Here is a 56,972-nt window from a genome sequence, read left to right on the forward strand (position 1 = left end):
CGGCGCCTGGAAGTTCCGCGCGGTCGGCCAGGGCTACGCGTCCGGGCTGATCGGACTGGCCACCGATTTCGGCATCACCGTCGAGGACGAGGGCAGCACCCAGGCCGGGACCGCCGCCGGCCCGCCCGCGGGCGACCCCCGGGCCGCCCTGCCCGACCCCCGGCCGGCCGGACGCCCCGAGCCGGGCACCTTCACCCTGGCCCCGGCCGTCCCGCAGGCCTCCGTGCCACCGGCCTCCGCTCCGCAGGCGCCGACCGGCGTCCCGGCCACCGTGCCCCCGCCGCCGCCCAAGCCGCCGACGGTGCCGCCGAACCTCCCGCCCGCCCCGACCGCGCCGCCGGCCGGACGCCCCGGCTACGGCTACCCGCCGCCCGCCCCGCGGCCGGGGTACGGCTACCCCCCGCAGCAGCCCCCGGCGCCCGCGCCCGGCTACGGCTACCCTCCCCAGCAGCCGCCCCAGCAGCACCAGCCCCAACACCAGCCCCAGCAGCAGCCGGGCTACGGCTACCCTCCGCCGAACACCGCGCCGCAGGCCCAGCCGCCCGTCCCGCAGCAGCCGGCCCCGCCCGCCGAGGAGTTCGCACTGCCCCCGCAGGGCCCGCAGTTCCAGCCGCGCTGAGCCCGTACTCCGCCGAGCCCCTACTCCGCCGAGCCCGCACACCGCCGAGCCCGCCCCGGGGGCCGGACCCCCGGCCTCACTCCGTCTTGTACCCGCGCTGCCACTGCATCCCGAAGCCGTACAGCCGGTCGATGTCCGCCTGGAACCCGTTCACGTACCGCACCTCGCGCCGCACCGTGAGCGTGTTGTCACCGGTGTTCTCGATCAGCACCACCGCACAGGACCGGGCCGCCGACGCCCGCTCCTCCAGATGGACCTCGATCCGCGGCCCGGACTGCGGCACGATCGTCACCACCGCGTTGGTCTGCTCGAAGGCCGGCGTGCCGTCGTAGATGTACACGAAGATCAGCAGCCGCTTGAACTGGTCCTTCTTCTCCAGGTTGACGTACATCGTCTCGCCGGACGGCGCCCCGTACTGGTCGTCGCCGCTGAGCTTGATGTACGGCGGGTTCCGGAGGTCGCCGAAGAAGCCGCCCAGCGGCTGCACCACGCCCCGCTTGCCGTCGGTCAGCTCGTACATGCAGGCCAGGTCGAGGTCCACGTTGACCTGGGCGTTCTGACTGGAGTCCGGCTCCATCGGGCTGAGGATGCGCGGGCTGAACACCCGCCGCAGGGAGTCCCTGGCGCTCGCCCTCGGGGCTCCTATCCGGGTGGTCCAGTGCAGATTGACGTAGAGGTAGCCGGTGGTCGCCGCCGCACCGGTGATCGCGTGGTGCGGCGAGGACTTGGTCAGGGTGACCTTGAACTGGCCACCCGTGTCGAGGGCGTTCCGCTCTCCGCGCAGGTACTCCCAAATCGAGGCCATGCCGTCCTCCCCCAGCCGCGCCAGCCGTTCTGACGGTCCGCCGCTCCATGATCGGGCATCAACCCGCCTGCGGGTACCCGAACTCCCCTACCCGCCACCGCCCGCGGGTACCCGGGGCCCACTTCCCGCCACCGCCCGCGGGTACCCGAAGTCCCCCGCCCGCCACCGCCCGCGGGTACCCGAAGTCCCCCACCCGGCGCCGCCCGCCGGACACCGGCCGGACACCGGCGGGTCGATTGGCGGGGGGAAGCTCACCTCCCGTACCATGCGGCCACTTCGGACGCGATATCGTCTAGCCGCACAGGTGTCCCGCCCGCCCGCCCGGGCGCGTCGGCTCACCCGTCCGACGACGACGCTTCGTCAGGCCCGGTCCCGGGGACGGATCCTGATCATCGTGTCGCACTTGAGACCTTTGTCCCCTGCGGAAACCCGAGGCCCGACCCGCAATGAACCTGACCTCCATACAGCTGGTCTGGACCGTCATCGGCGGTGTAGCCCTGCTGTTCACCGCCATCCTGGTGGCGACGCTGCGCTTCAAGAACAACAACCGGAAGGACGAATCCAGCGACTCCTGGGAGCGCAGCGAGGAGCGCCGCCGACGCAAGGAGATGGTCTACGGGATCTCCTCCTACGTCCTGCTGTTCTGCTGCGCCGGCGTCGCGGCCGCGCTCTCGTTCCACGGCCTGGTCGGCTTCGGCAAGGAGAACCTGGGCCTGTCGAACGGCTGGGAGTACCTGGTCCCGTTCGGCCTGGACGGCGCCGCGATGTTCTGCTCGGTGCTCGCCGTCCGCGAGGCCAGCCACGGTGACGCGGCGCTCGGCTCCCGCCTGCTGGTCTGGGTGTTCGCGGTCGCCTCGGCCTGGTTCAACTGGGTGCACGCCCCGCGCGGCATGTCCCACGACGGCGCCCCCGAGTTCTTCTCCGGCATGTCGATCTCGGCCGCGATCCTGTTCGACCGCGCGCTGAAGCAGACCCGCAAGGCCGCGCTGCGCGAGCAGGGCCTCGTCCCGCGCCCGCTGCCGCAGATCCGCATCGTCCGCTGGCTGCGCGCGCCCCGCGAGACCTACGCCGCCTGGTCGCTGATGCTGCTGGAGAACGTCCGCAGCCTGGACGAGGCCGTCGACGAGGTGCGCGAGGAGCGTCAGGCGAAGCTGGACGCCAAGGTGCGTGCCCGCAGCGCCGACCGCCGCGAGCGCGCCGAGCTGAAGGCGATCTCCCGCCAGTCGGGCGGCGTGCTGTCCCGCAACCGCGCCGGCCGCCAGGTGCCCGCCCTCGCCGCTGCCGGAGACGGCCCGAGCGCTTCGGAGCCTGCCCTAGCCGTTGAGGTGGACGCCTTCTCCTCCCGCACCTCCGGCTCGCTGCTGGACTCCGCCCCGCTGGGCACCCTGGAGACCCGCCGTTCGCGCGGCTCCGAGTCCTCCTCCTCGTTCTCCTCGTCCTCCTCCTCGACCTCGGCGTCGACCTCGGCCTCTTCCTCGGCCTCGTCGTCCGCCTACCGCTCGACGGTCGACCTGACGCCGGACGACGACACCCTGTCGATGCCCAAGCTCGACTCCCTGGAGCGCAAGCTGCGCGCCATCGAGCAGCAGCTCGGCTGAGCAGCGGCCACCGCACGCAGAACGCCGAACGGCCGTTCCCCACTCGGGAGGAACGGCCGTTCGGCGTTTCACCGGAAGCCCGGCCGGACGTTCACCGGGCACCGGGAGACCCGCAGGACTCCGGGCGGGATCCCGGCAAGGATCCGCGAGGCGGGCGCTAGCTGTCGCTGCCCACCAGTTCCCGGTCCCCGTCGCCCCCGCCGTCGGCGCCCTCCCGGCGGTTGCGCAGGACCGACGAGCCGAGCGCGAGGCCGATGAAGGCGACGCCGATCAGGCCGGTGACGATCTCCGGGATGTGGTACTCGATGCCGACCAGCAGGATCACCGCGAGCGCGCCGATCGCGTAGTGCGCGCCGTGCTCCAGGTAGACGTAGTCGTCCAGGGTGCCCTTGCGGACCAGGAAGACGGTCAGCGAGCGGATGTACATCGCGCCGATGCCGAGGCCCAGGGTGATCTGGAAGATGTCACTGGAGATCGCGAACGCGCCGACGACACCGTCGAAGGAGAACGAGGCGTCCAGCACCTCCAGGTACATGAAGAGGAAGAACGCGGCCTTGCCGCCCACCTGCACGATGGACTTGCCGGACTTCTCCTGCGCCTCCTCCTTCTCGGCCTCCTCCTCCAGGCCCGCCTCGAAGACCGAGGAGAGGCCGTTCACCGAGAGGTAGGTGACGAGGCCGAGCACACCGGCGAGCAGGACCGTCTCGGCGTGGTCGGCGGCGAAGAAGTTGGCCGCCAGCAGCAGGGTGACCAGGGCGACGACGGTGGAGAAGGCCTCCAGCTTGCCGACCTTCTCCAGCGGGCGCTCGATCCAGGCCAGCCAGTTGTAGTCCTTCTCCTCGAAGATGAAGTCGAGGAAGATCATCAACAGGAAGACGCCGCCGAAGGCCGCGATGGCCGGGTTGGCCGCTTCCAGGTACTGGCCGTAGGTGAGGCCCTCGTAGGTCTTGTCGCTGTGCAGCGCGAGGTCGACGACCGTGGCCGGGTTGAGGTGCGCGGTGAGGCCGACGACCAGCAGCGGGAAGATCAGCCGCATACCGAACACGGCGATCAGCACGCCGACGGTGAGGAAGATCTTCTGCCAGTACGGGTTCATCCGCTTCAACACCGTGGCGTTGACCACCGCGTTGTCGAACGAGAGGGAGATCTCCAGGATGGAGAGGATCAGCACGATGCCGAATCCCTCGGCTCCCCAGAGCAGGCCGGCGGCGATCAGCCCGAGAATGGTGATCGCGAATGACCAGCCGAATGTGCGGAGGAACACGGGACTTGGTTACCTTTCGGGTTCATGGCGTCGACGAGGGTCGACGTTCGCCGGGATCGCGTCCGGACGCGCGTGAGCGCCGAACGGAACGATCACAGCGATGAGGGCCTTTACTGTACGTTTACGCCGAAATCGAGGGCAATGCCCCGCAGGCCCGAGGCATAACCCTGGCCCACCGCGCGGAACTTCCACTCACCGGCGTACCGGTACAGCTCGCCGAAGATCATCGCGGTCTCGCTGGACGCGTCCTCGGTGAGGTCGTAGCGGGCGATCTCCTGACCGTCCACCGAGTTGACCACCCGGATGTAGGCGTTGCGGACCTGGCCGAAGTTCTGCCCCCGGTTCTCGGCGTCGTAGATCGACACCGGGAAGACCACCTTGTCGACCTGCGGCGGCACCAGGTCGAGGTTGACCAGGACGACCTCGTCGTCCCCGTCGCCGTCACCGGTGAGGTTGTCGCCGGTGTGCTCGACCGAGCCCTCGGGGCTCTTGAGGTTGTTGTAGAAGACGAAGTACTCGTCACCCAGAACCCGGCCGCTGGAGCACAGCAGCGCGCTCGCGTCCAGGTCGAAGGGCGCGCCGGTCGTCGACCGGGCGTCCCAGCCGAGACCGATCTGCACCTGCGTCAGATTCGGCGCGGCCTTGGTGAGCGAGACATTGCCACCCTTGGCGAGCGTGACACTCATTGGCGGTCCTTCCTCCCTTGCCTCCCGGGGCGCATTCCAGGTCTATTCCCCCGCGACCCCGGCCGGCCCCTCCGGGCCGGCTGAACTTTCCTGAACTCCCATCCTTCCAGTGCGGCCGAGCAGGTCGTAGCCCGGGCACGGCAAACCACGCGCCGACACAAGACGAACGGCCGGGGCGGCCGCCGACGCTCTCGCGTCCGCGGCCGCCCCGGCCGTGCTTCACCACCGGGCCGTCACCGGCCCTGCCCCGACTCAGACGTTGACGCCGAAGTCCTGGGCGATGCCGCGCAGGCCGGAGGCGTAGCCCTGGCCGATCGCGCGGAACTTCCACTCGGCGCCGTTGCGGTACAGCTCGCCGAAGACCATGGCGGTCTCGGTGGAGGCGTCCTCGGTGAGGTCGTACCGGGCCAGCTCCTTGTTGTCCGCCTGGTTCACCACGCGGATGAACGCGTTGCGGACCTGGCCGAAGTTCTGCGAGCGGTTCTCGGCGTCGTAGATCGACACCGGGAAGACGATCTTCTGCACGTCGGCCGGCACGGTCGCCAGGTTGACCTTGATCGCCTCGTCGTCGCCCTCGCCCTCACCGGTGAGGTTGTCACCGGTGTGCTCGACCGAGCCGTCGGGGCTCTTCAGGTTGTTGAAGAAGACGAAGTTGCCGTCCGCGCCGACCTTGCCCTGGTCGTTGCAGAGCAGAGCGCTGGCGTCCAGGTCGAAGTCCGTGCCCGTGGTGGTACGGACGTCCCAGCCGAGGCCGACCAGTACGGCGGTCAGGCCCGGGGCCTCCTTGGTGAGCGAGACATTGCCGCCCTTGCTCAGGCTGACACCCACTTGTCCTCCAAGATTCGGGAGGCACTCCTCGGTGCCCCCGTGGTGCGGTCCGAAGCTCCGGCGGCGAACCGCCCCGAGCCTCTGACCAGCCAACGGACCGATCGTAGTGCGGGGTTCCCGTCCGCGCCGGGGAACCACCCGGACCCGCTGCCCGGGACGCCCCCGAGCAGGCCGGGAACCGTGCGTCCCGGGTGCCCCGGACGGCTCAGAGCGCGCCGAGGGCGGTCAGGTACTCCTGCTCGTCACGGGCGTCCGACAGGCCGTTCACGACGCTCCAGCGGACCACGCCGGCCTTGTCGATCACGAAGGTGCCGCGGACCGAGCAGCCCTTCGTCTCGTCGAAGACACCGTAGGCGCGGGAGACCTCGCCGTGCGGCCAGAAGTCGGAGAGCAGCGGGAAGTCCAGGCCCTCCTGCTCGGCGAAGATCCGCTGGCTGAACGGCGAGTCGTTGGAGACACCCAGCACCTGGACCTCGTCGTTCTGCAGGCGCGGCAGCTCCTTCTGGATCGCGCAGACCTCGCCGGTGCAGACACCGGTGAACGCGAACGGGTAGAAGACCACGACGACGTTCTTGTCACCCCGGAAGTCGGAGAGCCTGACCAGCTCGCCGTGCTGGTTCTTGAGCTCGAAGTCCGGAGCCTCGGTGCCGATCTCGATGGCCATGCGGTGACCTTTCCCACTCGACGCGACTGGGCCGCGCGGGTGACGCGGCGAGCGCCATCCTCGCATTCGCCGGGACCGGTTGAGCCGGACGGGTGAGGGCTGCGCCGTCCGGGGCCACCGCTTTCGCCCTGGGCGAACGGTTCGGCCGTCCGGGTCGCGGCACCCGTCGGACCGCCGACCGGGGTCGTGACACCCTCCGGACCGCCGTCCGGAAAACCGACCGGGCCCCGCCGGAGGGAGACTCCGACGGGGCCCGGTGGGGCTTGCTGGCAGGACTCAGCGCTTGGCCGGCTTGGCCGTCGACTTGGTCGCCAGGCGGGTCGCGGCCCAGTCCTTGGCGATCGCGATCGAGCTGGTCTGGGAGAGGCCCGCGGTCTTCGCGGCATCGGCGATGTCCGAGGCCTCGATGTGGCCGTCACGGCCGGTCTTGGGCGTCAGCAGCCAGATCAGGCCGCCCTCCGCCAGGTATTCCAGGGCGTCGACGAGGGAGTCGGTGAGGTCTCCGTCGTCGTCGCGGTGCCACAGCAGGACGGCGTCTGCGACGTCGTCGTAGTCCTCGTCGACAAGATCGGTCCCGGTGATCTCCTCGATGCCCTCGCGGAGGTCCTGGTCACTGTCTTCGTCGTACCCCAGCTCCTGGATGATCTGGCCCTCGTCGAAGCCGAGACGGGCTGCCGGGTTGGACTTGTCCGCGGGGTCCGCGGTCGCGCTCACGGGAATAACCTCCAGTATTCGGCCCGGCGTCCATGCCGAGGCTGTGGCCGTAGTCCACACGGGCGCGGCGGTTCGCGCAAGTACCCGACCCCCGATCCCCTCCAAAGGTTGACGTGTCGCACGGGAACACGCCGGGCGACGTGTCGGGAATCACACCGATTTGCCCTTCTCTGCACAAGACAAGGATGCTTCGGGAGGTCCCGGTCCACAGGCCGTACGCACGCCCGAGATGCGAACAGCATTCGGGTCCGCGCGTGCGCGGGCGTAGAGTCTCCTGTTGGCCCTCACCCCGGCCGTCCGCCATCGGACGGGCGGGAAACCAGGTCGGACCACCTCTGTTCGTAACACCCGGAGGTGTGCGGCACGGACGACGCTGTCCGAACCGCACATCGCCAGACCGTTCCTTCTGTTGGGCGGAACGGTTACCGATCGGTAGAGATGACGGATCTCCGAGCGCGGTAGCACGATGGAGGCGGCGCGACACACCTCAGTTTCGACCGACAGTGAAGGAACAGCGTGGCTTCCGGATCCGATCGCAACCCGATCATCATTGGCGGCCTTCCGAGTCAGGTCCCGGACTTCGATCCCGAGGAGACCGCGGAATGGCTGGAGTCGCTCGATGCGGCCATCGACGAGCGGGGGCGCGAGCGTGCCCGTTACCTGATGCTGCGGCTGATCGAGCGCGCCCGCGAGAAGCGTGTCGCCGTGCCCGAGATGCGCAGCACGGACTACGTCAACACCATCGCCACCAAGGACGAGCCGTTCTTCCCCGGTAACGAGGAGATCGAGCGCAAGATCCTGAACGCGACCCGCTGGAACGCCGCGGTGATGGTCTCCCGGGCGCAGCGTCCCGGCATCGGCGTGGGTGGGCACATCGCCACCTTCGCCTCCTCCGCGTCGCTCTACGACGTCGGCTTCAACTACTTCTTCCGGGGCAAGGACGCCGAGGGCGAGTCCGGCGACCAGATCTTCTTCCAGGGTCACGCCTCCCCCGGCATCTACGCCCGCGCGTTCCTGCTGGACCGGCTCACCGAGCAGCAGCTCGACGCCTTCCGCCAGGAGAAGTCGAAGGCCCCCTACGGCCTCTCCAGCTACCCGCACCCGCGGCTGATGCCGGACTTCTGGGAGTTCCCGACCGTCTCGATGGGCCTCGGCCCGCTCGGCGCGATCTACCAGGCCCGGATGAACCGCTACCTGGAGCACCGCGGCATCAAGGACACCTCCGACTCGCAGGTCTACGCCTTCCTCGGCGACGGCGAGATGGACGAGCCCGAGTCGCTCGGCCAGCTGTCCCTGGCCGCCCGCGAGGGCCTGGACAACCTCACCTTCGTGGTCAACTGCAACCTGCAGCGCCTCGACGGCCCGGTCCGCGGCAACGGCAAGATCATCCAGGAGCTGGAGTCGCAGTTCCGCGGCGCCGGCTGGAACGTCATCAAGCTGGTCTGGGACCGCAGCTGGGACCCGCTGCTGGCCCAGGACCGCGACGGCGTCCTGGTGAACAAGCTGAACACCACGGTGGACGGCCAGTTCCAGACCTACGCCACCGAGTCCGGCGCGTACATCCGGGACAACTTCTTCGGCGGCGACCTGCGGCTGCGCAAGATGGTCGAGAACATGACCGACCAGCAGATCCAGCACCTGGGTCGCGGCGGCCACGACCACGCCAAGGTCTACGCGGCGTACAAGGCGGCCCGCGAGCACAAGGGCCAGCCGACGGTCATCCTCGCCCAGACCGTCAAGGGCTGGACCCTCGGCCCCAACTTCGAGGGCCGCAACGCGACCCACCAGATGAAGAAGCTGACGGTCGAGGACCTCAAGCGCTTCCGCGACCGGCTGCACCTGCCGATCACGGACAAGCAGCTGGACGAGGGCTACCCGCCCTACTACCACCCGGGCAAGGACTCGGAAGAGATCCAGTACATGCACGACCGCCGCAAGGAGCTGGGCGGCTACGTGCCGACCCGCAAGGTGCGGCCGAGGCAGCTGGAGCTCCCGGGCGACGACGCGTACAAGGCGGTCAAGAAGGGCTCCGGCAACCAGACCATCGCCACCACCATGGCGTTCGTCCGGGTGCTCAAGGACCTCATGCGGGACAAGGGCATCGGCAACCGCTTCGTGCCGATCGCGCCCGACGAGTACCGCACCTTCGGCATGGACTCGCTGTTCCCCTCGGCGAAGATCTACAACCCGCTGGGCCAGACCTACGAGTCGGTCGACCGCGACCTGCTGCTGGCCTACAAGGAGTCGCCGACCGGCCAGATGCTGCACGACGGCATCTCCGAGGCGGGTTGTACCGCCTCGCTGATCGCCGCCGGCTCGTCCTACGCCACCCACGGCGAGCCGCTGATCCCGGTCTACGTCTTCTACTCGATGTTCGGGTTCCAGCGCACCGGTGACCAGTTCTGGCAGATGGCCGACCAGCTGGCCCGCGGCTTCGTGATCGGCGCCACCGCCGGCCGCACCACGCTGACCGGCGAGGGCCTGCAGCACGCCGACGGCCACTCGCACCTGCTGGCCTCGACCAACCCCGGCGTCGTCGCGTACGACCCGGCCTACGGCTTCGAGATCGCGCACATCGTGCAGGACGGCCTGCGCCGGATGTACGGCTCCAGCGCCGAGCACCCGCACGGCGAGGACGTGTTCTACTACATGACCGTCTACAACGAGCCGATCAAGATGCCGGCCGAGCCGGAGAACGTGGACGTCGAGGGCATCCTCAAGGGTCTGCACCGGTACGCCCCCGGCACCGCCGGCCAGATCCCGGCCCAGATCCTCGCCTCCGGCGTGGCCGTGCCGTGGGCCCTGGAGGCCCAGCGGATCCTGGCCGAGGAGTGGAACGTCAAGGCCGACGTCTGGTCCGCGACCTCCTGGAACGAGCTGCGCCGCGACGCGGTGGAGGCCGAGGAGTTCAACCTGCTGCACCCCGAGGAGCAGCAGCGCGTCCCGTACGTGACCAGCAAGCTCCAGGGCGCCGAGGGCCCGTTCGTCGCCGTGTCCGACTGGATGCGCGCGGTGCCGGACCAGATCTCCCGCTGGGTGCCGGGCCAGTACCAGTCGCTGGGTGCCGACGGCTTCGGCTTCGCCGACACCCGCGGTGCGGCCCGTCGCTTCTTCCACATCGACGCGCAGTCGGTCGTGCTGAGCGTGCTCACCGAGCTCGCCAAGCAGGGCAAGATCGACCGCAGCGCGCTGAAGGACGCGATCGACCGCTACCAGCTGCTCGACGTGGCGGCGGCCGACCCGGGCGCCGCGGGCGGCGAGGCCTGAGCGCAGCGCTGATCCCCTGAGGGGCCGGTCCCCCCGCCGTGTGCGGGAGGACCGGCCCCTCGCCGTTTCCCCCCGGGGCTGCGCTCCGGACCGGTTCCGGCCGCCTCTTAACCTTCCCGAGAGTCACCCTTAAGGTGTCCCGAGGGGGCGAGGGGGAGGGGGCCGGGTACGGTGCGCACACCTAGGTCGGGGGCCTTTCCCCTGGCGGTGCTGGTCGGGGTGACGACCGGCGCCCTGCTGTCCCAGTTGCTGCCCGCTCCGGAGGAGATCGGCGGGCCCTCGGTGGCGCTGCCGGCCGCCTCGGACCGGGCCGTGGTCGAACTGGTCCCGGTTCCGGTGCCCTCGGCGCCGGGTAGCGGGCCCGGACCGGCCGAGTCCGCCGGGCCCGGAGGACCGGCGGCTGCCGAGGGGCCCGCGCCCGGGTCGTCCGCGCCGCCGACCGCCCCGGACGGGCCGGCCGGACCCGGCGCCTCCTCCCCCACCGCTCCCGCCGCCCCCGTCGCTCCCGGCACCCCGGGCGGACCGGCCCTCGGGCTGGTCGCCGCCGAGGTCCCGGCGGGCCGGCCCGGCCCGGCCGCGTCGGCCCCGGCGTCGGCCCCCGCCCCGGACCGGTCCGGGGCGACACCTCCGCCCACCGCGCCCTCCGCGCCGCCCACCGGGCCGACCGCACCGGCCGTCCCGCCCCCGGCGGGGCCGGTGGGACCAGCGGGACCGCCGGAGCCGGTGGGACCAGCGCGACCGGTGGGACCGGCGAGACCGGGGCCGCCACCGCGGCCCCCGCCCCGACCCGGACCCCGACCGCCCCGCCCGCCGGTGGCACCGGCAGCGGCGGCCACTTCGGCCCCAGCCAGGTGCTGCCCGCGCCGAGCCCGTCCGCCGCGCTCTCCGAGGAGGAGTACTGGCGGCGGGCCGAGGCGTGCTGGGCCGACGCCGAGACCGACCCGTCGCTGGACTGCCCGACCTCCTGACGCCGCGCCTCCCGAGGCCTCGGGGCCCCGGAACGCCACCGGCCCCGGAACGTGGGAACGGTCCGGGGCCGGTGCCCGGCGGGGGCACGGGGCGGGGCGGGGCTGGTCAGATGTGGACGGCGGGCCCGGCCTCGGTGGTGCCCCGCCGGGTCAGCAGTCCGAGCACGGCGGCCGCGAAGGCGACCACCGAGGCGACCGCGAAGGCCAGCGACATGCCGCTGACGAAGGAGTCGTGGACGGCGCCGGCCATCGCGTCGACCACCTGCTGCGGGGTGCCGGCCGGGGCGGGCGGGGCGATGCCCAGCTGGGCGGCCTGGCTGAGGCCCTCGGCCTGGGCCGGCTCGACCGGGGGCAGCCCGGCCTTCGCCCAGTTGCCGGGCAGCACGTCGGTGACCCTGGCGGCCATCAGCGCGCCCAGCACGGCGGTGCCGAGGCTGCCGCCGACCTGCATCGCGGACTGCTGGAGGCCGCCGGCGACACCGGACAGCTCCATCGGCGCGTTGCCGACGATGACCTCGGTGGCGCCGACCATGACCGGGCTGATGCCCAGGCCCATGAGCACGAACCAGAGCGCCATCACGCCGTTGCCCGAGCCGGCGTCCAGGGTGGACATGCCGAACATCGCGACGGTGGTGATCAGCATGCCGGCCACGATCGGGATCCGCGGGCCCAGCTTGCCGATCGCAATGCCCGCCACCGGCGAGCCGACGATCATCATGCCGGTCATCGGCAGCAGGTGGACGCCCGCCTGGACCGGCGTCATGGCGTGCACGTTCTGCAAATAGAAAGTCACGAAGAAGATCGCGCCGAAGAAGGCGAAGGCCATCAGGGCCATCAGCAGGACGCCCGCCGACAGCGGCACCGAGCGGAACAGCGCGAGCGGGACCAGCGGCTCGCGGGCCTTGCCCTGCCAGAGCGCGAAGAGCACCATCAGCACCACCGCGCCGCCCAGCAGGAGCAGGGTGGAGGCGTCGCCCCAGCCCCACTCGGGGGCCTTGATGATGCCGAAGACCAGCGCGAACATCGCCACCGAGAGCAGCACGATGCCCGGGACGTCGAAGGACCTGGCGGCGTTCTCGGCCCGCACGTCCTTGAGGATCCACAGGCCGAGGCCCAGGGCCAGCAGGCCGACCGGGATGTTGATGAAGAACACCGACTCCCAGCTGACGTGCTCGACCAGCAGGCCGCCGACGATCGGGCCGGCCGCGGTGGAGGCGCCGATCACGCCGCCCCAGATGCCGATCGCCATGTTGAGCTTCTCGGCCGGGAAGGCCCCGCGCAGCAGGCCGAGCGCGGCCGGCTGGAGCAGCGCGCCGAACAGGCCCTGGAGCACGCGGCAGGCGATCACGGTCTGGATGTTGCCGGCGAAGCCGATCGCGGCCGAGGTGGCGGCGAAGCCGACCGCGCCGACCAGGAAGGTGCTCTTGTGGCCGAACCGGTCGCCGATCTTGCCGGCCGTGATCAGGAAGACCGCGAGGGCCAGCAGGTAGCCGCTGGTCACCCACTGGATCTCGGAGGGCGCGGCGTTGAGGTCGGCCTGGATCACCGGGTTGGCGATCGCGACGATCGTGCCGTCCAGGGCGACCATCATCACGCCGACGGCGACGGTGAGCAGGGTCAGCCAGGGGTGTCCCTGGAGGCTCCTCCCACCCGGCGACGTGCCGGACGGCGGTGTGTCCGCCTCGGCGCTCTTGGTGAGGGACTGACTCATCTGGGCCCTCCGGGGCTGACTGCGGACGGACATGGTCGTGGCGCCCCGGCCCACCCGTCCCCACGAGTGCCCGGCCCGAGGGGCGCCACTCCGGCAGATTATGTCAGCAGCTGACATTCGGCAAACACTGTCTTCTGTCGCCGCCTGCCATTTGTCAGAGGGCTACAGTAGCCTCCGGAACACCAGCCCGATCACCCTCCGGAAGGCGCCCGCCATGGCCGCTCAGTCCGCTCCTCCCGCCGCCGCCCCGGAGCCCGGGCTGCGCGCGCGGAAGAAGCAGCGCACCCGGGAGGCCCTGATCGAGGCCGCGCACCGGCTGTTCCTCGGACAGGGTTTCGCCAGCACCACCGTCGACGAGATCGCCTCCGCGGTCGACGTCTCGCAGCGCACCTTCTTCCGCTACTTCGCCAACAAGGACGAGGTCGCCCTCGCCGTCCTCGCCGAGGCCGAGGACCACTTCATCGAGCTGCTGCGGGCCCGCCCCGCCGAGGAGGGACCGCTGCGGGCGCTGCGGGCCGCGATCGTCGGCTCCTGGCGCGAGCGCGGCTCCGCCCACCCCACCGGACCGTGCTCGGTGAACGCCGCGCTGGAGCTCATCCGGATGATCGAGGACACCCCCACCCTGCTCGCCGCCCACCTGCGCCGGGTGGCCGAGCAGGAGCGCGTGGTGATCCGGGTGCTCGCCGAGCGCGAGGGCCTCGACCCGGCCGAGGACCTGCGGCCCGCCGTCCTCGCCGCGGCGTTCGGCGCCGTGCTGCGCGCCGCCCACCTGTCCTGGACCGCCGACCGGGAGGACATCGGCCCGGAGGGCATGATCGCGCTGATCGACCGCCACCTGGACCAGCTCGGCCCGGCCCTGGTCGGCGACTGGCGCTCCTGAGCCACCGGCCGGCCCGGCCCCCTACCGGAGTACTACCCGGGACCCAGCACCCCGGGGGGACGCCCGGCCGCCCCGCCCGCCCTAGGCTGGCCGGATGATCAAGCCGTCCACCGGGCCCGCCCCGGCCGGTCCGGTGCGCGCGCTGCTCGCCCCGCTGACCCGCCCCGCCGCGGACCACACCCCGCTGCTGGGCCAGTCCCCGCGCCGCTGGGTCCGCCGCCTGCCCTACGTCGCCGCCGCCGCCGCGATCGCCTCGCTGCTGCCGAGCGGGATCTCCGTGCTCAGCCAGGACTACGGGATCTCCGGCGGCCTCGCCGCCGCCCTCGCGGTCGCCCAGACGGTGCCGCTGCTGCTCGCCCTCACCCGGCCGCTGCCCGCCTGGTGGATGATCGGCGGCGCCGACCTGCTGACCGCGCTGGCGGTCCTCACCGTCGGCACCGGCCCCACCGGCCCCTGGCCGTGGCCGCCGCCGGTCCTGGTCGGCTACCTCTTCCTGATGCTGCCGCTGGCCCTGCGCGAGCCCCGGCGGACCCTGGTCTCGGTCTGGCTGACGACCGCGGCCGCCAGCCTCACGATGTCCCTGCTGGGCTTCACCGACCGGTTCGGCGGGGACAACAGCCTGCTCGCCACCGCCCTGGCCGGCGCCGTCCTGGTGCTCGGCGGGGCACTGCGCGAACGCGCCGAGGCCGCCCGGAGGCTCGCCGAGCAGGAGCACATCAACGAGGCCGAGCGCGAGCGGCGCACCCTGCTGGAGGAGCGCGCCCGGATCGCCCGCGAGCTCCACGACGTGGTCGCCCACCACATGTCGGTGATCGCCGTGCAGGCGGCCAGCGCGCCGTACCGGATCGCCGGGGTCCCGGACGAGGCGGCGGAAGAGTTCACCGCGATCGCCGGGACGGCCCGCGAGTCGCTGACCGAGATGCGGCGGCTGCTCGGCGTGCTGCGCAGCGAGGACTCCGGCGCCGAGACGGCGCCCCAGCCGGGCATCGGCCAGCTGGCCCAGCTCGTGGACACGGTGCGCCGGGCCGGGGTGGCGGCCGAGCTCGCCCTCGACCCGGAGCTGACGGACGACGCGCTGCCGCCGGCCGTCGGCCTCTCCGTCCACCGGATCGTCCAGGAGGCGCTGGCCAATGTGGTCCGGCACGCCCCGGGCGCCAGGGCCTGGGTCTCGCTGACCGCCACCGGTGACTCCCTGTTGGTCACCGTGGTCAACGCGGCCCCGCCGGAGCGCGCCGAGTCGCTGGAGGGCGCGGCCGAGGGCACCGGCCACGGGCTGGTCGGCATGCGGGAGCGGGTCCGGCTGCTGGGCGGGCGACTGGACACCGGCCCGCTGGCGGACGGCGGCTTCCGGGTGGCCGCCGTGCTGCCCGTGACCGGCCTGACGGATACTCGGTCGCAGGACGGCCGGCCGAACGGCAGCGCGTCCCCCGGTCCGGACGGGACGCCGGCCGGACCGTAGAACGCCCCCGGGGAGTGCACCGTATGACCATCCGCGTGATCATCGTCGACGACCAGGCGATGGTACGGGCCGGATTCGCCGCCCTGCTGGGCGCGCAGAGCGACATCGACGTGGTGGGGGACGCGGCGGACGGCGCGCAGGCCCTGGAGGTGACCGGCCGCACCCACCCGGACGTCGTGCTGATGGACGTCCGGATGCCGGTCATGGACGGCCTGGAGGCCGCCCGGCGACTGCTCGACCCGGCCGTGCCCGGCGCCCACCGCCCCAAGGTGCTGATGCTCACCACCTTCGACGTCGACGACTACGTCTACGAGGCGCTGCGGGCCGGCGCCAGCGGCTTCCTGCTCAAGGACGCGCCGCCGGCCGACCTCATCGCCGCCGTCCGGGTGGTGGCGGCCGGCGAGGCGCTGCTCGCGCCCTCGGTGACCCGCCGGCTGATCGAGGACTTCGCCCGCACCCGGCCGGCCCGGCGCCGGGACCCGAAGCTGCGGCTCAACGGCCTGACGCCGCGTGAGACCGAGGTACTGGAACTGATCGCCCGCGGCCTGTCCAACCAGGAGATCGCCGCCGGACTGGTCCTCGCCGAGCAGACCGTGAAGACCCACATCGGCCGGATCCTGGCCAAGCTGGACCTGCGCGACCGCGCCCAGGCGGTGGTGCTCGCCTACGAGTCCGGCCTGGTGACGCCCGGGCAGTGACGCCCGCCGCCGCGGCACCCCGGGGCTCTCCCCCGGCCCGGGGTGGGGTTCTCCCCCGGGGGAGAACCTCCTGATACCCGGGTAGCACCCGGCAGTTGGCCCCGCGGTGTGACGCCCGCGGGGCCACCTCGTTCCTACCGTCCCCTCCTGTCGAAGCCGAACGGCCCAGGAGGGAACGGACATGGGGAAGCAGCGAATCCGGCGCACACTGGCGGCCGCCGCGCTGGCACTGGTCGCCGCGCTGGGCGTGGGCGGCTGGGCCGCCGGCGGCGAGCGGGCGGTGACCGGGCCGCCGCCCGGCAGCACCGAGTGGGTCGCCGACACCACCCTCGGCCTGCCGCTGCCCGACCCGGCCACCGCCCGCCCCGCCGAGGTGGCCGCCTTCTTCGCCCGGCTGCCGCCCGCCGCCCGGGAGGCGCTGGCCGTCCGCCACCCGCTGGTGGTCGGCAACCTGGACGGCGCGCCGGTCGACCTGCGACTGCGGGCCAACGCCCGGGCGATCGCCGCCGAACGCGACCGCGCCGAGGCCCGGGCCGCCGACCCGGCGCTCACCCCGCAGGACCACGCCGCCGCCCGGGAGCGCGCGGAGCGCTGCCGCGCCCTGCTCGACGGGTCGGCGCCCGGCGGTCCGCGCCGGTTCCTGGCCTTCGACCCGCGCGGCCGGGGCCTGGTCGCCGAGGTGTTCGGCGACCTCGCCGGCGCCGCCCGGGTCGCGGTGGTCGTCCCCGGCTCCGACATCGACCTGCGCACCTTCGACCGCGCCGCCGACCCGTACGGCACCCCGGTCGGCATGGCCCGCGCCCTGTACGGGGCGACCGGTGGACGGACCGCGGTGATCGCCTGGGCCGGCTACACCACCCCGCTCGGCCTGGGCCCGGACGCCGCCACCGAGCAGTTGGCGCGGGCCGGCGCCGGGCGGCTGACCCGGCTGCTGGACGGACTCGCCGTCAGCACCCGCCCGGACGCCCCGCCCACGGTGTTCTGCCACAGCTACGGCTCGGTGGTCTGCGGGCTGGCCGCTCCGGGCCCGGAGCTGGCCTCCGGCGTGGTGGTGCTCGGCTCGCCCGGCCTCGGCGTCGACTCGGCCGCCGAACTCGACCCGCGGGTCCCGCTCTGGGCCACCGCCCGCAACGACTCCGACTGGATCGGACGGGTGCCGTTCGTCCGGCTGTTCGGCCTCGGCCACGGCGCCGACCCGACCGACCCGGCCTTCGGCGCCCGGCCGCTGCCGTCCACCGGTTCGCACGGCCACACCGGCTACTTCGCCCCGGGCACGGCCTCGCTGGCCGCCTTCGCCGAGCTCGCCCTCGGCCGCTGAGCCCTCCCCTCCTCCCGCCCTCCCCGACCGCCGCGCCGCACCCCGCGAACGGAGACCCCGTCATGCCCGGACCCCTGCCCACCCCCCTGCTGGCGCCCCTGCACCGCGCCGCCCGCCAGGTGGACGCCCGCACCCCCGAGAGCCGCGACCGCGCGCTGGACGGCCTGCGCGCCCTCGCCCTGCTCGCCGTCCCGGTCGGCCACTGGCTGCTCGGCGGCTTCACCCGCTCCGCCGACGGCGCCCTGCACAACGCCAGCCCGCTGTCCTCGCCCGCGCTCGGCTTCTTCGCCCCGGCCAGCTGGGGACTGCAGTTGCTCGGGGTGTTCTTCCTGGTCGGCGGGTACTCCGCGGTCCGCTCGCTGGAACGCGCCCGGGCCCGCGGCACCGGCACGGCCGGCTGGCTGCGCGGCCGGGCGGTGCGACTGCTCCGCCCGGTGCTCGGGGTGGCCGCCGTCTGGGCCCTGCTGATCCCGCTGCTGCCGCGCCTCGGCGTGTCCGCCGACACCGTCCGGACCGGGTCGACGCTGGTGGTGCAGCCGCTCTGGTACATCGCGGTCTACCTCGGACTGACCGCGCTCACCCCGCTCTGCGCGGCCGCCGCCCGCCGGCTCGGCGGCTGGTCCGCCGGCCTGCCGCTGGCCGCGGTCGCCGCGGTCGACCTGCTGCGGTACGGGCCGTGGGCAGAGTCGGTGCCGTCCTGGGTCGGGCTGCTGAACATCCTGCCGGGCTGGCTGTTCGGCTACCAGCTGGGCGCGCTCTGGGCCGCGGGCCGGTTGGGACGTCCGGCGGCGCGGCTGCTGCTGGCCGGGGGCGCGGTGCTGTTCGCGACGCTGCTGCTGGTGTTCCACTACCCGGCGTCGATGGTCGGGGTCCCGGGCGCCGCCCGCACCAACTCGCACCCGCCGTCCCTGCTGGTGCTGGCGCTGGCCTCGGTCCAGTGCGGCGCGGCGGTGCTGCTGCGCGACCGGCTCGGCCGGCTGCTGGCCGGCCGTCCGCTGCTGTGGCTGCCGGTGGTGGCGGTCAACCTCTCCGCGATGACGATCTTCTGCTGGCACCAGAGCGCGATGCTCGCCGTCGCGGTGCCGGGCGCGGCCGCCTTCGGCGAGGTGCCCGGGCTGACGGTGGCTCCGGACTCGCTCGGCTGGGTGGCGCTGCGACTGGCCCTGCTGCCGCTGTTCGGCGCGGTGCTGATCGGGATCGGGTGGTTCACCCGCCGGTTCGACGGCCCGTGGACGGCGCTCTCCCGGCCGGCCAAGGCGGCGGCCGGCGCGGCGGCGGCATTCTTCGCGGCGTACGCGCTCGGCGTGGTCTGAACGCGCGGGCCCGGGCCCGCGGGCGGGCGGCGGCCGGGACCGGTCGGGGGGACGAACCGGTCCGCGGCCGCCGATTTCCGCGCGAACGACCGAAACCCCTCCGGGACACCACGCGTTCATGTGATCCATCCCACAGTTTAAGGCGGTCCGGGCGCCGCTCCGGACCCCTAGGCTTGCGCTGAAAGTTGGCAGTCGTACCACCCTCGGGCCCCGTCCGGGATCGGTGACGGGACTCTCTGGGAGCTGAGACGATGCGCCGTCGACGGTGGAAGCACGTCCTGATCGGCGCCTTCGCGGGCGCCGCCGTCCTCGCCGACGCCGGTGCGGCGGCCGCCCAGGCCGCCGCCGCCACCGAGCAGTTGGCCATCTCCACGCCGCCGGCCGGCAGCGCCGCCTGGGTCGAGGACCACTCCTACGGCCAGGACCTGCCCGACCCGGCCACCACCGCGCCGGCCGCCGCCGCCGAGTTCTTCGACCGGCTCTCCCCGGCCGCGACCGACCGGCTGGTCGCGGCCTACCCGCTGGTCGTCGGCAACTACGACGGCGCGCCGCTCGCCCTGCGCTACCGGGCCAACCGGGTGGCGCTGGCCGCCGAGCGCGACCACGCCCGGGCCCGCGCCGACGACCCGAAGCTCGACCGGGAGCAGCGCGCGCTGGCCGTCTCCCGCGCCAACGACGTGCAGAGCCTGCTCGCCGCCGGCCGGCAGATCCTCGCCTTCGACCCGCGCGGCCGGGGCCTGCTGACCGAGGTCTGGGGAGACCTCGGGACCGCCGACCGGATCGCCGTGCTCGTCCCCGGCTCGGACGCCGACCTCGGCCACTTCGACCAGGCCGTGGAACCGCTCCGCTCCCCCGCCGGGATGGCCCGCGCGCTGTACGAGGAGGAGCACCGGCAGGCCCCGGGCGCCCGCACCGCCGTCGTCGCCTGGACCGGCTACGTCACCCCCTCCGGCCTCGGCCCGGACGCGGTCACCTCCCGGCTCGCCGACGTCGGAGCGCCCCGGCTGCGCCGCCTGCTCGCCGGGCTGAAGGAGACCACCCGCCCGCAGGCGCCGCCCGCGCTGTTCTGCCACTCCTACGGCTCGGTGGTCTGCGGCACGGCCGCGCCGGACATCCCCCGCGCGGCCACCTCCCCGGCGGACACCGGCGGGGTCACCGACCTGGTGGTCTTCGGCTCCCCCGGCATGGGCGTGGAGAGCCGCTCCGAACTGGGCGGCGGGGTGCGGGTCTGGGCGACCCGCAACGAGACCGACTGGATCGGCAACGTGCCCTACCTGGAGGTCGGCGGACTCGGCCACGGCGCCGACCCGACCTCGGTGGACTTCGGCTCCGAGCGGCTCTCCTCGGCCCGCTCCTCCGGCCACAACGGCTACTTCGCGACCGGCACCGACAGCCTGTACAACTTCGGCGCCGTCGCCCTCGGCCGGGACCAGGACGTGCTCCGCCCGGCCCCCGAGGCCTGAGCCCCGGGCCCCGCGCCGGGCCGCGTCAGACCGGGTCCGGCCGGTACAGCCGGACGGCGTCGGCGGCCGTGCGCGCCATCTCCCGGCGGGCGGCCGGCGGGTGGAGCACCTCGGCGTCCGCGCCGAACGCCAGCAGGGCCCGCACGGCCGGCAGCGACTGGAAGCCGAGCGCGAGTTCGACCCACTCCTCGGGCGCTCCGCCCCCGCTCTCCGGCGGCGGGGCGGTCAGCCGGGTGCCGTGGATCCGGACGAACATGTCCAGCCGCCCGCGCCGCACCCGCACCTTCACCGTCAACTCCTTGGGCAGCCGCTCCACCTGCTCGCGCAGCACCGTCCAGACGTCGCCGAGCCCCACCCCCGGCCGTCGACGCACCGACTCCTCGGCGGTCTCCGCGTACAGCACCCGGTCGGCCCGGAACAGCCGCGGCTCCCCGCGCAGATCGGCCACCAGGTACCAGACGGCGGCCTTGCTGACCAGGCCGTACGGGTCCACCGTGTACTCCGCCGGCGCGGGCGAGCCGCTGTGCCGGTAGCGCAGCCGCAGTCGCCGGTCCGCGAACACCGCGTACTGCAGCTCGCCGAGGTCGGGCCCGGGCGCGGCGCCGGCCTGGAGCCAGCGCGCCGGATCGACCAGGATCCGCTCGCTGATCCGCTCGGCGCCGGGCCGGTGCGGGGCGGGCAGCGCGGCCATCACCTTGCGCAGCGCCGAGCCCAGCGCGCCGTCCAGCCCGAGGTCGCTGTGCGCGCCCTGGGCGGACAGCACGAACAGGGCGCGCGCCTCGTCGGCGGTCAGGCCGCTGACGTCGGTGCGGTAGCCGGGCAGCAGACTGATGCCGCCGTGCCGGCCGCGCTCGGTGTAGACGGGCACACCGGCGGTCGAGAGCGCCTCGACGTCGCGGTAGATGGTGCGGACCGACACCTCCAGCCGTTCGGCCAGTTCGGTGGCGGGCACCCGGCCGCGGGTCTGGAGCAGCAGCAGGATCGAGAGCAGGCGGTCGGCCTTCATGCCCCGAGGATCCCAGAAATCATGACGGCGCTTGTCAGGTTTTACCGGGAGATTGCCTCCGTACCGAAAAACCTTCCGCACCACTGGAGTCGAACGTTCCCATGGACACCACCCAGGACCCGCGCCCGCTGTACCTGCTCGCCCTCGACCAGTTGGAGAAGCTGATCTCCGAGGCCGCCCCGGAGACCCTGGACCGGCCCACCCCGTGCACCGAGTACGACCTGCGGACCCTGCTCGGCCATGTGGTCGGCGGCGTCCACCGGCTCGCCTACATGGGCGAGGGCGGCCGCTGCGAGGACGTCGCGGCCGCGACCGGCGAACTCCCCGACGACGGCTGGCCGGCCGCCCTCGGCCGGGCCCGGGCCCGGGTGACCGCCGCCTGGGCCGAGGACGCCAAGCTGGACCGCCCGACCTTCGCGCCCTGGGGCGAGGTGCCCGGCCGGGCCGCGGTCGGCGGCTACGTCCTGGAGACCGTCACCCACGCCTGGGACATCGCCCGCGCGCTCGACACCGACCCCCCGCTGGAGGAGCGACTGGACGAGCGGCTGGCCGAGGCCGCGCTGGGGATCGCCCTCGCCGTGCTGCCGGCCGAACCGCGCGGCGGCGCCGTGCCGTTCGGCCCGGTACGGCCCGCGCCCGCCGGGGCCGGTCCGTACACCCGGCTCGCCGCGTACCTCGGCCGGGAGGTCTGACGCCCGCACCGCACGGCTATCCGCACGCGACCCGGCCGTCGTACAGCTCGATCTTGTGATCGAGCACGGCCAGCGTCGCGTGCAGGTCCGCGATCCGCTGCCGCACCTCCTCCCGGTGGGCGAGCAGCAGATCGCGGCGGTCGGCGGAGGTCCGGTCGCCCTGGCGGGCCAGCTCCACGTACCGCAGCATGTCCGCCACCGGCATCCCGGTCAGCCGCAGCCGCCCGAGGAAGGCCAGCCGGTGCAGGTCCCCGTCGCTGTACCGGCGCTGGCCCGAGGCCGAGCGGTCGACCGGGTCCAGCAGGCCGATCCGCTCGTACCAGCGCAGGGTGTGCGCGGTCAGCCCGCTGGCCGCCGACACCTCGCCGATGGTGTGCCGGGGCGTCCGGTCCGGCACGCCGAGCGGCTCCCGGAACACCTCGCCGCAGGTGCGTCGTCCGGCCTCGATCGCTGCGAGTACGGTCATCTCGGTCCCCCCGGTGCTGAACGTGCCGACGCCACCGGCGCCGTGGAGTGCGGTCGGACCAAGCCTGCCACCCCGGCGGGGCGGGCGGCCCCGTTAGAGTCGGCGTCATGGAGAGCTTGCGGAAGATCGAGACCTGGCCGGTACCGCACGCGGCGGCGGCCGTCGTACGGGGCGCGGACGGCGCGCTGCTGGGTGCGCACGGGCCGCAGGAGCACCTGTTCCCGCTGGCGTCGGTGACCAAGCTGCTCACCTCGTACGCCGTGCTGGTCGCGGTGGAGGAGGGCGTGTTCGAGCTGGACGACCCGGCGGGGCCCGAGGGCTCGACCGTCCGGCACCTGCTCGCCCACACCTCGGGCCTGGCCTTCGACGAGCACCGGGTGATGGCCGAGCCCGGCAACCGCCGGCTCTACTCCAACGCCGGCTTCGACGTGCTGGCGCGGACCCTGGAGGAGGCGGCGGGCATCGAGTTCGGCCGGTACGCCGCCGAGGCGGTGTTCCAGCCGCTCGGCATGCACGCCACCCTGATCAACACCGCGCACCGCACCCCCGCCGGGGCCGGCGGCCTGTCGACCGTCGCCGACCTCGCCCGGTTCGCCGCCGAACTGCAGTCGCCCAAGCTGCTCGACCCGGGCACCCTGCGCGCGGCGACCCGCGAGGTGGCCTTCCCGGGCACCGGCGGCGTGCTGCCCGGCTTCGGCCACCGCCGGCCGAACGACTGGGGCCTCGGCTTCGAGATCCGCGACGGCAAGGCCCCGCACTGGACCGGCACCGCCAACTCCCCCGCGACCTTCGGCCACTTCGGCCAGTCCGGCACCTTCCTGTGGGTGGACCCGGAGGCCGGGGTGGCCTGCGTCGCGCTCACCGACCTCGACTTCGGCCCGTGGGCCGCCGAGGTCTGGCCGGTGCTCTCCGACGCCGTCCTCGCCGAACTCCGGGGCTGACGGCGGCAGTACGGCAGCAGTTCGGCAGCAGAACAGCTTCAGCGGCGCCGTCAGCCGTACGAGACCGGCGAGTGCATCTCCCACAGGAGCAGCTCCGCGCCGGCCTCGCCGGCCATCGGCGCCGCGAAGGCGTCCCCGGTGATCCGCACGCTGTCGCCGGGCACCATCGAACGCCCGCCGCCCTGCGGCCCGGGCACCGTCCGGTAGCCGAGCGAGCCCGCCGTCAGGTGCGCGTAGCGGTAGGCGGCGGCCGGCAGCGCCGGCAGCGGCTGCCACGGCCCGGCGGTCACCAGCCACAGCGCGGCGTCCCCGCGGCGCAGCCGCAGCGCCTCCGTGCCGGCGTCCCGCGCCAGCCCGGAGGCGAGCAGCGTCAACCCGTCGACGGCCCGCTCCACCCCCCGCAGCCCGTACACCGGCGGCGCGTCGAGGACGTCCGGCTGGAGCCACATCTGGACGAAGCGGACCGGCCCCTCGGCGCCGCCGACGTTGCGCTCGGTGTGGCTGACGCCGGAGCCCGCGCCCAGGTGCTGGACCATGCCGGGCCGCACCACCCCGCTGTGCCCGTGCGAGTCCCGGTGGGCCAGCGCGCCCTCCAGCACCCAGGTGAGGATCTCGGTGTCCCGGTGCTTGTGCTCGTCGAACCCGGCGCCGGGGGCGAGCCGCTCCTCGTTGCACGCGAGCAGGGCCCCGAAGTGGGTGTTCCTGGGGTCGTAGTGCCCCGAGAACGAGAACGCGTGCCGGGTCTCGACGCCCTCGGCGGGGGTCGAGAGGTAACGCTCGGCGGTACGGCGGAGATCGGCCCTGGGGCGGGCTGGGGCATCGGTCACGGCCCCACCGTAGTGCCGGCTCCGGCGGGTGCGACCGTCACCACCCCGCCGCTCCGCAGGGGCCTGTGCACGAGCAGTCACTCCGGTGAGGCAGTCTTGTCCCTGTGCCAGCCGCCTCCGCGAACTCCAAGAGCGATCCGACCGCCCCCGACCGGAACGGGAAGAGCCCGACCTCCGGTGCCGGGAGAGACCGGCCCGGGCGGGCGGCACCGCGCCTGACCGCGCAGGAGCGCCGGCTCGCCGCCGACCGCGCCGAGCGCCGGGCCGCGACCCTCAAGCGGCTGGAGAAGTCCTCCGGCAAGCTCGCCTCCGCCGCGATCGCCAGGATGGACGACCAGCTCGGCTGGTACCGGCGGATGCCGCCGGAGCACCGGTCCTGGATCGGCCTGGTCGCCCAGGCCGGTATCGCCGCGTTCACCGAGTGGTACCGCAAGCCGGACGCCCCGCAGGCGATCTCCACCGACGTCTTCGGCACCGCGCCGCGCGAGCTGACCCGGGCGATCACCCTGCGCCAGACCGTCGAGCTGATCCGCACCACCATCGAGGTGATGGAGGAGGCGATCGAGGAGGTGGCCGCCCCCGGCGACGAGGCCGACATGCGCGAGTCGGTGCTGGTCTACGCCCGGGAGATCGCCTTCGCCACCGCCCAGGTGTACGCCCAGGCCGCCGAGGCCCGGGGGGCCTGGGACGCCCGGCTGGAGGCCCTGGTGGTCAACTCGCTGCTCTCCGGCGACGCCGACGAGGGTGTGCTGTCCCGCGCCGCCGCGCTCGGCTGGGGCCAGCCCAGCCAGGTCCGGGTGGTGATGGGCTCCGCCCCGGACGGCGACAGCGAGCTGGTGGTGGAGGCGATCCGACGGGCCGCCAGGTACGCCAAGCTGCACGTGCTGACCGGGGTGCTGGGCAAGCGCCTGGTGGTCGTGGTGGGCGGCGACAAGGAGCCGGTGCACGCGGCCCGGGCCCTGATCGGCCAGTTCGCGGCCGGTCCGGTGGTGGTCGGCCCGACCGTGCCCGACCTGCTCTCGGCGACCCGCTCGGCGCACGCCGCCGCGGCCGGCCTGCGGGCCTGCGCGGCCTGGCCGGACGCGCCGCGGCCGGTGCTGGCGGACGATCTGCTGCCGGAGCGGGCCCTCGCGGGCGACCAGGCGGCCCGGCGCCAGCTGGTGGAGGAGATCTACACACCGCTGGACGAGGCCGGTTCGGCACTCCTGGAGACCTTGAGTGTCTACCTGGAGCAGGCCTCCTCGCTGGAGGGCGCCGCCCGAATGCTCTTCGTCCACCCCAACACGGTGCGCTACCGGCTCCGACGTGTGACCGACGTCACGGGCTACGCTCCCTCCGACGTGCGTTCGGCCTTCACCCTGCGTATCGCACTGGCGCTGGGGCGGCTCACCGCCACCGGGGAGTCGAGCTGACCACGCTGTAGGGACCTTACAATCCCGGATGCTTTTCTTCGTTACCGTCGCCTACCCGCCCCCGGGCGCCTGGCGAGAGAGGGTTGAACCGTGCTCGTAATCGTCGCCCCTGGACAGGGTGCCCAGACCCCCGGTTTCCTCAGCCCCTGGCTGGAGCTCGACGGCGTCGCCGACCGCCTCCGCGGTTGGTCCGAGGTCGCCGGGCTCGACCTTGTGCGCGCGGGCACCGAGGCGGACGCCGAGGAGATCAAGGACACCGCCGTCGCGCAGCCGCTGCTGGTCGCCGCCGGCCTGGTGACCGCCCGCGCGCTGTTCCCGGACGAGACCGCCGCCCGCGGGCTGGTCGGCGCCGTCGCCGGCCACAGCGTCGGCGAGATCACCGCCGCCGCCGGCGCCGGGGTGCTGAGCGCCCACGACGCCCTCACCTTCGTCCGCGAGCGCAGCCTGGCCATGGCCGAGGCCGCCGCGGCCACCGAGACCGGCATGCTCGCCCTGCTCGGCGGCGACGCCGAGGAGGTCGCGGCCAAGCTGGCCGAGCACGGCCTGACCGCGGCCAACAACAACGGCGGCGGCCAGATCGTCGCGGCCGGCACCCTGCCGCAGCTGGACGCGCTGCGCGCGGACCCGCCGGCCGGCTCCCGGCTGGTCGCGCTGAAGGTGGCCGGCGCCTTCCACACCTCCCACATGGCTCCCGGCGTCGAGCGGCTGGCCAAGCTGGCCCCGACCCTGACGGTCGCCGACCCCGAGGTCGCCTACGTCTCCAACCAGGACGGCCAGGTGGTCGCCTCCGGTGCCGAGGTGCTGAGCCGACTGGTGTCGCAGGTGTCCAACCCGGTCCGCTGGGACCTCTGCATGGAGACGATCCAGCGGCTGGGTGCGACCGCCGTCATCGAGCTCGCCCCGGCGGGCACCCTCACCGGACTGGTCAAGCGCAACCTCAAGGGTGTGGCGACGCTTGCCCTCAAGACCCCCGCCGACCTGGACAAGGCCCTCGCCCTGGTCGCGGAGCACGGCGGTCAGGAGCAGGAGCAGGCATGAGCAACGCCCCCCAGATCCGCCCCGTCACCGGCGCGCAGTACTCGCGCATCCACGGTGTGGGCGGCTACCGGCCGGTCCGGGTGATCCCGAACGCCGAGGTGCTGACCTGGATCGAGTCCTCGGACGAGTGGATCCGCACCCGTAGCGGGATCGCCGAGCGCCGCTGGGCCGGTCCGGAGGAGTCCGTCGCCGAGATGTCGGTGCAGGCCGCCGGCAAGGCGATCGCCCAGGCCGGGATCGACCCGGCGCGGATCGGCGGCGTGATCGTCGCGACCGTCTCGCACCTCAAGCAGACCCCGGCCGTCGCCACCGAGATCGCCGAGCGGCTCGGCTGCGGCACCGCCCCGGCCTTCGACATCTCGGCCGCCTGCGCCGGCTTCGGCTACGGCCTCGGCCTGGCCGACGGCATGGTGCGCGGCGGCAGCGCCGAGTACGTGCTGGTGATCGGCGTGGAGCGGCTCAGCGACCTCACCGACACCTCGGACCGCTCGACCGCGTTCATCTTCGGCGACGGCGCCGGCGCCGCGATCGTCGGCCCGTCCGACACGCCGGGCATCGGCAAGGTCGTCTGGGGCTCGGACGGCTCGCAGAAGGACGTCATCTCGCAGACCGAGGCCTGGGACACCGCCTTCGCCAAGCAGGACGCCATCAACGGCGCCGGCGAGGAGACCAGGTGGCCGGCGCTGCGGATGGAGGGCCAGACGGTCTTCCGCTGGGCGGTCTGGGAGATGGCGAAGGTGGCCCAGCAGGCGCTGGACGCCGCCGGGATCACCGCCGACCAGCTCGGCGCGTTCATCCCGCACCAGGCCAACATGCGGATCACCGATGCCATGATCAAGGCCCTCAAGCTGCCCGAGTCGGTGCCGGTCGCCCGCGACATCGCGGAGACCGGCAACACCTCGGCGGCCTCCATCCCGCTCGCGATGGAACGCATGCTGGAGAGCGGTGAGGCCCGCAGCGGGGACCTCGCACTGATCATCGGGTTCGGGGCGGGTCTCGTGTACGCCGCCGCGGTCGTTACGCTCCCCTAGGCGTTTTCCGCCCGATCCACCACAAACCTGCGTCCGTCCGCCGGGCGGCCGCATTCAACACCGAAGAGGAGCAGCCAGTATGGCTACCAAGGACGAGGTTCTGGAAGGTCTCGCCGAGATCGTCAACGAGATCGCCGGCATCCCGACCGAGGACGTCGAGCTCGACAAGTCCTTCACCGACGACCTGGACGTCGACTCGCTGTCCATGGTCGAGGTCGTCGTGGCCGCCGAGGAGCGCTTCGACGTCAAGATCCCGGACGACGAGGTCAAGAACCTGAAGACCGTCGGCGACGCGGTGAACTACATCCTCACCAACGCCTGAGCCGTCGACTCCGTCGATGCCTGAGATCGGCCGACTCCACCGGGTCGGCCGACCCGCCGGCCGGGACGCCCACCGGGCGCCCGGCCGGGCCCACCTTCGGCCCGCCGCCGACCCCCGCACGAACGTGAGAGAAGAAGATCCAGTGACCGTTGAAAACCGTACCGTGGTCGTCACGGGTATCGGCGCCTTCACGCCGCTGGGCGGCGACGCCGCCACCACCTGGGAGAACCTGCTCGCCGGGCGCTCCGGGGTGGCTGTCCTGACCGAGGAGTGGGCCGCCGAGCTGCCCGTCCGGATCGCCGCGCGCACCGCCGTCGAGCCGGGCGAGATCCTCCCCCGTCCGCTGGCCCGCAAGCTGGACCGCTCGGCGCAGTTCGCGCTGATCGCCGCCCGCGAGGCCTGGGCCGACGCCGGTTTCGAGACCCCGGCCACCGACGAGTCCTCCAAGCTCGCCCCCGAGCGCCTGGGCGCCGTGATCGCCTCCGGCATCGGCGGCGTCACCACCCTGCTCGACCAGTACGACGTACTGAAGGAGAAGGGCGCCCGCAAGGTCTCCCCGCACACCGTCCCGATGCTGATGCCCAACTCCCCGGCGGCCAACGTCGGCCTGGAGGTCGGCGCCCGCGCGGGTGTGCACACCCCCGTCTCCGCCTGCGCCTCCGGCGCCGAGGCGATCGGCTACGCGATCGAGATGATCCGCAACGGCCGCGCCGACGTCGTGGTGGCCGGCGGCACCGAGGCGGCGATCCACCCGCTGCCGATCGCCGCGTTCGCCAACATGATGGCGATGTCCAAGAACAACGACGACCCCGAGCGCGCCTCCCGCCCGTACGACAAGGGCCGGGACGGCTTCGTGCTCGGCGAGGGCGCCGGCGTGGTCGTGCTGGAGTCCGTGGAGCACGCCGAGGCCCGCGGTGCCCGCATCTACTGCGAGGCGGTGGGTCAGGGCCTGTCCTCGGACGCCCACCACATCGCCCAGCCCGAGCCGACCGGTGCCGGCGTGGCCCGCGCGCTGGCCGACCTGTTCGAGCGCAACCAGCTCGACAAGGCCGAGATCGTGCACGTCAACGCGCACGCCACCTCGACCCCGCAGGGTGACACCGCCGAGCTGAAGGCTCTCCGCAAGGAGCTGGGCGAGGAGCTCGACCACATCGCCGTCTCGGCGACCAAGTCGATGACCGGCCACCTGCTGGGCGGCGCCGGCGGCATCGAGACCGTCGCCACCGTGCAGGCCCTCTACCACCGCCTGGCCCCGCCGACCATCAACGTCGAGGAGCTGGACGACGACGTGGACGCGGACATCGTCCGCGGCGAGGCCCGCAAGCTGCCCGAGGGCCGGATCGCGGCGCTGAACAACTCGTTCGGCTTCGGCGGCCACAACGTGGTGCTGGCCTTCCGCTCCCGCTGACCCGGACGCTCCCGCACCCGGACCGCGTCCGGACCGGGTCCGACGAGGAGGGGCCGGCGCTCGTACCGAGCGCGGCCCCTCCTCGTCGTCGTCCCGCGGCGGGTCAGACCACCTGGTGCAGCCAGCGCACCGGGGCGCCCTCGCCCGCGTAGCGGAAGGGCTCCAGTTCGTCGTCCCAGGGTTTGCCGAGCAGCATGGCGATCTCGGCCTCCAGGTCCGTCCCCTCGCTGCGGGAGCGCAGCAGCACGGCGCGCAGCCGGTCCTCGGGGATGAGGATGTCACCGTGGATGCCGGTGACGGCGTGGAAGATGCCGAGCGAGGGCGTGCTGCTGTAGCGCTCGCCCTCGGCCGTGGCACAGGGCTCGCTGGTGACCTCGTACCGCAGCAGCTGCCAGCCGCGCAGCGCGGAGGCGAGCTTCGAGGCCGTGCCGGGCTCGCCCTGCCAGGAGAGCTCGGCGCGCCAGTGTCCGGGCGCGGCCGGCTGGCGGATCCAGTCCAGGCTCACCCGCACCCCGAGCACCCCCGCGACGGCCCACTCGACGTGCGGGCACAGCGCGCGGGGCGCGGAGTGGACGTACAGGACTCCACGTGTCGTCACCGGGACCTCCAGGCTGTGGACGAGGGTCGCCTTCCCCAGCTGCCTCGCGTTCGTGCCCGTAGTTGATCCACAGTTACCCACGTTAGCCGACATTAAGTCACTAAATTGAGCAAAACGGACAGGCTTTCGCTCAATGCTAGTCGAATCCGCAACGAGGTCCACCCCCCGGTGGGATCTCTCCCCCGAACGGCCCCATCGCCAGGCGGGACCACCGTACCGCGCCTCCCCGCAGCGGTGCTGACGCACTTTCGGATCCGGCCGGAATGCGGTAGTGCGGCCGGATCCCCTCCGCCGGGTACGCAAACCGCCTCGCACCGGCAGGTGGCCGGTACGAGGCGGGAGCGTGACCCGACGGGGCGTCAGCCCTTCAGCCGGACCACCATCTTGCCGGTGTTGGCGCCGCGCAGCATGTCCAGGAAGGCCTGGGCGGCGTTCTCGAAGCCGTCCACCACGGTCTCCTCGGAGCGCAGCTTCCCCTCCTGGAGCCAGCCGCCCACCTCGGCGACGAACTGCGGGCGGAGCGCGTCGTGGTCGCCGACCAGGATGCCCTCCAGGCGCAGCCGCTTGCCGATGACCTGCATCAGGTTGCGCGGGCCGGGGGCGGCGGCGGTGTCGTTGTAGTGGGCGATGGCGCCGCACAGCACGGCCCGGCCGTGCACGCCCAGGGCGCTGATCGCGGCCTCCAGGTGCTCCCCGCCGACATTGTCGAAGTAGAGGTCGATGCCCTCCGGGGCGACCTCGGCGAGTTGCTCGCCGACCGGGCCGTCCTTGTAGTTGAAGGCGGCGTCGAAGCCGAACTCCTTGGTCAGCCGGTCGACCTTCTCCGCCGAGCCGGCCGAACCGACCACCAGCGAGGCGCCCTTGAGCTTCGCGATCTGGCCGACGAGCGAACCGACCGCGCCGGCCGCGCCGGAGACGAAGACCCGGTCGCCCTCCTTGAGGGCGCCGACGGCGAGCAGGCCGGCGTAGGCGGTCAGGCCGGGCATGCCGAGGACGCCGAGGTAGGCGGAGAGCGGGACGCCCTGGATCTCCGGCACCTTGACCGCGTGCGTCGCGGGCAGGGTGGCGTACTCGCGCCAGCCGAGCCCGTGCAGCACCGCGTCGCCCGGGGCGAAGCCCTCGGCCTCCGAGGCCACGACGTAACCGACGGCGCCGCCGTCCATGGCCGCGCCGAGCTTGAACGGCGGAATGTAGGACTTCACGTCGTTCATCCGGCCGCGCATGTAGGGGTCGACCGACAGGTCCGTGTTGCGGACCAGGATCTCGCCCGGACCCGGGGTCCGGACCGGCGCCTCGACCAGGGCGAAGTCGGTCGGGACGGGCCAGCCCTCGGGGCGGGCGGCGAGGTGCCACTCGCGGGCGGTGGCGGGGGCTTCCGGAGCGGCGGTCTGCTCGGCGGCCATGATGATCTCCCCACATAAAAGGTTGAGTCGGTGAAGTAACAATGGGCATGAAAGGTTCATGTTGTCAACTGTTCAGGTATGATGGGAACCATGGACACCCAGCCGACCCGGGCCACCGCACCGCAGACCGACGAGATCACCCGCGAGGTCGTCGATCTCATGGCGAACCTGGTCGCGCTCTTCCACCGCGAGTACGAGGAGGCCGCCGCCGCCCGCTCGCTCACCGGGGCGCAGGCCAAGGTCCTCGCGCTGCTGCGGCGCGGCCCGATGCCCATGCGCCAGATCGCCCAGACGCTCAGCTGCGAGCCCTCCAACATCACCGGCATCGTGGACCGGCTGGAGACCCGCGGCTTCGTCACCCGCCAGCCCGACCTCCAGGACCGCCGGGTCAAGCTGGTCGCCGCCACCGAGACCGGGGCGGGCGCCTCCGAGGAGCTCCGCGAGTCGCTGAACTTCGCCCGCGAGCCGCTCGCCGCACTCGACTCCGAGGAGCGGACCCAGCTGCGCGACCTGCTCCGCCGGATGCTCACCGGCGCCACCGGCCCCGGCGCGTGAGCAGCATCACATCACGGGCCTCCGAATTGTCCGCCGATCGGAGGTAACCGAACACTCCCCCGAAACGTCTAACGTTCGAAGACCAGGCACCCGCCCGCCGACCGGCGGCCGGGTGGGGTCCCAGAACGGAAAACGGGGGGCGGGAAGGATGAGCGGCAGCTCGCGCCGTCGACGTGTCATACGAACCGTCATAGGACTCGCGGCCGTCCTGGTGCTGACCGTGGCCGGAGCCGGAGCCTGGTTCTACCACCGGCTCGACACCAACATCAGCACCTTCGACGCCGGCGGCGTCGCCACCGAGCGCCCGCCCGCCCCGGCACCCACCGCTCCCGGCGCCTCGGTACCGGTCAACGTCCTGCTGCTCGGCTCGGACACCCGCAACGACGGGAACTCCGACCTCGGCGGCGGCGACGTGGGGGTGGGCCACTCGGACACCGCGATCCTGCTGCACGTCTACGCCGACCGGAAGCACGCCGTCGGTGTCTCCATACCCCGCGACACCCTGGTCACCGTCCCGTCCTGCCGGCTGCCCAGCGGCGACTGGACGAAGCCCCGCACCAACCAGATGTTCAACGAGGCCTTCACCGTCGGCGAGTCCCCCAAGGGGAACCCGGCCTGCACCCAGAACACCGTCGAGGCGCTCACCGGGCTGCGGATCGACCACACCATCGTGGTCGACTTCAAGGGCGTCGCCGCGATGACCGACGCCATCAACGGCGTCGAGGTCTGCGTCCCCAACGACGTCAACTCGCACAACATCAAGCTCCGCAAGGGCCTGCAGAAGATCGCCGGCCAGCCGGCCGTCGACTACCTCCGCGCCCGCTACGGCTTCGGCGACAACTCCGACATCGGCCGGATGAAGCGTCAGCAGGCCTTCCTCTCCGCGATGATCCGCAAGATCCAGTCCCAGGGCTTCTCGCTGCCGACCCTGCTCCCGCTCGCCGACGCCGCCACCCGCTCGCTGACCGTCGACGAGGGCCTCGGCACCGCGATGAAGCTGGTCGACTTCGCGCAGTCGCTGCAGCAGATCAAGCTGTCCGACATCACCTTCGTCACCGCCCCCTGGCAGTTCTCGACCGTGCAGAAGGGCCGGGTCGACCTGGTCCACCCCGACGTGGACACGCTGTGGCGACTGCTCCGCGAGGACCGCACCCTGGACGGCCAGAGCACCGGCCTGCTGCCGGAGGGCGGCACCGCCGGCCCCTCTCCCGCCGCCGGCGACGGCGCCGCGACCCCCGCGCCGGCCGCCACCCCGCTCAGCACCGAGCAGCTCGCCACCACGATCACCGTGGTCAACGGCGTCGGCACCGACGGACTCGCCGGCGCGGGCTCCGCGGCGATCCGCGCCCAGGGCTTCACCAACGTCTCGCTGGGCGCCACCACCGGCGGCCGGCTGCGCACCGAGATCGCCTACGACCCGCCGTTCAAGGCCGTCGCCGACCAGCTCGCCACGCTCTTCCCCGGTGCCAGGACGACCGTGGAGCCGGGCTCCGAGGGCGTCACGGTCACCCTCGGGCGCGACTACCGCCCGGTTCCCCCGACCGCCACCGCGCCGGCCTCCCGGCCCGTGCCCGGCGGCACGCCCGCCGCGGTCGGCGTCGCCCTGGGAGCCGGCGCACCCACCGCGGTCGGTACCCCCGGCGCCGCCCCCACCGCACCGCTGCCCACCGGCGTCCCCGGCGGCATCGCCGAGAACAGCCGCACCGCCGACTCCGACCCCTGCGCCAACCTCACCTTCGGCTGAGGCCGGGAGCCGCACACCCTTCCCGCCCGGCCCGGCCCTCCGCCGTCAGGGCCCGGCCGGGTCGGGCAGGCCGGTGACCACGGCCGTCAGCCGGGTGCCGGGCGGGAAGGCGCCGGCCCCGGCCAGATCGTGCACGGCGGCCAGCAGCTTGGCCACGTAACGGCGCTCCAGGGCGATCCCGTGCCGCCGTTCGAAGCCGACCGCGAACTCCTCCAGCGCGGCCGGCACCCGGCCGTACCCGCCGCCGTGGTGCCCGTGGTCGATCCGCCAGCCGTCGAACTCCCGCCCGTACGCCGCCCGGTGCAGCCCGGTCACCTCGGCCTCCAGGTACCCCTCGCCGCCGCGCAGCACCGCCACGCCCAGCGCCCGCGCCCCCGGCGGCAGCCCGGCCGCGATCCCGGCCAGCGTGCCGCCGGTGCCGACCGGGCAGCAGACCACGTCGCGCCCGCCCAGGTCGTCCAGCTCCGCCACGATCTCCGCCGCGCCGATGACCGCGAGGCCGTTGGAGCCGCCCTCCGGCAGCACCAGGCCGGGGCCCCAGCGCCACCCCGACCCCTCCCCGGCCCGGCCGGCGGCCTCCCGGTACTCGGCCCGGGTCAGGAACACCAGCTCCATCCCGGCCGCCTCGGCGGCCCGCAGCGACCAGTTGCGCGGCCGGTCGGCCAGCTCCTCGCCGCGGACCAGCCCGACGCTCTCCAGTCCGAGCGCCCCGGCCGCCACCGCGACGGCCCGCAGATGGGTGGAGTACGCGCCGCCGAAGGTCACCAGCCGGGTGTGGCCGCCCTCGACGGCGGCAGCGAGGTTCGGCGCGAGCTTGCGCCACTTGTTCCCCGGCACCAGCGGGTGCGCCAGGTCGTCCCGCTTGAGCCGGAGCTCCACCCCGGCCCTGGCGAGCGCCTCGTCGGTGCAGTCCACCAGCGGGGTCGGCAGCAGCGCGGATTCGAGCATCCGGCCAGCTTACGGGCGACCGGTGGGGGTGAGCAGGCCCCGGTTGAAGCCGGCGGCGACGGCCGAGGCGCGGTCCTTGACGCCGAGCTTGGCGTAGACGTGGATCAGATGGGTCTTCACGGTGGCCTCGCTGATGAACAGCCGGGCCGCCGCCTCCCGATTGGTCGATCCGGCGGCGACCAGCTCCAGCACCTCCAGCTCGCGCGGGCTCAGCTCCTCCCGGGCCGGCTCCCCGACCGGCTCCCGGACCTGGCCCAGCAGCTTGGCGGCGACGGTCGGCGCGATCACCGAGGCGCCGCGGGCGGCCTCCCTGACGGCGTGGAAGAGATCCTCCCTGGCCGCGTCCTTCAGCAGGTAGCCGGTGGCGCCGGCCCGGACGGCGGGGAGCACGTCGGCGTCGGTGTCGTAGGTGGTGAGCACCAGGACCCGCGCGGGCAGGCCACGCTCGGCCAGCTCGCGGATCGCGGTGACGCCGTCCATCCGCGGCATCCGCAGGTCCATCAGCACCACGTCCGGGCGCAGCGCGGCGACCAGCACCAGCGCCTCGGCGCCGTCCCCGGCCTCGCCGACCACCTCGAAGCCGGGGGCGGCGGCGAACATGCCGCGCAGCCCGTCCCGGACCACCGGGTGGTCGTCCACCAGCAGCACTCTGATCGTCGTCGCGTCCTCGTCCACGGTCCTACTCCTCCGCGCTGATCGCCGGCAGGGTCGCCGACACCGTCGTCCCGGCGCCCGGTTCGGTCTCCAGGTCCAGCCGCCCGGCCAGGCGTCCGACCCGGCGGCGCATCACGTCCAGCCCGTAGCCGCCGCCGGTGGCCCGGGAGGCCGGCTCGGCCCTCGGGTCGAAGCCGACGCCGTCGTCCCGGACGTCGAGGGTGACCAGCCCCGGCATGTACGAGAGGGTCAGCCCGACCCGCGAGGCCCGGGCGTACCGGCCGGCGTTGGCCAGCGACTCCTGGGCGATCCGCAGCAGCGTCACCTCGACCTCGGGGTGCAGCGGGCGGGCCTCGCCGGTGACGGTCAGCGCGGCGGCGGCGCTGTTGCGCTCGCGCCACTGCTCGACCAGCTCGGCGATCGCCTCCGGCAGCGCGGCCCGTTCGAGCTCCAGCGGGCGCAGCGCGTGCACGGCCCGGCGGGCCTGGGTGAGGCTCTCCCGGGCGAGGCCGACGGCGTTGGCCAGGTGCCGGTCGGCGTCCGCCGCGCTGCGCTCCCGGACCTGTTCGGCGGCCTGGAGCTGGGTGACGATGCCGGCCAGGCCCTGGGCGACGGTGTCGTGCATCTCCTGGGCGAACCGGCGGCGTTCGTCGGCGGCCCCGGCCTCGCGGGCCTGGACCAGCAGTTGGGCGTGCAGTCCGGCGTTCTCGGCCAGCATCCCGGACAGCCGCCGGTTGGCCTCGGCGAGTTCGGCGTTGGCGCGCTTGCGCTGGCGGCTCAGCCGGTCGGCGACCTCGCTCAGCGCGAGCAGCACCCCGACCACCACCAGGTTGAAGGCGAGGACGGCGAGGAACCCGCCGACCTGCCCCGGGCTCGTCGGCAGCACCCCGCCGCTCTGGGCCAGCGCGGTCGGGACGGCCGCCACCACCGTGCCCAGCACCCTGGCCGGGCCCCGCAGGTACTGGGCCGCGTGCAGGTAGCAGCTGAAGGCGAAGAAGCCGTAGAGCGGGTTGTCCAGCACCAGGACGGTGGTCACCGCGAGCAGTCCGAGGAAGTGGGCGCCGGCGAACCGCGCCCCGCCGTCGGGCCGGGGGCGGCGGTCCAGCGCCGAGCGCAGCAGCAGCCAGAGCAGGGCGAGCGCCGCGGCCGGCAGGGTGGCCCGGACGGACCGCGCGGTCGGCACCGGGACCAGCAGCACGAGCCCGGTGGCGATCAGCAGCCCCACGTAGCCGAGCAGCCCGGCAGCGCGGTCCAGCCGCCGCTGCCAGGCTCCGAGCGAACCCTCGTCCGCCGGGTCGGCCTTGATCATTCCCACCGGAACAGCCTGGCAGCCGCGGCACCGGCGAGCAGGGCGTACGCCGCGAGTGTGAGCAGGGCCACGGCGTGCGGGAACCGGCCGTCCCAGGAGTCCTGGAGAGCCTGCGCGGCGGCCCCGCCGGGGGTGAGGTCACCGATCCGGTTCAGCACCGCGGGCGCGAACTCGCGGGGCAGCCAGAGCCCGGAGAAGAACATCATCGGGAAGAGCGCCAGCGCGCCGACCGCGTTGCCGGCCTTCGCGGACGGGACGACCGCGGCCAGCAGCAGGCCGACCGAGAGCATCGCGGCGGCGGCGAGCAGGAAGGCCAGCGCGAAGGCCGCCGGGCTCCGCGGCAGCCCCACCCCCAGCACCGGCGCGAGCGCCGTCACCAGCAGCATCGAGACGGTGGCGATGCCCAGGTACAGCGGCAGCAGCGCCCCGAACAGCAGCGCCGGGCGGACCGGGCTCGCGGACATCCGGCGCAGCACGCCGCGCTCGCGGTAGGTGGCCAGCAGCGAGGGCAGGCCGTTGAGGCCGAGCATCATCAGCGCGAGGACGGCGAGGATCGGCGCGTACAGCTGGACCGTGCTCAGGCCGTGCGCGTCCGGCGAGGCCTTGCGCAGGGCCGGGACGGAGCCCAGCACGCCGAACAGGGCGACCGGGAAGAGCAGGGTGAAGAAGGCGGTCATCGGGTCGCGCAGGAACAGCCGGGTCTCGGCGACGGCCAGGCGGCGGACGGCGTGGGCGGTGCGGTTCACGGTGGTGGTCCCCTCGGGTGCGGTGGTGGCGGCTCGGGAGCGGCGCCGGTTCGGGAGCGGCGCCGGCTCAGGAGAGGTACGGCTCAGGAGTCGTGCCGGGTGAGCGCGAGGTAGGCCTCGTCCAGTCCGTGCTCGCGGATCCGCAGGCCGGTGACGACGATCCCCTCGCGGGCCAGCAGCCCGGTGACCCGGTCGGCGAAGTCCCCGGTGCCGGTGACCTCGATCCGGCCGCCCCGCTCCTCCACCGAGGTGACCCCGGGCAGGGCCGCCAGCCGGGCCGGGTCCAGCGGCGCGGTGGGGCGGAAGCCGAGGGTGCCGCCGGCCCCGGAGCGGGCGACCAGCTCGGCGGGGGTGCCGGTGGCGACGATCCGCCCGCCGTCGAGCACCGCGGCGCGGTCGCACAGTGCCTCGACCTCGTCCATGAAGTGCGAGACCAGCACCACCGTCACGCCCTTGTCCCGGATCCGGCGGACCAGCTCCCAGGTGTCGCGGCGGCCCTGCGGGTCGAGCGCGGTGGTCAGCTCGTCCAGGAACGCCACCTCGGGGTTGCCGACCAGCGCGAGCGCGACGAACAGCCGCTGGCGCTGGCCGCCGGAGAGCTTGTCGAAGGGGGTCCGGCTCTGGTCGGCGAGCCCCCACTCGTCCAGCAGCTCCCGCCAGTCCCGGGGGTCGGGGTAGAGCCCGGCGTACAGTTCCAGCGCCTCACCGACCCGCAGCGCCCCCTGCAGCTGGGCCTGCTGGAGCTGGACGCCGATCCGGGGCCGCAGCCGGCGGGCGTCCCGGACCGGGTCCAGCCCGAGCACCCGGACCGTTCCGGCGTCGGCCCGGCGCAGGCCCTCGCAGCACTCCACGGCGGTGGTCTTGCCCGCGCCGTTGGGCCCGAGCAGGCCGAACACCTCGCCCCGCTCCACCCGGAACGAGACGTCCTCCAGTACCCGCCGGCGCCCGTAGGACTTGCCCAGCCCCGTCACCTCGATCACGGCCATGTCGCCGCTCCCCCTCGTTCCGCTCGCTCCCGGCCGTGTTCCCGGCCCGCTACGAGCCTCCCGCGCGGGGCCCCGGCGGCGGATCGACCGAACGGTCCCGGCGGTCGGCGGGCGCGGTGGAGGGGGGATCAACCGATCGGTGGACCGGGGAGGGACGTCCGGGAGCACGGGCCTCGGACGGAGGGGGTGGCGGGGTGGCCGGGCGATGCCCACGAGCGGGTGAATTCCGGCGCGTCGTGGCGTGGCGGCGGGCTTGATCCCCTAGGGTTTTCCCAGCCGGGGGGCCGCCCGCGCGGGCGTGAGAGGTGGGGCGGGTGGGACTCGAACCCACGACCAAGGGATTATGAGTCCCCTGCTCTAACCGGCTGAGCTACCGCCCCGGTTCGCAGCGCGCGACGGCAGGCCGGTCGCGGCAGCAGCAGACGGCCCCGAAAGGCCGTCCCGGGCAGCATAGCCGGTCGATCACCCGTGGTGCGCGCCGGGGGCGCACACGGGTGCGCACCGGGGGCGGCCGGGCCCGGTGGGCGCTCGGGCGGGGCCGGATGACGGGGGGTCGGGAGTCGGACGGCGGCAGTGGCGCGGCCGGGCCCGGCCTGATAGATCTTGCTCTCGAACGGCGGACGCATGACCGGCGGCGACCGCCCCCGAGGACCAGACGGAGCACCGATGCCCTCCCGCCCGGTTCGACCCGCGCGCGCGGCCCGGACGCTCGCCCTGGCGGCCCTGCTGCTGGCCGCCGCCATCGCCTGCGGCGGGGGCGAGGAGGGCCGGACGGCCTCGGTCGCGCCGCAGAACCCCGCCTGGGACCGGATCGGCACCCTGTCCGTGCACACCCCCGAGGGCCCCAGGGCGTGCACGGCGAGCGTGGTGAGCAGCCCTCGGCGCAATCTGCTGGTCACCGCCGCGCACTGCGTGCAGAGCCGCCGGATCGGTCTGCTGGACGGCCTGGTGTTCACCCCCGGCTACCGCAACGGGTACTCGCCGTACGGCAGTTGGCCGGTGGAGTCGATCACCGTCGACCCGCGCTGGGAGAGCGAGGACGACCCCGAGTACGACGTGGCGTTCGTCACCGTGCGGCCGGTGAACGGCCGGCAGGTCGAGGACGCCGTCGGCGGCAACCCGCTCGGCACCGACCAGGGCTTCGGCCTGGCGGTCTCGGTCACCGGCTACCCCAACGAGCGGGACGAGCCGATCACCTGCTCGGGCCTGACCGCCTCGCAGAGCCCGACCCAGGAGCGGTTCGACTGCGGCGGCTACACCGACGGCACCAGCGGCAGCCCGTGGCTGACCACCAACGGGCGGGTGATCGGGGTGATCGGCGGCTACCAGGAGGGCGGCGCGACGCCGCAGACCTCGTACAGCATCACCTTCGACGAACGGGTCGCCGAGCTGTACCAGCAGGCCCTGACCTGAGCCCGGGCCGCCGGTCGGGGCCCGGGCGGGCTCCCGGCAGGCGGGCTCCGGCCGGCCCGGGCGGGCTCCCCGCGGGCGGCCCCGGGCAACACGAAGGCCCCCCGGTCTACCGAGGGGCCTTCGCTCTGAGCAGTCACCGGGCGGACCCGGCGCAGCTCCCGCAATTGGACTCGAACCAATAACCTGCCGATTAACAGTCGGCTGCTCTGCCAATTGAGCTATGCGGGATCGCGGTACGCAACAGCCGTACCACGTACGGGTGATGGGCCCGAAGGCCACCACCTCGGCTCCCCCAATTGGACTCGAACCAATAACCTGCCGATTAACAGTCGGCTGCTCTGCCAATTGAGCTATGGGGGATCGAGCTTCCGCTTCGGCCCCCGGTCTCCCGGGCTCCTCGGCGCTCGCTGCGGGACATACATTAGCGCACTCGGGGGGGTGGTCCGCCAATCGCTTTCCCCGGCCGCCGCCGGCCGGTCCCGCCGGGCGCGCTCCCCGCGCGCTCCGGGCCCCGTCCGTGGATGCTGGGGTCACCGACGGTTCACCGTCCCGACAGACGGGTAGGGCAACGCGGCAATGGCCGCCAGGAGAGGGTGGAATCCGACCATGTGGAAGCTGTCGTTCGGCGTCGGACTCGCAGCGGGCTACGTACTCGGCACACGGGCCGGGCGCCAGCGGTACGAGCAGATCGCCAGGGTCACCCGGCAGGTCGCCCAGAACCCCAAGGTCCAGGGCGCGACGGACAAGGCCCGCCAGCAGGCCGGCGCGGTCGCCGGGAAGGCCGCCGGGGCCGTGGCCGACAAGGTCGGCGACCGGCTGCCCAACGCCGTCACCGACCGGGTGCCGTACTTCAACCGGCCGAAGGCCGAGGACGACGCCTGGGGCACCTTCCGCCCCTGACCGTCGCCCCGACCGTCACCCCGGACCCACCCCGGCCGCCGCGCCCGGGGCGGGTCCGGAGGCCGGGCGGCGCCTCGGTGGCGCCCGGCCGGACCGGGGCTCCCGGACGCGGTACCGAACGGGCAGAACTTGCCCGGCCGGGCCGCGTCCGGACGCCCACTGAGGCATGATCTCGACTATGGCCATCGTCGCGGGGATAGACAGCTCCACCGGTCGCACCAGGATCGTCGCGTGCGACTCCGCCACCGGCGCCGTCCTGCGTTCCGGCAAGGCCGAGCACCCCGCGCCGGAGGACCCCGACGCCCGCCCCGGCGAGGCCGATCCGCAGCTCTGGCTGCACTCCCTCGGCAACGCGGCGGCCGGCGGACTGCTGGAGGGCGTCCGGGCGATCGGCGTCAGCGCGCAGCAGCACGGCCTGATCGGCCTCGACGCCGGCGGCGTGCTGGTCCGGCCGGCGATCCTGTGGCACGACCCGCGCGCCGGCGGCGCCGCCGCGGCCCTGGTCGACGAGCTGGGCGGCCCCGCGGCCTGGACGGCGGCGATCGGTGCCGTCCCCGGCCCCACGTACACCGTCGCCAAACTGCGCTGGCTCGCCGAGTTCGAGCCGGCCAACGCCCGGCGGGTCGCCGAGGTGCTGCTCCCGCACGACTGGCTGGTCTGGCAACTGCTCGGCCACCCCAGGCGCCGCACCACCGACCGGGGCGACGCCTCCGGCACCGGCTACTGGTCCCCGATCACCGCCGAGTACCGCCAGGACCTGGTCGAACTGGCCCTGGGCCACCAGCTGAGGCTGCCGGACGTGCTCGGCCCCGCCGAACCCGCCGGCCACACCCCCGAGGGCCTGCTGATCTCGGCCGGCACCGGGGACAACATGGCCGCCGCGCTGGGCCTCGGCCTCGGCCCCGGGGACGCGGTGGTCTCGCTCGGCAGCTCCGGGACGATCTTCGCGGTCCACGAGCAGGCCGTGGTGGACGCCACCGGGCTGGTCTCCTCCTTCGCCGACGCCACCGGCCGCCACCTGCCGATGGTCGCCACCCTGAACGCCGCCCAGGTGCTGCGCTCCACCGCCGCCCTGCTCGGCCGCGACCTGGAGGGCCTCAGCGACCTCGCGATGCAGTCCTCCCCCGGCGCGTACGGGCTGGTGCTGCTCCCCTACCTGGACGGCGAGCGGACGCCCGCGCTGCCGCACGCGGCCGGCACCCTGACCGGCCTGCGGGCCGAGTCGATGTCCCCCCAGCACCTGGCCCGGGCCGCCGTCGAGGGCATGCTCTGCAACAGCGCGGACGCCCTGGACGTGCTGCGCGCCCGAGGCGTCGAGGTGAACCGGGTCTTCCTGCTGGGCGCCGCCGGACGGCTGGAGGCGGTGCGGCACGTCGCGCCGCAGCTGTTCGGCGTCCCGGTGGTCGTCCCGCCCCCGGGCGCCCACGCGGCGCGCGGAGCGGCCCGGCAGGCGGCCTGGGCGCTGGCCGGGACGCCCGAGCCGCCGCGCTGGGAGCTGCCGGGGGCCGTCACCGTCACCCCGGACGCCGAGCACGACCTGGCGGTCGGATCGGCGGTCCGCCAGCAGTACCGGGCCGCCCGCGAGCAGATCCACCCGGAGACGGCCGGCTGAGAGCACCGGGGCGGGGTACCCGGACCGCGGGGCCCGCCGCCGCAGCGGATGCGGCACCCGGCGACCGGTGGCAGCGTGGAAGGCGACCCCGGGCCACCGGACGGAAGGGCGGCGGATTCGCCATGGCACTGCACAAGGGCGCCGGTGACGACCGCCGGCTGACCGTCGGACCGTTCGTCGGCACCGCCGCCGACCCGCTCGGCGGGATGGCGCTGTCACCCCCGCTGCACCGGCTCTCCGACGGCCCGGTCCCGGCCGACACCGCGTACCAGCTGATCCACGACGAGCTGCTGCTGGACGGCAACGCGCGGCTCAACCTGGCGACCTTCGTCACCACCTCGATGGACGTCCAGGCCACCCGGCTGATGACCGAGTGCCTCGACAAGAACATGATCGACAAGGACGAGTACCCGCAGACCGCCGAACTGGAGCGTCGCTGCGTGTCGATCCTCGCCCACCTGTGGAACGCCCCGGACCCGGACGCCGCCGTCGGCTGCTCCACCACCGGCTCCAGCGAGGCCTGCATGCTGGCCGGACTCGCGCTCAAGCGCCGCTGGATGGCCCGCAACGCCGACCGCTACGCCGCCGGCGCCCGGCCCAACCTGGTGATGGGCGTCAACGTGCAGGTCTGCTGGGAGAAGTTCTGCACCTTCTGGGAGGTCGAGGCCCGCACCGCGCCGATGGACGGCGAGCGCTTCCACCTCGGTCCCGAGCAGGCGGTCGGGCTCTGCGACGAGAACACCATCGGTGTGGTCGCGGTGCTCGGCTCCACCTTCGACGGCTCCTACGAGCCGGTGGCGGCGATCTGCGCCGCGCTCGACGACCTCCAGCAGCGCACCGGACTGGACGTGCCGGTGCACGTGGACGGCGCCTCCGGCGCCATGGTCGCGCCGTTCCTGGACGAGGACCTGGCCTGGGACTTCCGGCTGCCCCGGGTCGCCTCCATCAACACCTCCGGTCACAAGTACGGACTGGTCTACCCGGGCGTCGGCTGGGCGCTCTGGCGGGACCACGAGGCGCTGCCCGAGGAGCTGGTGTTCCGGGTCAACTACCTGGGCGGCGAGATGCCGACCTTCGCGCTGAACTTCTCCCGGCCCGGCGCCGAGGTGGTCGCGCAGTACTACACCTTCCTGCGGCTGGGCCGGGCCGGCTTCCGGGCCGTCCAGGGCGTCTGCCGGGAGGTGGCCGGCTATCTGGCCGGGGAGATCGAGGGCCTCGACGGCTTCCGGCTGATCACCCGGGGCGACGAGCTGCCGGTGTTCGCGTTCACCACCACGGACGAGGTGCCGTTCGACGTGTTCGACGTGTCGCGACGGCTGCGCGAGCGGGGCTGGCAGGTGCCCGCGTACACCTTCCCGGCGAACCGGGAGGACCTCGCGGTCCTGCGGGTGGTCTGCCGCAACGGGTTCTCCCGCGACCTCGCCGAGCTGCTGCTCACGGACCTGGAGCGACTGCTGCCGGAGCTGCGCAGCCAGCCGGTCCCGCTCAAGGACCTCGGCGTGCCGGTCCGGACGGCCTTCCACCACTGAGTCCGCGGCAGGTGGGCCGCCGACGGGCGGGTCGCCGTGAGCAGGTCGCCGGCGGGTGGGTCGGGGGCGGGCGCGCGGGGCCGTGATCACGGTGGGAAGGGCTTGCTTGAGACAGCGTGGGACGCCCTTCCCACCGTGCGTCCCTGCGGTCCGGGGCAGTATCCCCCCGTGAGACTGTCTCGGACCGGTGGGGGGTCAGGGAACGGCGGCACCGGGGCCGTAGGGGCGGCGCCCGGGCGGTGGGACCGGGGCGGCGGACCGCTCCGGCGGAAAGAACAATGCCCGACCGCCATATGAATGTTCGAGCGTCTCCCGGTGTTGTGAGACACTTCCGTCCGTCTCAGCGCCAGGACCTGGGTATTGGGACACCGGGCCGTCGAGGTTTGAGACGCGGACACGTCACGGGGCCCGGACCGGCTCCAGCACCGCCCGCCCCGCCCGCCTCGCACGTTTGGAAGAGACCGCATGGGTTCCGCCTGGAAGCAGCTGCCCGACGACCTGTCCGACCCTGCCAGGCTCCTCACGGAGGAACTCCGGGCCGTCAAGGACGCGACCGGACTCTCGCTCTCCGAGCTGGCCGCCCGGACCCACTACAGCCGGGCCTCCTGGGAACGCTGGCTGAACGGCAAGCGGGTCATCACTGAGCAGGCGCTCGAAGCGCTGGTCGGAGCCGTCGACTGCGACGGGCCGAAGCTGCGGGCCCTGTGGGAGCAGACCGCGGCCGAGAGCGCGACGTCCGGTGACACGGCAGCAGGTGACACCGCGGCGGGTGACACGGCAGCAGATGACACGGCGGCGACCTCCGAGGCCCCGGAGACCGCGGCGGTCCCGGACGGGCCCGGACGGGGCCCGGGCGCCGACGGGGAGGCCGCCACCGCCACGACCGGGGGCTCGCCGACCGACGCCACCGGGGCGGACGGCCCGGCCGACGACGACCCCGCGGCCGGGAGCACCCCCGCCTCCGTCCCCGCTCCCGACCTCGCCAGGGCCACCGCCCGGCCGGCCGGCCCGGTGCGCGGCCGGTCCGTGGCCCTGATCGCCGCCTCGGTGGTCGCGGTCCTGCTGATGGCCCTCGCCGGGGTGCGGTACTTCTCCGGCGACACCGAGGACAACGTCGGACCGACCGCCGCCACGGTGCTGACCTCCACCCCGGCGGCGCCCGTCGACTCCGCCTCCCCGAGCACTTCCGCGAGCACCTCCCCGCCCGCCGTACCGGCCAACCCCGCCCCGGCGGTCCCGGCCTGCCAGGCCCTCGGCTGCGCGCACAAGGACCCCAAGGGAGCCGGCTGCGGCGGCGACGCCCGCACCCTGCTGACCACCAACATCGGCAAGGTCGTCATCTACCTCCGGTACAGCCAGAAGTGCCAGGCGGCCTGGGCCGCCATCACCGAGGGCCAGCCCGGCGACCAGGCGACCATCACCAGCGCCGGCGAGTCGGAGACGGCGCTGATCCACTGGGGGTACGACAACTACTCGCAGATGGTGAACGCGGGCGACCCCTCGGCCGTGCTCCAGGTCTGCGGCAAGCAGGCCCAGCCGGAGGGCACCTCCTGCACCGCCAGCATCTCCGACCTGGCCCGCGTGGTCGCCAACACCCCGATCCCGGTCGGCCCGGCCTCCCCGCCGACGGCCGCCGCAGACCCGGCTCCGGCGCCGACCCCGTCCGGCTGACGGGCCGACCCCGGCCGAGCGGCCGCACGACGCACCACCGGGCGACCGGACGCGTCGGGCGGCCGTTCGCTATTCGAGGTACCCGCGGAGCTGGGCGGCGAAGGCGTGGTCGCGGAGCTTGACCAGGGTCTTCGACTCGATCTGGCGGATCCGCTCCCGGGTCACCCCGAACAGCACGCCGATCTCCTCCAGTGTGCGGGCCCGCCCGTCGTCCAGGCCGTACCGGAGCTGGACCACCTGGCGCTCGCGCTCGCCGAGGGTGGCCAGGACCGCCTCCAGGTGCTGGCGCAGCAGCAGGAAGGTGGCGGACTCGGCGGGTGAGGCCGCGTCGGCGTCCTCGATGAGGTCGCCGAGCGCGACGTCGTCCTCCTCGCCGACCGGGGTGTGCAGGGAGATGGGCTCCTGGGCGAGGCGGAGCAGTTCCCGCACCCGTTCCTCGGTGAGCTCCAGGGCGGCCGCGATGTCGGCCGGGCCGGGCTCGGTGCCGCGCTCCTGGAGCAGCGAACGCTGCACCCGCACCACCCGGTTGATCAGTTCGACGACGTGCACCGGCACCCGGATCGTCCGGGCCTGGTCGGCCAGCGCGCGGCTCATCGCCTGGCGGATCCACCAGGTCGCGTAGGTGGAGAACTTGTAGCCCCGGGCGTAGTCGAACTTCTCGACCGCCCGGATCAGCCCGAGGTTCCCCTCCTGGACCAGGTCGAGCAGGGTGAGGCCGCGGCCGATGTAGCGCTTGGCGACGGAGACCACCAGCCGCAGGTTGGCCTCGATCAGCCGGCGCTTGGCGAGCCGGCCGATCAGCACCAGGGTGCCGAGTTCGGCGGCCAGCCGGTCGGTGGGCGGCGGTTCGCGGTGCAGTCGTTCCTCCGCGAACAGCCCGGCCTCGATCCGGCGGGCGAGGTCGACCTCCTCGGCGGCGGTGAGCAGCCGGATCCGGCCGATCTCGCGGAGGTACTGGCGGAGCAGGTCGGCGGCGGGCCCGCTCGGATCGGCTGCCGGGCGCCCCGGGCCGGGCCGCTCCTCGTGGTCCTCCGGCTCCTCCCGACCGGCGCCCCCGGCGTTCTCGGCGTTCTCGGCGTCCTCGTCCTCGGTCTCCCCGACGTCCCCGACGTCCTCGGCGTCCTCGGTCTCCTCGGGGCCGCCCGCCCCCTCGGCGTCGGGGTGCCCCGACGGGTGGCCCTGGACGGGCACGCGCACGCCGTCCACGGGTACCGCCCCCGCCCGGCCGTGGTCCTCCGGCGGGTCGGCGGTGCCGTCGTACGGCGGAGGCGGGGCGAGCGGATCGGTGGTCGGCTGGGCGGTCGCGGCGAGGCCTCGGTCCACGGGCATCCCCTCTGGGCGGGCGCGACTCCGGCGGACCCGCGCTGTGCGGAGGCAGGAAGACGCCCTCCAGTGTGCGGCACGCCACGCTCCGTGGCCGAGACTCGTGCGCGGACTTTCTGAACGGGGGCGCGAACCGGTCCCGGGCGTTCCGGAACAGGCTTCAGAGGGCCGCGGAACCGCCGCTGCGCAGGGACTGCCCGTACTGCTGGAGCTGCCACAGCTCGGTCTGCACGGCGTGCAGGTCCTCCGCGGCGGCGCGGTTGCCGAGGCGCTGGAGGTGGGCGCGGACCTCGTCGACCCGCCGGTCCACGGCCAGCAGCCGCAGCTTGACCAGGAACTCCCCCGCGTAGACGGCGTCCACCTTGCGGCGCGAGCGCACCGGTTCCACGGTCAGCTCGGTGACCAGGGAGCGCACCCGGTCGTCCGGGCAGATCTCGCGCACCACGCTGGTGAAGTCGGCCAGGGTGGCCCCGTACGCGGCGCCGCCGGCCTGGCCGATGGCCCGTCGCACGGCGGTGTAGGGCGGGGTGGGGAACTCGTCCTCGGCGTAGTTGTCGAAGGCCGGCGCGACCAGGTCCGGGTGCTGGAGGGCCAGTTTGAGCAGCTCGCGCTCGACGAACTGGGCCGGGTCGCGCGGGTTGAGCACGAAGACGGGACGGGCCGGGCGGACCGGCTGCGGCGCCTCGGGGCGGCGCTGGCCGTTGGCCCGGGGGTTCTGCTGGCGCTCGCGGTCCCAGCGGGCCAGCTGGGCCACCCGGCGGACCACGAACGGCTCGTCCAGGATGCCCAGCATGCCGGCCAGTCGGACGGCGTACTCGTGCTGGATGGAGCGGTCCTTGATCCTGGCGACGATCGGCGCCGCCTCCTCCAGCGCCGCCGACCGGCCCTCGGGCGTGTCCACCCGGTGCTTGGCGACGGCCGATCCCAGCGCGAACTCGAAGAGCGGGACGGGGTTGTCGATCAGTTCGCGGACCGCTTCGTCACCCTTGGCGAGGCGCAGCTCGCACGGGTCCATGCCGCCGGGGCTGACCGCGATGGAGGTCTTGGCGGCGAACTTCTGGTCGTCCTCGAAGGCCCGCAGCGCGGCCTTCTGGCCGGCCGCGTCGCCGTCGAAGGTGAAGACGGTCTCGCCCCGGTACTGCGAGGTGTCCATCAGCAGCCGGCGGATGATCTTGATGTGGTCCTCGGCGAAGGCGGTGCCGCAGGTGGCCACGGCGGAGGTGACCCCGGCCAGGTGGCAGGCCATCACATCGGTGTAGCCCTCGACCACCACCGCGCGGCCGGACTTGGCGATCTCCTTCTTCGCCAGGTCGAGGCCGTAGAGCACGTGCGACTTCTTGTAGATCGGCGTCTCGGGGGTGTTGAGGTACTTCGGACCGTTGTCGTCCTCGCGCAGCCGCCGGGCGCCGAAGCCGATCACCTCGCCCGCGATGTCCCGGATCGGCCAGACCAGCCGCCCCCGGAACCGGTCGATCAGACCGCCGCGCTGGCCCTGCGAGGCCAGGCCGCCGAGCAGGATCTCCTTGTCCGTGAAGCCCTTGCCGCGCAGGTAGCGCACCAGGTGCTCCCAGCCGACCGGGGCGTAGCCGACGCCGAAGGTCCGCGCGGACTCCTCGTCGAAGCCGCGCTCGGCCAGGAAGCGGCGGCCGATCTCGGCCTCGGGCGAGGCCAGCTGCTCCTGGTACCAGGCGGAGGCCACCTTGTGCGCCTCGACCAGCCGGGTGCGCTCACCCTGCTGGTGCCGGGGGCTGTAGCCGCCCTCCTCGTAACGCAGGGTGATGCCGGCCTGGGCCGCCATCCGCTCGACGGCCTCGGCGAAGGTGAAGTGCTCGATCTTCATCAGGAAGGCGATGGTGTCGCCGTTCTCCTGGCAGCCGAAGCAGTGGAAGACGCCCTTGGCCGGATTGACGTAGAAGGAGGCGGACTTCTCGTCGTGGAAGGGGCAGACGCCCTTGTACTCGCCGCCACCGCCGTTGGTCAGCTGTACGTAGTCGCCGACCACGGCGTCGATCGGCAGCGCGCTCCGCACCGCCTGTACGTCTTCGTCCCTGATCCGCCCGGCCACCCCGGAAGTCTACTGGGGCGGCCGGGTCTTCCGGCGGGCCCGACCGGCCGCCGCCCGTCAGGACCCGGCCGGGCCGGTCAGCCGGGCGTGCAGGGCCAGCGCGGAGGCGTCGGTGAGGGTCGCGATCTGGTCGATCACGGTGCGCAGGGCGGCGCGGTCGTCCTCCGCCTCCTCGTACATCGCGGCGAACACCGGGTCCAGCACCTCGGGGGCGCGCCGGGTGAGGACCTCGGCCAGCTCGGCGATGACGATCCGCTGCCTGGCCCGCAGCTGGGCCTGCTCGTCGCGCTGCATCACGTAACGGACGGCGACCGCCTTGAGCACCGCGCACTCCAGCCGGACCTCGCGCGGCACCACCAGCTCGGCCCCGTACCGGGTCAGCGGGCCGGGGCCGTAGCGGGCCCGGGTGGCCTGCTCGGCGGCCAGGCAGAACCGGCCGATCAGCTGGCTGGTGAGGTCCTTCAGCCCGGCCCGGGCCCGGGCGGTGCCGTCGTACGACTCGGGCCACCAGTCCTTGTCGAGCAGCCGGTCCAGGGCCTCCGCCAGCTCCTCCGGCTCGGCGTCCCCGGCGTAGCGCTCGGCGACCTTGAACAGCTCGGACCGCTCGCTCGGGGCGCGCAGCGCGACCGGGTCGATGTGGCCGGCCTGGAGGCCGTCCTCGACGTCGTGGGTCGAGTAGGCGACGTCGTCGGACCAGTCCATGACGGTGGCCTCGAAGCACTTGGCCCCGGCCGGGGCACCGGCCCGCAGCCAGCGGAAGACCGGCAGGTCGTCGGCGTAGACGCCGTACTTGGGCGAGGCCGGGTCGACGGGGTGGGCGCCGTGCGGCCACGGGTACTTGGTGGCGGCGTCCAGGGCGGCGCGGCTCAGGTTGAGGCCGACGCTGCGGCCCGGCCAGGGGGCCAGCCGGGCCGGCGTGCCGTCCTGCGGGGCGAAGCGCTTGGGCTCCAGGCGGGTCAGGATCCGCAGCGACTGGGCGTTGCCCTCGAAGCCGCCGCAGGTCTCGGCGGCCTGGTCGAGCGCCTCCTCGCCGGTGTGGCCGAACGGCGGGTGGCCGATGTCGTGGGCCAGGCACGCCGTCTCGACGAGGTCCGGGTCGCAGCCGAGCGCCGCGCCCAACTCCCGGCCGACCTGGGCGCATTCCAGCGAGTGGGTCAGCCGGGTGCGGGGGAAGTCGCTGCGCATCGGGGCGACCACCTGGGTGGTGCCGGCCAGCCGGCGCAGGGCGGCGGAGTGGAGCACCCGGGCGCGGTCGCGCTGGAACGCCGTCCGCCCCGGGCGTTTGTCCGGTTCGGGCACCCAGCGGGCCTCGGCGGCGCGGTCGTACGGGGTCGGGGTCGTGGCGGCGGTGAGGCGGTGCGCGGTGTCGTCCATATGCCCCTCACCGTACGCCGCGGCTGTGACACCGGAAGTGTGCCGCGCGCGACCGCGCGCGGGCCGGGGCGTGAACCCTTGGACGCCCGCCGACGCCCGCCACCGGCCCGGTCGTCGGGGGCGGCGGTCAGCCCCGCAGCGCCTTGAGCACGGCCTCGGCCGCGCCCTCCTGGCCCTTGGCGTTGGGGTGGATCGCCGCCAGGCCCTGCGTCGGGAACGGCGGCTCCACCCAGCGGGCGGCCTCGCCCGCGCACATGTCGTGACCGGCCGAGGGCCCGGAGAGGTCCACGAAGACCGCGCCGGCCGCCTCCGCCCGGCGCTTGAGCATGGCGTTGAGCTGCTGCTCCTTCTCCACCAGGAAGCCGAGGTCCCCGCCCGCGACGGTCGACCCCAGCACCGGGACGCAGCCCGCCGGGTCCGCGGGCAGCAGCACCGGGTAGCCGACCACGTAGACCCTGGCCTGCGGGGACCGCCGCTTGACCTCCTTGAGGGTCTCGCCGAGCCGCTCGCCGGCGCTGTCCACCTTGCGCTGCACCTGGTCCCCGCCGTCCGCGGCCGCGTAGGAGTCCCGGCAGGGCGCCGCCGCCCGGTCCGAGCCGACCAGCCCCTTGATCGCGTCCACCAGGTTCTCCTTGGCGCACTGGCCGACGACCTCCATGAACCCGGCGTCGTTGCCGCCGATCCCGAGGGTCACCAGCCGGGTGGCCGGGCCGAGCGCGTCCAGCTGCGGCGGATTGACGCCGCCGTCGGTGCTCTGGCTGCCGGTGAGGTCGCCGGTCCGGGCACCGCTGCAGCTGACGTCGCGGAACCGCTCGCCCGCCAGGCCGAGCGCCCGGGCCACCAGCGAGGGGTAGTTGACCGCCGAGCGGGAGCAGCCCTTGGGCTCCCCGACCTGGGGGCTGATCTTCAGACCCGCGGTGTAGGAGTCGCCGAGCGCCACGTACGGCCCGGTGGGCGTCGGGGTGGGCGTGGGCGTGGGCGTCGGGGTCGGCGCGGGCCCGGTGGCGGCGGCGCGCGGCGGCGCCGATCCGCCCGCGGCGGCCGCGGCGACGGTCTCCGAACCGGACGAGCCGGAGCACCCCGCGACCAGCAGGGCAGCGAGGCCCGCGCTCAACACGCCGCCGAGCGTGCCGATCGGGCGTACGGACAGTGACACGGGAACCCCCCGGTAGGAGCCGCTGGCATTCTCCCTACGACGGCCCGTCCCCCGGGCACCGCAGTCCCCAACGGACGGGCGGGCGCGATCGCTCCCGTCCGGAACGGGAAATTTCGCCGGCGGCGCGGGACACCCCGACAGCGGGCGGCCCCGGGCGACGGGAACCGTCACCCGGGGCCGCCCGGCCGACTGCGCGGGCCGACCGCTCCGGCCTGCCGCTCGGGCCGACCGCAGCCCGGCCCGCTACTCCGGCCCGCGCTCGTGCTCGGCCAGGAACTGCTCGAAGCGGCGGCCCAGCTCGTCCGCCGAGGGCAGGTCCACCGGCTCGGCCAGCAGGCTCTCCCGGCCCTGCGAACCGGCCACCGCGTCGTACTGGCCCTCCATGCCGCGGATCGCCGAGCGGAGGTCGCCGTCGCCCTGCGCCAGCTGCTCCTCGATGTCGGCGTACACCTCGTCCACCCGCTCGCGCAGCAGCGTGCCGGGCAGCACCAGCCCGGTCGCCGACTGGACGGCCTCCAGGATCAGCACCGCGGCCGCCGGGTACGCCGAGCGCGCCACGTAGTGCGGCACGTGCGCGGCGAAGCCCAGCACGTCGTGCCCGGCCTCGGCCAGCCGGTACTCCAGCAGCGCCTGGGCACTGCCCGGGACCTGCGCCTGCTCGAACCACTGCGGGTAGCCGGCCGCGAGGTCCAGCCGGTTGCCGTGCGGGGTCAGGCCGACCGGGCGGGTGTGCGGCACACCCATCGGGATGCCGTGGAAGTCGAGGGCCAGCCGGACGTCGAAGCGCTCGACCAGCTGCCGGACGGCGGCGGCGAAACGCTCCCACTCGACATCCGGCTCCGGACCGGTGAGCAGCAGGAACGGGGAACCGGCCGCGTCGTGGAGCAGCTGCAGGAGGATCTCCGGCGGCTCGTAGGACGACCAGTGCTCGCGGTCGAAGAGCATCGCGGGGCGGCGGGCCCGGTAGTCCACCAGACGGTCGTGGTCGAAGCGGGCGACGACCTGGGGCTCGCCCGTCTCCAGCAGGTGGTCGACCACCTGGGCGCCCGCCTCGCCGGCGTCCATGAAGCCCTCGAAGTGGTGGAGCAGCACCAGGCCGGCACCGGTGTCCGCCAGCGCGGCCCTCGCCGCGGCCACCGCGGCCACACCCTGCTGGTCCAGCTCGTACAGCGCCTGGGGATCACGCACCGCTCACCCACACCCCGTTTCTTTCCTCGTCGCGGTTCGCCGCGCACGCCCCCGCGCGGCTGCCCGCGCTGGGACTGCTGCCCGGCTCTCCTCGTCCAGCGTGCGGAGTGCCGCCGGAATTCCCGCCGGGCCGGGCCCGTTTCCCGGCCCCGCCCGTCGCCCCGCCCGTCGCGCGCCCCCGCGAGGCCGACCGGACCATGATCGCACCCGGCCCGAAAGTCCCTGGTCAGGGGGGTGCGAACGGTCCCCGCCGCAAGCCCCGGACCAGCCCCGACGGCCATTCGTGTGCCGCGAAGTGACGCATTGCCTTCTGGCGGGTATCGTCCTCTCGCTGCCTCGCATCGTCGCGTCGTCGTCACGTCGTCCGTAACGCCGTCGATCACGACCCGGACCGGTGCTCGGCCAGCCACCCACGACGCATCTTGCCTTCATCTGGCCGCCTGCTTCCCTTCGCGCTCTCGTTTCCTCTTCGGCCATCTCGCGGACACACACTGTCCCCTCGCTCATCCCGCCGGACCGGTCCGTCGACCCGTGTCCGTTCCGGCACCGCGCTGCCCGACTCCGGGCCGTCGCTCCCCGCCCCGCTCGACCGGCCTCCGGCGTGCGCGGGCACCGGTGGGCGCACTCCGGAGCGGGGCGAACCGTCCACTGCTGACCCTCGCCGCACCCCGGCACGGGCCAGCACCCTCCGACCGCCGAAGGACCGAAGGTTCCGTGCCCGTACCTGTCATCCTCACCGGCCGCACCGTGCGGCTGGAGCCCCTCGCCGCGCATCATGCCGAGGCCATCGCCCAGGCCGGCGCCGAGGACCGTACGACTTACGCCTTCACTCCCGTCCCGCACGGCCTGGAAGCTGCCCGGGAGTACATCGCGCGCGCCCTGGCGGACCAGGCCTCCGGCCGGTCGCTGCCGTTCGCGACGGTGAACCAGGCCGACGGCCGAGTGGTGGGCTCCACCCGGTTCCTGGAACTCGACTACTGGCAGGGGCCGCTCGTCTGGCCGCCGGTTCCCGGCGTGCCGTTCGGCGACCCGGCCACGGCCGTCCCGGACGCCGCCGAGATCGGCAACACCTGGCTGTCCCCGCGCGCCCAGGGCACCGGCATCAACACCGAGGCCAAGCTGCTGATGCTGCGGCACGCCTTCGAGGTGTGGGGCGTGCAGCGGATCTCGCTGCGCGCCGACGCCCGCAACATGCGGTCGCGGGCCGCCATCGAGCGGCTGGGCGCGACCGGCGAGGGCGTCCGCCGGGCGCACTCGCGCGGGCTGGACGGGGTGGTCAGGTCCACCGCGTTCTACTCGATCCTGGACAACGAGTGGCCCGCCGTGCGGGACATCATCGAGCTGCGGATCGCCGCCGCGACCTCGCCGAGCGCCCCGGATCCGGCGATCAACCAGGAGTGCCTTAGACACGGCGGCGGCGCGGGGCATCTGATCACGGCCTGAGGCCTCCGCCAGGGGCTTCTCGGAGGGGTTCTCGGGGGGATTTCCGGGAGCTCCAGGGGCTCGGGCGGTCCGGTGGTTCGGGGCCGGAGGGTTCGTTGCCCGAGTGTCCGGACCCGCGCGGGTCCGGACACTCGGGCCGGGACGTCAGTCCGCGACCGGCCCGTCCGTGACGGCGGCCCGCAGCAGCCTGGCCAGCAGGTCGCTGTCCCGGCCCCCGTCCGGCTCGGGCGCCCGGCCGGGGCAGGCCTCGACCACGGCGGAGACCGGACGCCGGCCGGCCCGGTCCGGCGCCACCGTCAGTTCCCACCACGGGTGGCCGTCCGGACCGCAGAGCCGGAGCGTGCCCTCCTGGGTGTGCACCGTCGCCCGGCGGCCCCCGAGCAGCGGGCCGGCCCCGGTGCGCAGCCGCTGCCACTGCTCGTCCGTCCACAGCACGTCCGGCACCGGGCACGGCCTCGGCACCAGCATCTCCGCGCGGCCCCGGCCGGCGGACACGCTGCCCGGCTCGGCGAAGGCCCAGGCCGGCAACGGCTCCCGGGCGGCCAGCCAGGCGGCGGGGATGCCCGCCGTCCCGGTGTGCGCGGCGACCACACCGCCGGTGATCGCGGCCACGGTGTCCGCGTCCCCGCCGGCCGCCACTGCCGTCCGGACCGCCGCCGGGTAGTCGGTGAGGTGCCGGGCCGCGCACCACAGCGCGTACGGGACGGTGTCGGCGGCGCTGGTCCGGCTGCCGTTGCCGAGCACCCGCGCCACCACGGTGAGGTCCGGTTCGGCGAGCAGGGCGACCGCCTCGGCCAGACCGTCGCGCACGGCGCCGCGCGGGGTCAGCCCGAGGACCTGCGCCAGGAAGTCCCCCGGCGCCGTCCGGCCACCGCGGGCCCGCACCGCGCAGGCCGCGGCCACCGCGACGGCGACCGCGCCGTCCACGGCCTGCGGGTGGGTGTGGGTGATCAGCGCCGTCTCGACGGCCGGGCGGACCGCCTCCGCCGGGTCGGCCGCGTACGCCGCTCCGAGCGGGGCGACCCGCATCGCGGCGCCGTTGCCGTACGACCCCTGGCCGTCGAACAGCGCCGAGGCCAGCTCGCGGGCGTCACCGCCCTCCCGGACCAGCCGCAGCAGCCGGTTGGCGGCCGGACCGTAGCCCCGGTCGAAGTCGTGCCGGCGGGCGAAGGCGTGGGTGAGGTCGAACACGTCGATCGCGCCGCGCTCGGTGTGGGCGGCGTACACCGAGCACGCCATCTCGGTGTCGTCCGTCCACGGCCACGGGCCGGGCGGGTCGGTGCGGGCGGAGAGGTGGGCCCGCGCGGTGGCGGGGACGAAGAACTGCGCGCCGAGGGCGTCGCCGACGGAGAGGCCCTGGAGCGCGTCGAGCGCGGGGCCGGGGTGAGGAATCGTCATCTTGGGCACCAAGCCCACCGTCCGCACCGGTCCGGCGTCAACCCGGTTCGACCGGGCACTCCCCGGGCGGGCGATGTTTCGCATACCTCCGAACCGGGCGGGAAGCACCTCGGCATGACCCTCGCCGTCCCGGTCGCCGCCGTTCCGTCCGCCGATGATCCGCCTGGCGCTGTTCCGCCCGTCAGTGTTCCGCCCGTCGCTGTTCCGCCCGTCAGTGTTCCGCCTGTCAGTGTTCCGCCTGTCACCCGGGTCGTCGCCGTTCCGCCCGTCACCCCGGTCGCCGCTGTTCCGCGCCCGCCCGTCGCCGCTCGCGCGCGGGCCGCCCCCCGACCGGTCGTCGATCCGCTGCTGCTGGTCGGCGGCGACCAGCAGCACATCGTCACCCGCGCCCAACTGCGCGCGCTCGGCGTGCCGTCCGGGAGCATCGCGCACCGGCTGCGGCCCGGCGGGCCGTGGCAGCGGGTGCTGCCCCGGGTGATCTGCCTGCAGACCGGCCGGCTGACCGCGCATCAGCGGCTGCGGGCCGCACTCGCCTACGCGGGCCCCAAGGGTCAACCGCCGCCGCGGGCCGGGGAGGTGCTGCTCACCGGGGCGGCCGTGCTCGCCGACGCCGGCCTCCCCTCCGCCGGGCACCCGGCGGACCTCACCGAGGTGGACGTGCTGGTCCCGGCCCGGCGACGGGTCGCCGACCGGGGGTTCGTCCGGATCCACCGCGCGGGCGGGGCGATGCCGGGCGGCTTCGAACGCGACGACGGGCTCTGGAGCACCTCGGGCGCCCGGGCGCTGGCCGACCTCGCGCCCCGGGAGGGCGGAGGGCGCCGGTTCCGCGCGCTCTGCGCCGAGGCCGTCCAGCGGCGGCACTGCGAACTGGGCGAGCTGCTGGACCAGTTGCTCGCCCGGCCGGAGGCCCGCGAACTGGCCGGGGTGGCCCGGGTGGTGGAGGATCTGACGGCCGGAGTGCGGTCGGTGGTCGAGGCCGAGGCCCGGGACGCGGTGCGCGGCGCCGGACTCCCCGAGCCGCTCTGGAACCCGGTGCTCTTCCTCGACGGGCGGTTCCTGGCCGTGCCGGACGCGTACTGGCCGCAGGCCTGCGTCGCCCTGGAGATCGACTCCCGGGCCTGGCACCTGCGCCCGGCCGACCACGAGCGGAGTCTGACCCGGGCCAACCGGCTGACCGCCGCCGGCCTCCCGGTCGTCCGCACCACCCCGGTCCAGCTTCGCCGCGACCCGGGTCCGGTGCTGCACGAGCTGGCCGTGCTCCTCTGCGCCGGTCCGCACGGGCCGCACGGCCGGGTCACCTGGCGGCGGGCCCGGTGAGGACGCTGCCGGGGCGGTTCGGTGTCGGCGGTCGGGGTGCCTCGGCGTCGGGGCGGCCCGGTCGCTCGGCGGCTCGGTGGCTCGGTGGCGTGCGCCCCGGGAGGGGGTCACGGCTGCTGGTTCTCCGCCTCCCGGCCCGCCGCCTCGGCCGCCGCCGCCAGGTGCTGCAGGACGCCCAGGTGGTCGGCGAGCGCCCGGCGACCGGCCCGGGTCGCGGCCAGCCAGGTGCGCGGGCGCTTGCC

General features: G+C 74.1%; 49 protein-coding genes and 3 tRNA genes (2 of these 52 running past the window's edge). 25 read left to right on the forward strand and 27 right to left on the reverse strand.

The annotated features are described in order from the left end of the window. Positions 1-619 carry the 3' portion of a TerD family protein gene (locus tag ACW14Y_RS14575; protein WP_456987063.1) on the forward strand. 458 nt of this gene lie to the left of the window's left edge, so only the last 619 of its 1,077 coding nucleotides appear in the window; its start codon lies off the left edge, out of view; the stop codon is at positions 617-619. A 76-nt stretch (positions 620-695) separates the two neighbouring features. On the opposite strand, the gene ACW14Y_RS14580 is transcribed toward ACW14Y_RS14575, so the two are convergent. Further along, positions 696-1,424, reverse strand: coding sequence for a Tellurium resistance (locus ACW14Y_RS14580; RefSeq protein WP_340634730.1), 729 nt, complete (start codon positions 1,422-1,424; stop codon positions 696-698). Between the two features lie 446 nt (positions 1,425-1,870). On the opposite strand from ACW14Y_RS14580, the gene ACW14Y_RS14585 reads away from it, so the two are divergent. Continuing rightward, positions 1,871-3,022 (forward strand): DUF2637 domain-containing protein, encoded by a 1,152-nt coding sequence (locus tag ACW14Y_RS14585; RefSeq protein WP_380302755.1) that lies wholly within the window; start codon positions 1,871-1,873, stop codon positions 3,020-3,022. Between the two features lie 157 nt (positions 3,023-3,179). On the opposite strand, the gene ACW14Y_RS14590 is transcribed toward ACW14Y_RS14585, so the two are convergent. From ACW14Y_RS14590 to ACW14Y_RS14610, 5 genes are all read right to left on the reverse strand, one after another. Beyond that, the gene (locus tag ACW14Y_RS14590; protein WP_380302754.1) at positions 3,180-4,286 is read right to left on the reverse strand and encodes a DUF475 domain-containing protein; all 1,107 of its coding nucleotides are present in this window, start codon (positions 4,284-4,286) and stop codon (positions 3,180-3,182) included. 110 nt (positions 4,287-4,396) lie between these two features. Then, positions 4,397-4,972, reverse strand: a complete 576-nt coding sequence (locus tag ACW14Y_RS14595; RefSeq protein ID WP_030395855.1) for a TerD family protein — start codon at positions 4,970-4,972, stop codon at positions 4,397-4,399. Between the two features lie 252 nt (positions 4,973-5,224). After that, positions 5,225-5,800: a TerD family protein gene (locus tag ACW14Y_RS14600; protein WP_030395854.1), complete on the reverse strand. Its 576-nt coding sequence runs from the start codon at positions 5,798-5,800 to the stop codon at positions 5,225-5,227. A 205-nt stretch (positions 5,801-6,005) separates the two neighbouring features. Then, positions 6,006-6,464: a peroxiredoxin gene (locus ACW14Y_RS14605; RefSeq protein WP_456987067.1), complete on the reverse strand. Its 459-nt coding sequence runs from the start codon at positions 6,462-6,464 to the stop codon at positions 6,006-6,008. 276 nt (positions 6,465-6,740) lie between these two features. After that, positions 6,741-7,178 (reverse strand): DUF3052 domain-containing protein, encoded by a 438-nt coding sequence (locus tag ACW14Y_RS14610; RefSeq protein ID WP_030395852.1) that lies wholly within the window; start codon positions 7,176-7,178, stop codon positions 6,741-6,743. Positions 7,179-7,694: 516 nt separating this feature from the next. On the opposite strand from ACW14Y_RS14610, the gene aceE reads away from it, so the two are divergent. After that, entirely contained in the window at positions 7,695-10,445 is a 2,751-nt protein-coding gene (aceE, locus tag ACW14Y_RS14615; protein ID WP_340634733.1) for a pyruvate dehydrogenase (acetyl-transferring), homodimeric type, read from the forward strand. A 1,074-nt stretch (positions 10,446-11,519) separates the two neighbouring features. On the opposite strand, the gene ACW14Y_RS14620 is transcribed toward aceE, so the two are convergent. Continuing rightward, a complete protein-coding gene (locus tag ACW14Y_RS14620) occupies positions 11,520-13,124 on the reverse strand; it encodes an MFS transporter (protein WP_456987070.1) in 1,605 nt (534 codons plus the stop codon). Between the two features lie 214 nt (positions 13,125-13,338). On the opposite strand from ACW14Y_RS14620, the gene ACW14Y_RS14625 reads away from it, so the two are divergent. The 6 genes from ACW14Y_RS14625 (at position 13,339) to ACW14Y_RS14650 (ending at position 20,255) form a co-directional block, all read left to right on the forward strand. After that, positions 13,339-14,004: a TetR family transcriptional regulator gene (locus ACW14Y_RS14625; protein WP_266311032.1), complete on the forward strand. Its 666-nt coding sequence runs from the start codon at positions 13,339-13,341 to the stop codon at positions 14,002-14,004. 94 nt (positions 14,005-14,098) lie between these two features. Continuing rightward, positions 14,099-15,463: a sensor histidine kinase gene (locus ACW14Y_RS14630; RefSeq protein ID WP_380443395.1), complete on the forward strand. Its 1,365-nt coding sequence runs from the start codon at positions 14,099-14,101 to the stop codon at positions 15,461-15,463. A 23-nt stretch (positions 15,464-15,486) separates the two neighbouring features. Beyond that, complete coding sequence (locus ACW14Y_RS14635; RefSeq protein WP_030395846.1) at positions 15,487-16,161, forward strand: response regulator; 675 nt, start codon at positions 15,487-15,489, stop codon at positions 16,159-16,161. Between the two features lie 181 nt (positions 16,162-16,342). Further along, positions 16,343-17,479, forward strand: coding sequence for an alpha/beta hydrolase (locus tag ACW14Y_RS14640; RefSeq protein WP_380313090.1), 1,137 nt, complete (start codon positions 16,343-16,345; stop codon positions 17,477-17,479). Positions 17,480-17,541: 62 nt separating this feature from the next. Continuing rightward, entirely contained in the window at positions 17,542-18,792 is a 1,251-nt protein-coding gene (locus ACW14Y_RS14645) for an acyltransferase family protein (RefSeq protein ID WP_456987074.1), read from the forward strand. A gap of 251 nt (positions 18,793-19,043) precedes the next feature. After that, a complete protein-coding gene (locus tag ACW14Y_RS14650; RefSeq protein WP_380305904.1) occupies positions 19,044-20,255 on the forward strand; it encodes an alpha/beta hydrolase in 1,212 nt (403 codons plus the stop codon). A 25-nt stretch (positions 20,256-20,280) separates the two neighbouring features. Here ACW14Y_RS14650 and ACW14Y_RS14655 read toward each other — a convergent pair whose 3' ends face one another. After that, positions 20,281-21,261: a helix-turn-helix transcriptional regulator gene (locus ACW14Y_RS14655; protein ID WP_380305906.1), complete on the reverse strand. Its 981-nt coding sequence runs from the start codon at positions 21,259-21,261 to the stop codon at positions 20,281-20,283. A 101-nt stretch (positions 21,262-21,362) separates the two neighbouring features. Here ACW14Y_RS14655 and ACW14Y_RS14660 point away from each other — a divergent pair, with 101 nt between their 5' ends. After that, entirely contained in the window at positions 21,363-21,953 is a 591-nt protein-coding gene (locus ACW14Y_RS14660; protein ID WP_456987077.1) for a TIGR03086 family metal-binding protein, read from the forward strand. Positions 21,954-21,969: 16 nt separating this feature from the next. On the opposite strand, the gene ACW14Y_RS14665 is transcribed toward ACW14Y_RS14660, so the two are convergent. After that, positions 21,970-22,419, reverse strand: a complete 450-nt coding sequence (locus tag ACW14Y_RS14665) for a MerR family transcriptional regulator (RefSeq protein ID WP_380305910.1) — start codon at positions 22,417-22,419, stop codon at positions 21,970-21,972. A gap of 107 nt (positions 22,420-22,526) precedes the next feature. On the opposite strand from ACW14Y_RS14665, the gene ACW14Y_RS14670 reads away from it, so the two are divergent. Further along, on the forward strand, positions 22,527-23,360 hold the full coding sequence (locus ACW14Y_RS14670) for a serine hydrolase domain-containing protein (protein ID WP_266269280.1): 834 nt from the start codon (positions 22,527-22,529) through the stop codon (positions 23,358-23,360). Positions 23,361-23,410: 50 nt separating this feature from the next. Here ACW14Y_RS14670 and ACW14Y_RS14675 read toward each other — a convergent pair whose 3' ends face one another. Next, the gene (locus ACW14Y_RS14675) at positions 23,411-24,187 is read right to left on the reverse strand and encodes a pirin family protein (protein ID WP_456987080.1); all 777 of its coding nucleotides are present in this window, start codon (positions 24,185-24,187) and stop codon (positions 23,411-23,413) included. Positions 24,188-24,402: 215 nt separating this feature from the next. Between ACW14Y_RS14675 and ACW14Y_RS14680 the strand changes: the two genes are divergently transcribed. The 5 genes from ACW14Y_RS14680 (at position 24,403) to fabF (ending at position 29,398) form a co-directional block, all read left to right on the forward strand. Further along, positions 24,403-25,599 (forward strand): PucR family transcriptional regulator, encoded by a 1,197-nt coding sequence (locus ACW14Y_RS14680; RefSeq protein WP_030395837.1) that lies wholly within the window; start codon positions 24,403-24,405, stop codon positions 25,597-25,599. Between the two features lie 90 nt (positions 25,600-25,689). Beyond that, positions 25,690-26,637 (forward strand): ACP S-malonyltransferase, encoded by a 948-nt coding sequence (locus ACW14Y_RS14685; RefSeq protein WP_380305914.1) that lies wholly within the window; start codon positions 25,690-25,692, stop codon positions 26,635-26,637. Continuing rightward, positions 26,634-27,668: a beta-ketoacyl-ACP synthase III gene (locus ACW14Y_RS14690; protein ID WP_360018135.1), complete on the forward strand. Its 1,035-nt coding sequence runs from the start codon at positions 26,634-26,636 to the stop codon at positions 27,666-27,668. Before ACW14Y_RS14685 ends, ACW14Y_RS14690 begins: the two co-directional genes overlap by 4 nt. A 79-nt stretch (positions 27,669-27,747) precedes the next feature. Then, positions 27,748-27,990, forward strand: a complete 243-nt coding sequence (locus tag ACW14Y_RS14695) for an acyl carrier protein (RefSeq protein ID WP_030310143.1) — start codon at positions 27,748-27,750, stop codon at positions 27,988-27,990. Positions 27,991-28,132: 142 nt separating this feature from the next. Further along, positions 28,133-29,398, forward strand: a complete 1,266-nt coding sequence (fabF, locus tag ACW14Y_RS14700; RefSeq protein WP_380313156.1) for a beta-ketoacyl-ACP synthase II — start codon at positions 28,133-28,135, stop codon at positions 29,396-29,398. Positions 29,399-29,501: 103 nt separating this feature from the next. Here fabF and ACW14Y_RS14705 read toward each other — a convergent pair whose 3' ends face one another. Together ACW14Y_RS14705 and ACW14Y_RS14710 are read right to left on the reverse strand one after the other, a co-directional pair. Further along, positions 29,502-29,996: a DUF3145 domain-containing protein gene (locus ACW14Y_RS14705; protein WP_380300677.1), complete on the reverse strand. Its 495-nt coding sequence runs from the start codon at positions 29,994-29,996 to the stop codon at positions 29,502-29,504. A 359-nt stretch (positions 29,997-30,355) separates the two neighbouring features. After that, the gene (locus ACW14Y_RS14710; RefSeq protein WP_380300675.1) at positions 30,356-31,399 is read right to left on the reverse strand and encodes an NADP-dependent oxidoreductase; all 1,044 of its coding nucleotides are present in this window, start codon (positions 31,397-31,399) and stop codon (positions 30,356-30,358) included. 81 nt (positions 31,400-31,480) lie between these two features. Here ACW14Y_RS14710 and ACW14Y_RS14715 point away from each other — a divergent pair, with 81 nt between their 5' ends. Both ACW14Y_RS14715 and ACW14Y_RS14720 read left to right on the forward strand, forming a co-directional pair. Beyond that, positions 31,481-31,954, forward strand: a complete 474-nt coding sequence (locus ACW14Y_RS14715; protein WP_078880288.1) for a MarR family winged helix-turn-helix transcriptional regulator — start codon at positions 31,481-31,483, stop codon at positions 31,952-31,954. A gap of 148 nt (positions 31,955-32,102) precedes the next feature. Beyond that, a complete protein-coding gene (locus ACW14Y_RS14720; protein WP_380300673.1) occupies positions 32,103-33,698 on the forward strand; it encodes an LCP family protein in 1,596 nt (531 codons plus the stop codon). 45 nt (positions 33,699-33,743) lie between these two features. Here the strand turns inward: ACW14Y_RS14720 and ACW14Y_RS14725 are convergent, their stop codons facing one another. The 6 genes from ACW14Y_RS14725 to ACW14Y_RS14750 all read right to left on the reverse strand — a co-directional run bounded on the left by ACW14Y_RS14725 (position 33,744) and on the right by ACW14Y_RS14750 (position 38,721). Continuing rightward, positions 33,744-34,646, reverse strand: a complete 903-nt coding sequence (locus tag ACW14Y_RS14725) for a 1-aminocyclopropane-1-carboxylate deaminase/D-cysteine desulfhydrase (protein ID WP_380300671.1) — start codon at positions 34,644-34,646, stop codon at positions 33,744-33,746. Between the two features lie 9 nt (positions 34,647-34,655). After that, complete coding sequence (locus ACW14Y_RS14730; protein WP_380300669.1) at positions 34,656-35,321, reverse strand: response regulator; 666 nt, start codon at positions 35,319-35,321, stop codon at positions 34,656-34,658. 4 nt (positions 35,322-35,325) lie between these two features. After that, complete coding sequence (locus tag ACW14Y_RS14735; protein ID WP_456988168.1) at positions 35,326-36,609, reverse strand: sensor histidine kinase; 1,284 nt, start codon at positions 36,607-36,609, stop codon at positions 35,326-35,328. Next, positions 36,606-37,355 (reverse strand): ABC transporter permease, encoded by a 750-nt coding sequence (locus ACW14Y_RS14740; RefSeq protein WP_078880287.1) that lies wholly within the window; start codon positions 37,353-37,355, stop codon positions 36,606-36,608. Before ACW14Y_RS14740 ends, ACW14Y_RS14735 begins: the two co-directional genes overlap by 4 nt. Positions 37,356-37,438: 83 nt before the next feature. After that, positions 37,439-38,341 carry an ABC transporter ATP-binding protein gene (locus tag ACW14Y_RS14745; protein ID WP_456987086.1) on the reverse strand — a complete coding sequence of 301 codons (903 nt, stop codon included), beginning with the start codon at positions 38,339-38,341 and terminating at the stop codon, positions 37,439-37,441. 306 nt (positions 38,342-38,647) lie between these two features. Next, a tRNA-Ile gene (locus tag ACW14Y_RS14750) sits at positions 38,648-38,721 on the reverse strand. A gap of 286 nt (positions 38,722-39,007) precedes the next feature. On the opposite strand from ACW14Y_RS14750, the gene ACW14Y_RS14755 reads away from it, so the two are divergent. Further along, the gene (locus ACW14Y_RS14755; protein WP_380387461.1) at positions 39,008-39,754 is read left to right on the forward strand and encodes a trypsin-like serine peptidase; all 747 of its coding nucleotides are present in this window, start codon (positions 39,008-39,010) and stop codon (positions 39,752-39,754) included. Positions 39,755-39,909: 155 nt separating this feature from the next. Here ACW14Y_RS14755 and ACW14Y_RS14760 read toward each other — a convergent pair. Beyond that, positions 39,910-39,982: transfer RNA gene (locus ACW14Y_RS14760), tRNA-Asn, on the reverse strand. Between the two features lie 59 nt (positions 39,983-40,041). Beyond that, positions 40,042-40,114: transfer RNA gene (locus tag ACW14Y_RS14765), tRNA-Asn, on the reverse strand. A 246-nt stretch (positions 40,115-40,360) separates the two neighbouring features. Between ACW14Y_RS14765 and ACW14Y_RS14770 the strand changes: the two genes are divergently transcribed. The 4 genes from ACW14Y_RS14770 (at position 40,361) to ACW14Y_RS14785 (ending at position 45,466) form a co-directional block, all read left to right on the forward strand. Further along, positions 40,361-40,654 (forward strand): hypothetical protein, encoded by a 294-nt coding sequence (locus ACW14Y_RS14770; RefSeq protein WP_037781098.1) that lies wholly within the window; start codon positions 40,361-40,363, stop codon positions 40,652-40,654. A 178-nt stretch (positions 40,655-40,832) separates the two neighbouring features. Beyond that, on the forward strand, positions 40,833-42,266 hold the full coding sequence (locus ACW14Y_RS14775; protein WP_380389509.1) for an FGGY family carbohydrate kinase: 1,434 nt from the start codon (positions 40,833-40,835) through the stop codon (positions 42,264-42,266). A 122-nt stretch (positions 42,267-42,388) separates the two neighbouring features. Then, positions 42,389-43,795 carry a glutamate decarboxylase gene (locus ACW14Y_RS14780; protein ID WP_380300659.1) on the forward strand — a complete coding sequence of 469 codons (1,407 nt, stop codon included), beginning with the start codon at positions 42,389-42,391 and terminating at the stop codon, positions 43,793-43,795. A 465-nt stretch (positions 43,796-44,260) separates the two neighbouring features. Next, positions 44,261-45,466 carry a helix-turn-helix domain-containing protein gene (locus ACW14Y_RS14785; RefSeq protein ID WP_402721671.1) on the forward strand — a complete coding sequence of 402 codons (1,206 nt, stop codon included), beginning with the start codon at positions 44,261-44,263 and terminating at the stop codon, positions 45,464-45,466. 69 nt (positions 45,467-45,535) lie between these two features. Here the strand turns inward: ACW14Y_RS14785 and ACW14Y_RS14790 are convergent, their stop codons facing one another. From ACW14Y_RS14790 to ACW14Y_RS14810, 5 genes are all read right to left on the reverse strand, one after another. Beyond that, entirely contained in the window at positions 45,536-46,795 is a 1,260-nt protein-coding gene (locus tag ACW14Y_RS14790) for an RNA polymerase sigma factor (RefSeq protein ID WP_456987090.1), read from the reverse strand. 154 nt (positions 46,796-46,949) lie between these two features. Beyond that, positions 46,950-48,854: a DNA primase gene (gene dnaG, locus ACW14Y_RS14795; protein WP_380300653.1), complete on the reverse strand. Its 1,905-nt coding sequence runs from the start codon at positions 48,852-48,854 to the stop codon at positions 46,950-46,952. Positions 48,855-48,911: 57 nt separating this feature from the next. Beyond that, positions 48,912-50,228 carry a deoxyguanosinetriphosphate triphosphohydrolase gene (locus ACW14Y_RS14800; RefSeq protein WP_380300651.1) on the reverse strand — a complete coding sequence of 439 codons (1,317 nt, stop codon included), beginning with the start codon at positions 50,226-50,228 and terminating at the stop codon, positions 48,912-48,914. 127 nt (positions 50,229-50,355) lie between these two features. Beyond that, complete coding sequence (locus tag ACW14Y_RS14805) at positions 50,356-51,384, reverse strand: SGNH/GDSL hydrolase family protein (protein WP_456987093.1); 1,029 nt, start codon at positions 51,382-51,384, stop codon at positions 50,356-50,358. A gap of 243 nt (positions 51,385-51,627) precedes the next feature. Beyond that, on the reverse strand, positions 51,628-52,572 hold the full coding sequence (locus ACW14Y_RS14810) for a PAC2 family protein (protein ID WP_030395815.1): 945 nt from the start codon (positions 52,570-52,572) through the stop codon (positions 51,628-51,630). A 714-nt stretch (positions 52,573-53,286) separates the two neighbouring features. Here ACW14Y_RS14810 and ACW14Y_RS14815 point away from each other — a divergent pair. Continuing rightward, a complete protein-coding gene (locus ACW14Y_RS14815; RefSeq protein WP_266269302.1) occupies positions 53,287-54,015 on the forward strand; it encodes a GNAT family N-acetyltransferase in 729 nt (242 codons plus the stop codon). 144 nt (positions 54,016-54,159) lie between these two features. Here ACW14Y_RS14815 and ACW14Y_RS14820 read toward each other — a convergent pair whose 3' ends face one another. Further along, positions 54,160-55,413, reverse strand: coding sequence for an ADP-ribosylglycohydrolase family protein (locus ACW14Y_RS14820; protein ID WP_456987095.1), 1,254 nt, complete (start codon positions 55,411-55,413; stop codon positions 54,160-54,162). 114 nt (positions 55,414-55,527) lie between these two features. On the opposite strand from ACW14Y_RS14820, the gene ACW14Y_RS14825 reads away from it, so the two are divergent. Then, complete coding sequence (locus tag ACW14Y_RS14825; RefSeq protein ID WP_456987097.1) at positions 55,528-56,730, forward strand: hypothetical protein; 1,203 nt, start codon at positions 55,528-55,530, stop codon at positions 56,728-56,730. Positions 56,731-56,837: 107 nt separating this feature from the next. Here the strand turns inward: ACW14Y_RS14825 and ACW14Y_RS14830 are convergent, their stop codons facing one another. Beyond that, positions 56,838-56,972, reverse strand: the final stretch of a protein-coding gene (locus tag ACW14Y_RS14830; RefSeq protein WP_380300642.1) for a transcriptional regulator. The gene runs 186 nt beyond the window's last position; the window shows 135 of its 321 coding nt (coding positions 187-321); its start codon lies off the right edge, out of view — the gene reads right to left on this strand; its stop codon occupies positions 56,838-56,840.

It is taken from the genome of Kitasatospora sp. cg17-2, from assembly GCF_054031055.1.

Coding starts and splice junctions, on each gene's coding strand:
- ACW14Y_RS14690 (WP_360018135.1), top strand. CDS start 26,634: ATGAGCAACGCCCCCCAGATCCGCCCCGTCACCGGCGCGCAGTACTCG.
- ACW14Y_RS14655 (WP_380305906.1), bottom strand. CDS start 21,261: ATGAAGGCCGACCGCCTGCTCTCGATCCTGCTGCTGCTCCAGACCCGC.
- ACW14Y_RS14710 (WP_380300675.1), bottom strand. CDS start 31,399: ATGGCCGCCGAGCAGACCGCCGCTCCGGAAGCCCCCGCCACCGCCCGC.
- ACW14Y_RS14640 (WP_380313090.1), top strand. CDS start 16,343: ATGGGGAAGCAGCGAATCCGGCGCACACTGGCGGCCGCCGCGCTGGCA.
- ACW14Y_RS14595 (WP_030395855.1), bottom strand. CDS start 4,972: ATGAGTGTCACGCTCGCCAAGGGTGGCAATGTCTCGCTCACCAAGGCC.
- ACW14Y_RS14800 (WP_380300651.1), bottom strand. CDS start 50,228: ATGGACGACACCGCGCACCGCCTCACCGCCGCCACGACCCCGACCCCG.
- ACW14Y_RS14780 (WP_380300659.1), top strand. CDS start 42,389: ATGGCACTGCACAAGGGCGCCGGTGACGACCGCCGGCTGACCGTCGGA.
- ACW14Y_RS14790 (WP_456987090.1), bottom strand. CDS start 46,795: ATGCCCGTGGACCGAGGCCTCGCCGCGACCGCCCAGCCGACCACCGAT.
- ACW14Y_RS14580 (WP_340634730.1), bottom strand. CDS start 1,424: ATGGCCTCGATTTGGGAGTACCTGCGCGGAGAGCGGAACGCCCTCGAC.
- ACW14Y_RS14635 (WP_030395846.1), top strand. CDS start 15,487: ATGACCATCCGCGTGATCATCGTCGACGACCAGGCGATGGTACGGGCC.
- ACW14Y_RS14755 (WP_380387461.1), top strand. CDS start 39,008: ATGCCCTCCCGCCCGGTTCGACCCGCGCGCGCGGCCCGGACGCTCGCC.
- ACW14Y_RS14645 (WP_456987074.1), top strand. CDS start 17,542: ATGCCCGGACCCCTGCCCACCCCCCTGCTGGCGCCCCTGCACCGCGCC.
- ACW14Y_RS14725 (WP_380300671.1), bottom strand. CDS start 34,646: ATGCTCGAATCCGCGCTGCTGCCGACCCCGCTGGTGGACTGCACCGAC.
- ACW14Y_RS14660 (WP_456987077.1), top strand. CDS start 21,363: ATGGACACCACCCAGGACCCGCGCCCGCTGTACCTGCTCGCCCTCGAC.
- ACW14Y_RS14720 (WP_380300673.1), top strand. CDS start 32,103: ATGAGCGGCAGCTCGCGCCGTCGACGTGTCATACGAACCGTCATAGGA.
- ACW14Y_RS14715 (WP_078880288.1), top strand. CDS start 31,481: ATGGGAACCATGGACACCCAGCCGACCCGGGCCACCGCACCGCAGACC.
- ACW14Y_RS14825 (WP_456987097.1), top strand. CDS start 55,528: ATGACCCTCGCCGTCCCGGTCGCCGCCGTTCCGTCCGCCGATGATCCG.
- ACW14Y_RS14770 (WP_037781098.1), top strand. CDS start 40,361: ATGTGGAAGCTGTCGTTCGGCGTCGGACTCGCAGCGGGCTACGTACTC.
- ACW14Y_RS14820 (WP_456987095.1), bottom strand. CDS start 55,413: ATGACGATTCCTCACCCCGGCCCCGCGCTCGACGCGCTCCAGGGCCTC.
- ACW14Y_RS14785 (WP_402721671.1), top strand. CDS start 44,261: ATGGGTTCCGCCTGGAAGCAGCTGCCCGACGACCTGTCCGACCCTGCC.
- ACW14Y_RS14775 (WP_380389509.1), top strand. CDS start 40,833: ATGGCCATCGTCGCGGGGATAGACAGCTCCACCGGTCGCACCAGGATC.
- ACW14Y_RS14665 (WP_380305910.1), bottom strand. CDS start 22,419: ATGACCGTACTCGCAGCGATCGAGGCCGGACGACGCACCTGCGGCGAG.
- ACW14Y_RS14585 (WP_380302755.1), top strand. CDS start 1,871: ATGAACCTGACCTCCATACAGCTGGTCTGGACCGTCATCGGCGGTGTA.
- ACW14Y_RS14605 (WP_456987067.1), bottom strand. CDS start 6,464: ATGGCCATCGAGATCGGCACCGAGGCTCCGGACTTCGAGCTCAAGAAC.
- ACW14Y_RS14630 (WP_380443395.1), top strand. CDS start 14,099: ATGATCAAGCCGTCCACCGGGCCCGCCCCGGCCGGTCCGGTGCGCGCG.
- ACW14Y_RS14670 (WP_266269280.1), top strand. CDS start 22,527: ATGGAGAGCTTGCGGAAGATCGAGACCTGGCCGGTACCGCACGCGGCG.
- ACW14Y_RS14620 (WP_456987070.1), bottom strand. CDS start 13,124: ATGAGTCAGTCCCTCACCAAGAGCGCCGAGGCGGACACACCGCCGTCC.
- ACW14Y_RS14695 (WP_030310143.1), top strand. CDS start 27,748: ATGGCTACCAAGGACGAGGTTCTGGAAGGTCTCGCCGAGATCGTCAAC.
- ACW14Y_RS14735 (WP_456988168.1), bottom strand. CDS start 36,609: ATGATCAAGGCCGACCCGGCGGACGAGGGTTCGCTCGGAGCCTGGCAG.
- ACW14Y_RS14650 (WP_380305904.1), top strand. CDS start 19,044: ATGCGCCGTCGACGGTGGAAGCACGTCCTGATCGGCGCCTTCGCGGGC.
- ACW14Y_RS14745 (WP_456987086.1), bottom strand. CDS start 38,341: ATGGCCGTGATCGAGGTGACGGGGCTGGGCAAGTCCTACGGGCGCCGG.
- ACW14Y_RS14625 (WP_266311032.1), top strand. CDS start 13,339: ATGGCCGCTCAGTCCGCTCCTCCCGCCGCCGCCCCGGAGCCCGGGCTG.